At 69.1% G+C, this 42,177-nt stretch carries 38 protein-coding genes and 9 pseudogenes; 29 read left to right on the forward strand and 18 right to left on the reverse strand.

What is annotated here, in order from left to right; genetic code table 11:
* The 3 genes and pseudogenes from AB0D27_RS33575 to AB0D27_RS33585 form a co-directional block, all read right to left on the reverse strand.
* Nucleotides 1–380: pseudogene (locus tag AB0D27_RS33575) on the reverse strand (hypothetical protein); the annotation flags it as partial.
* Nucleotides 377–1,177 carry a sugar phosphate isomerase/epimerase family protein gene (locus AB0D27_RS33580; protein ID WP_362516214.1) on the reverse strand — a complete coding sequence of 267 codons (801 nt, stop codon included), beginning with the start codon at nucleotides 1,175–1,177 and terminating at the stop codon, nucleotides 377–379. The pseudogene AB0D27_RS33575 and the gene AB0D27_RS33580, both read right to left, overlap by 4 nt.
* Before the next feature lie 11 nt (nucleotides 1,178–1,188).
* Complete coding sequence (locus AB0D27_RS33585; protein ID WP_362516216.1) at nucleotides 1,189–2,235, reverse strand: zinc-binding alcohol dehydrogenase; 1,047 nt, start codon at nucleotides 2,233–2,235, stop codon at nucleotides 1,189–1,191.
* A gap of 126 nt (nucleotides 2,236–2,361) precedes the next feature.
* On the opposite strand from AB0D27_RS33585, the gene AB0D27_RS33590 reads away from it, so the two are divergent.
* From AB0D27_RS33590 to AB0D27_RS33610, 5 genes are read left to right on the forward strand one after another with little or no spacing between them, the layout of a single operon-like run.
* Nucleotides 2,362–3,765, forward strand: a complete 1,404-nt coding sequence (locus AB0D27_RS33590; protein ID WP_362516218.1) for an extracellular solute-binding protein — start codon at nucleotides 2,362–2,364, stop codon at nucleotides 3,763–3,765.
* A gap of 31 nt (nucleotides 3,766–3,796) precedes the next feature.
* Entirely contained in the window at nucleotides 3,797–4,816 is a 1,020-nt protein-coding gene (locus tag AB0D27_RS33595) for a sugar ABC transporter permease (RefSeq protein WP_362516219.1), read from the forward strand.
* Nucleotides 4,813–5,697 (forward strand): carbohydrate ABC transporter permease, encoded by an 885-nt coding sequence (locus AB0D27_RS33600; protein WP_362516221.1) that lies wholly within the window; start codon nucleotides 4,813–4,815, stop codon nucleotides 5,695–5,697. The genes AB0D27_RS33595 and AB0D27_RS33600 overlap by 4 nt, the downstream gene beginning before the upstream one ends.
* An 8-nt stretch (nucleotides 5,698–5,705) precedes the next feature.
* Nucleotides 5,706–6,920, forward strand: coding sequence for an ROK family protein (locus tag AB0D27_RS33605; protein WP_362516223.1), 1,215 nt, complete (start codon nucleotides 5,706–5,708; stop codon nucleotides 6,918–6,920).
* Between the two features lie 31 nt (nucleotides 6,921–6,951).
* The gene (locus tag AB0D27_RS33610; RefSeq protein WP_362516224.1) at nucleotides 6,952–7,845 is read left to right on the forward strand and encodes a Gfo/Idh/MocA family oxidoreductase; all 894 of its coding nucleotides are present in this window, start codon (nucleotides 6,952–6,954) and stop codon (nucleotides 7,843–7,845) included.
* Here AB0D27_RS33610 and AB0D27_RS33615 read toward each other — a convergent pair.
* On the reverse strand, nucleotides 7,794–8,186 hold the full coding sequence (locus AB0D27_RS33615) for a DUF721 domain-containing protein (RefSeq protein WP_362516226.1): 393 nt from the start codon (nucleotides 8,184–8,186) through the stop codon (nucleotides 7,794–7,796). The two genes, AB0D27_RS33610 and AB0D27_RS33615, sit on opposite strands and share 52 nt — an antisense overlap.
* A gap of 1,294 nt (nucleotides 8,187–9,480) precedes the next feature.
* Here AB0D27_RS33615 and AB0D27_RS33620 point away from each other — a divergent pair.
* The 6 genes from AB0D27_RS33620 (at nucleotide 9,481) to AB0D27_RS33645 (ending at nucleotide 14,895) form a co-directional block, all read left to right on the forward strand.
* Entirely contained in the window at nucleotides 9,481–10,299 is an 819-nt protein-coding gene (locus AB0D27_RS33620; RefSeq protein WP_362516228.1) for an SAM-dependent methyltransferase, read from the forward strand.
* A 71-nt stretch (nucleotides 10,300–10,370) separates the two neighbouring features.
* A complete protein-coding gene (locus AB0D27_RS33625) occupies nucleotides 10,371–10,646 on the forward strand; it encodes a DUF4277 domain-containing protein (RefSeq protein WP_362516229.1) in 276 nt (91 codons plus the stop codon).
* 181 nt (nucleotides 10,647–10,827) lie between these two features.
* A complete protein-coding gene (locus AB0D27_RS33630) occupies nucleotides 10,828–11,892 on the forward strand; it encodes an IS110 family transposase (RefSeq protein ID WP_362516231.1) in 1,065 nt (354 codons plus the stop codon).
* 39 nt (nucleotides 11,893–11,931) lie between these two features.
* Nucleotides 11,932–13,353, forward strand: coding sequence for an IS1634 family transposase (locus tag AB0D27_RS33635; protein ID WP_362516233.1), 1,422 nt, complete (start codon nucleotides 11,932–11,934; stop codon nucleotides 13,351–13,353).
* A gap of 456 nt (nucleotides 13,354–13,809) precedes the next feature.
* The gene (locus AB0D27_RS33640) at nucleotides 13,810–14,145 is read left to right on the forward strand and encodes a hypothetical protein (RefSeq protein ID WP_362516234.1); all 336 of its coding nucleotides are present in this window, start codon (nucleotides 13,810–13,812) and stop codon (nucleotides 14,143–14,145) included.
* 345 nt (nucleotides 14,146–14,490) lie between these two features.
* Nucleotides 14,491–14,895, forward strand: coding sequence for a hypothetical protein (locus AB0D27_RS33645; protein WP_362516236.1), 405 nt, complete (start codon nucleotides 14,491–14,493; stop codon nucleotides 14,893–14,895).
* Between the two features lie 162 nt (nucleotides 14,896–15,057).
* Here the strand turns inward: AB0D27_RS33645 and AB0D27_RS33650 are convergent, their stop codons facing one another.
* On the reverse strand, nucleotides 15,058–15,633 hold the full coding sequence (locus tag AB0D27_RS33650) for a hypothetical protein (protein WP_362516238.1): 576 nt from the start codon (nucleotides 15,631–15,633) through the stop codon (nucleotides 15,058–15,060).
* Nucleotides 15,634–15,695: 62 nt separating this feature from the next.
* Here AB0D27_RS33650 and AB0D27_RS33655 point away from each other — a divergent pair, with 62 nt between their 5' ends.
* Together AB0D27_RS33655 and AB0D27_RS33660 are read left to right on the forward strand one after the other, a co-directional pair.
* Complete coding sequence (locus AB0D27_RS33655) at nucleotides 15,696–15,836, forward strand: hypothetical protein (protein WP_362516240.1); 141 nt, start codon at nucleotides 15,696–15,698, stop codon at nucleotides 15,834–15,836.
* A 634-nt stretch (nucleotides 15,837–16,470) separates the two neighbouring features.
* Nucleotides 16,471–17,529 (forward strand): Tn3 family transposase, encoded by a 1,059-nt coding sequence (locus AB0D27_RS33660; protein ID WP_362516242.1) that lies wholly within the window; start codon nucleotides 16,471–16,473, stop codon nucleotides 17,527–17,529.
* An 11-nt stretch (nucleotides 17,530–17,540) separates the two neighbouring features.
* On the opposite strand, the gene AB0D27_RS33665 is transcribed toward AB0D27_RS33660, so the two are convergent.
* Nucleotides 17,541–18,443, reverse strand: a complete 903-nt coding sequence (locus tag AB0D27_RS33665) for a LysR family transcriptional regulator (protein WP_362516244.1) — start codon at nucleotides 18,441–18,443, stop codon at nucleotides 17,541–17,543.
* Between the two features lie 206 nt (nucleotides 18,444–18,649).
* Here AB0D27_RS33665 and AB0D27_RS33670 point away from each other — a divergent pair, with 206 nt between their 5' ends.
* The 3 genes and pseudogenes from AB0D27_RS33670 to AB0D27_RS33680 form a co-directional block, all read left to right on the forward strand.
* On the forward strand, nucleotides 18,650–18,796 hold the full coding sequence (locus AB0D27_RS33670) for a hypothetical protein (protein WP_362516246.1): 147 nt from the start codon (nucleotides 18,650–18,652) through the stop codon (nucleotides 18,794–18,796).
* Between the two features lie 78 nt (nucleotides 18,797–18,874).
* Nucleotides 18,875–19,186, forward strand: a complete 312-nt coding sequence (locus tag AB0D27_RS33675) for an EthD family reductase (RefSeq protein ID WP_060905596.1) — start codon at nucleotides 18,875–18,877, stop codon at nucleotides 19,184–19,186.
* A 56-nt stretch (nucleotides 19,187–19,242) separates the two neighbouring features.
* Nucleotides 19,243–19,437: pseudogene (locus tag AB0D27_RS33680) on the forward strand (IS481 family transposase); the annotation flags it as partial.
* A gap of 302 nt (nucleotides 19,438–19,739) precedes the next feature.
* Here the strand turns inward: AB0D27_RS33680 and AB0D27_RS33685 are convergent.
* Complete coding sequence (locus AB0D27_RS33685; RefSeq protein WP_362516248.1) at nucleotides 19,740–20,117, reverse strand: fic family toxin-antitoxin system, toxin component; 378 nt, start codon at nucleotides 20,115–20,117, stop codon at nucleotides 19,740–19,742.
* Nucleotides 20,114–20,362, reverse strand: coding sequence for a hypothetical protein (locus AB0D27_RS33690; protein WP_362516250.1), 249 nt, complete (start codon nucleotides 20,360–20,362; stop codon nucleotides 20,114–20,116). Before AB0D27_RS33690 ends, AB0D27_RS33685 begins: the two co-directional genes overlap by 4 nt.
* A gap of 194 nt (nucleotides 20,363–20,556) precedes the next feature.
* Here AB0D27_RS33690 and AB0D27_RS33695 point away from each other — a divergent pair, with 194 nt between their 5' ends.
* Together AB0D27_RS33695 and AB0D27_RS33700 are read left to right on the forward strand one after the other, a co-directional pair.
* Complete coding sequence (locus tag AB0D27_RS33695) at nucleotides 20,557–21,654, forward strand: hypothetical protein (protein ID WP_362516252.1); 1,098 nt, start codon at nucleotides 20,557–20,559, stop codon at nucleotides 21,652–21,654.
* Nucleotides 21,655–22,260: 606 nt separating this feature from the next.
* Nucleotides 22,261–22,860, forward strand: coding sequence for a TetR/AcrR family transcriptional regulator (locus AB0D27_RS33700; protein ID WP_362516254.1), 600 nt, complete (start codon nucleotides 22,261–22,263; stop codon nucleotides 22,858–22,860).
* On the opposite strand, the pseudogene AB0D27_RS33705 reads toward AB0D27_RS33700, so the two are convergent.
* A pseudogene (locus AB0D27_RS33705) lies at nucleotides 22,861–24,081 on the reverse strand (YbfB/YjiJ family MFS transporter). It lies immediately after the preceding gene.
* On the reverse strand, nucleotides 24,078–24,380 hold the full coding sequence (locus AB0D27_RS33710; RefSeq protein ID WP_362516275.1) for a muconolactone Delta-isomerase family protein: 303 nt from the start codon (nucleotides 24,378–24,380) through the stop codon (nucleotides 24,078–24,080). Before AB0D27_RS33710 ends, AB0D27_RS33705 begins: the two are co-directional and overlap by 4 nt.
* A gap of 138 nt (nucleotides 24,381–24,518) precedes the next feature.
* Between AB0D27_RS33710 and AB0D27_RS33715 the strand changes: the two genes are divergently transcribed.
* The 4 genes from AB0D27_RS33715 to fabV all read left to right on the forward strand — a co-directional run bounded on the left by AB0D27_RS33715 (nucleotide 24,519) and on the right by fabV (nucleotide 28,697).
* Nucleotides 24,519–25,439: a LysR family transcriptional regulator gene (locus AB0D27_RS33715; RefSeq protein WP_362516256.1), complete on the forward strand. Its 921-nt coding sequence runs from the start codon at nucleotides 24,519–24,521 to the stop codon at nucleotides 25,437–25,439.
* Nucleotides 25,440–25,603: 164 nt separating this feature from the next.
* On the forward strand, nucleotides 25,604–26,317 hold the full coding sequence (locus AB0D27_RS33720) for an SDR family oxidoreductase (RefSeq protein ID WP_362516258.1): 714 nt from the start codon (nucleotides 25,604–25,606) through the stop codon (nucleotides 26,315–26,317).
* 54 nt (nucleotides 26,318–26,371) lie between these two features.
* On the forward strand, nucleotides 26,372–26,752 hold the full coding sequence (locus tag AB0D27_RS33725) for an SgcJ/EcaC family oxidoreductase (protein WP_362516259.1): 381 nt from the start codon (nucleotides 26,372–26,374) through the stop codon (nucleotides 26,750–26,752).
* 730 nt (nucleotides 26,753–27,482) lie between these two features.
* Nucleotides 27,483–28,697 (forward strand): enoyl-[acyl-carrier-protein] reductase FabV, encoded by a 1,215-nt coding sequence (gene fabV / locus AB0D27_RS33730; RefSeq protein WP_362516260.1) that lies wholly within the window; start codon nucleotides 27,483–27,485, stop codon nucleotides 28,695–28,697.
* A gap of 775 nt (nucleotides 28,698–29,472) precedes the next feature.
* On the opposite strand, the pseudogene AB0D27_RS33735 reads toward fabV, so the two are convergent.
* The 4 genes and pseudogenes from AB0D27_RS33735 to AB0D27_RS33750 form a co-directional block, all read right to left on the reverse strand.
* A pseudogene (locus tag AB0D27_RS33735) lies at nucleotides 29,473–29,827 on the reverse strand (transposase); the annotation flags it as partial.
* Nucleotides 29,828–29,845: 18 nt separating this feature from the next.
* Nucleotides 29,846–30,460, reverse strand: coding sequence for a dihydrofolate reductase family protein (locus AB0D27_RS33740; RefSeq protein WP_362516261.1), 615 nt, complete (start codon nucleotides 30,458–30,460; stop codon nucleotides 29,846–29,848).
* Nucleotides 30,461–30,887: 427 nt separating this feature from the next.
* Nucleotides 30,888–31,367 (reverse strand): hypothetical protein, encoded by a 480-nt coding sequence (locus tag AB0D27_RS33745; protein WP_362516262.1) that lies wholly within the window; start codon nucleotides 31,365–31,367, stop codon nucleotides 30,888–30,890.
* A gap of 159 nt (nucleotides 31,368–31,526) precedes the next feature.
* Entirely contained in the window at nucleotides 31,527–32,048 is a 522-nt protein-coding gene (locus tag AB0D27_RS33750; RefSeq protein ID WP_362516264.1) for a class I SAM-dependent methyltransferase, read from the reverse strand.
* Nucleotides 32,049–32,707: 659 nt separating this feature from the next.
* On the opposite strand from AB0D27_RS33750, the gene AB0D27_RS33755 reads away from it, so the two are divergent.
* Nucleotides 32,708–32,881, forward strand: a complete 174-nt coding sequence (locus AB0D27_RS33755; RefSeq protein WP_362516265.1) for a hypothetical protein — start codon at nucleotides 32,708–32,710, stop codon at nucleotides 32,879–32,881.
* A 218-nt stretch (nucleotides 32,882–33,099) separates the two neighbouring features.
* On the opposite strand, the pseudogene AB0D27_RS33760 reads toward AB0D27_RS33755, so the two are convergent.
* Nucleotides 33,100–33,183 (reverse strand): annotated as a pseudogene (locus AB0D27_RS33760) (IS5/IS1182 family transposase); the annotation flags it as partial.
* 196 nt (nucleotides 33,184–33,379) lie between these two features.
* Between AB0D27_RS33760 and AB0D27_RS33765 the strand changes: the two are divergent.
* From AB0D27_RS33765 to AB0D27_RS33775, 3 genes and pseudogenes are all read left to right on the forward strand, one after another.
* On the forward strand, nucleotides 33,380–33,760 hold the full coding sequence (locus AB0D27_RS33765; protein ID WP_071967176.1) for a VOC family protein: 381 nt from the start codon (nucleotides 33,380–33,382) through the stop codon (nucleotides 33,758–33,760).
* A gap of 137 nt (nucleotides 33,761–33,897) precedes the next feature.
* Nucleotides 33,898–34,170: pseudogene (locus AB0D27_RS33770) on the forward strand (leucine zipper domain-containing protein); the annotation flags it as partial.
* A 108-nt stretch (nucleotides 34,171–34,278) separates the two neighbouring features.
* Nucleotides 34,279–34,947: pseudogene (locus AB0D27_RS33775) on the forward strand (hypothetical protein); the annotation flags it as partial.
* 479 nt (nucleotides 34,948–35,426) lie between these two features.
* Here AB0D27_RS33775 and AB0D27_RS33780 read toward each other — a convergent pair.
* The 3 genes and pseudogenes from AB0D27_RS33780 to AB0D27_RS33790 form a co-directional block, all read right to left on the reverse strand.
* On the reverse strand, nucleotides 35,427–38,927 hold the full coding sequence (locus tag AB0D27_RS33780; RefSeq protein ID WP_362516267.1) for a choice-of-anchor D domain-containing protein: 3,501 nt from the start codon (nucleotides 38,925–38,927) through the stop codon (nucleotides 35,427–35,429).
* Nucleotides 38,928–39,482: 555 nt separating this feature from the next.
* Nucleotides 39,483–40,062, reverse strand: a pseudogene (locus AB0D27_RS33785) (ATP-binding protein); the annotation flags it as partial.
* Between the two features lie 76 nt (nucleotides 40,063–40,138).
* Nucleotides 40,139–40,306, reverse strand: a complete 168-nt coding sequence (locus tag AB0D27_RS33790) for a hypothetical protein (RefSeq protein ID WP_362516269.1) — start codon at nucleotides 40,304–40,306, stop codon at nucleotides 40,139–40,141.
* 420 nt (nucleotides 40,307–40,726) lie between these two features.
* On the opposite strand from AB0D27_RS33790, the gene AB0D27_RS33795 reads away from it, so the two are divergent.
* From AB0D27_RS33795 to AB0D27_RS33805, 3 genes and pseudogenes are all read left to right on the forward strand, one after another.
* Nucleotides 40,727–41,011 carry a hypothetical protein gene (locus AB0D27_RS33795; protein WP_362516271.1) on the forward strand — a complete coding sequence of 95 codons (285 nt, stop codon included), beginning with the start codon at nucleotides 40,727–40,729 and terminating at the stop codon, nucleotides 41,009–41,011.
* A gap of 123 nt (nucleotides 41,012–41,134) precedes the next feature.
* On the forward strand, nucleotides 41,135–41,440 hold the full coding sequence (locus AB0D27_RS33800) for a hypothetical protein (RefSeq protein WP_362516273.1): 306 nt from the start codon (nucleotides 41,135–41,137) through the stop codon (nucleotides 41,438–41,440).
* Nucleotides 41,433–41,977 (forward strand): annotated as a pseudogene (locus AB0D27_RS33805) (ATP-binding protein); the annotation flags it as partial. The gene AB0D27_RS33800 and the pseudogene AB0D27_RS33805, both read left to right, overlap by 8 nt.
* Between the last annotated feature and the right edge of the window lie 200 nt (nucleotides 41,978–42,177).

Genomic DNA, 42,177 nt, shown 5'->3' on the forward strand with positions numbered 1-42,177 from the left:
ACCACGGACACGGCCTCGGCGCCGGGGGGGGGGGGGGGCGCGCCGGCGGCCCGGCCGGGGCGGGAGGACTGCCAGAAGTCGGGGCTGGGGAAGTAGGCGTCGTGCGGGAGGGCGGGGTTGAAGACGATGTGCGGTATGCGTCCGTCGGCCCACTGCCCGCCCAGCAGGGACTCGAGTTCCTGCTGGGCACGGCGCACCGAGAGATGGCGCAGCCCGATGGCGATGAAGGCTGAGTCCCAGCTCCATTGATGGGGGTAGAGGGTGCGGGAGGGAACGGTGGAGGTGCCGGTCCAGTTGTCGATGAGGACCCGCGCCGCACCGCGCCGCAGTGTCAGGGCTGCGGTCGCGGTGGACGCGGGCCGGTCCAGGAGGGAACTCACGCGCGGGACCTCTGAAGGAAGGCGGGGATGGAGCGGATGGCTTCGATGGGATCGCCGGTGAGACGGCATTCCACGGCGAGGTATCCGTCGTAGCCGATCGCGTGCAGGGCACCGAGCCAGGCGGGCCAGTCGAGGTGTCCGGCTCCGGGCTGGAAGCGGTTGGAGTCGGAGACCTGGGCGTGGCCGATGAGGTCGGCGTGGGCGAGTATCGCGGCGGCCGGGTCGCTCTCCTCGATGTTCATGTGGTAGCTGTCGATGCCGATCCTGATCGAGTCGAGTCCGATCTGGTGGATCAGCTCGGCAGCCTGCTCGAGCCGGTTGACCATGTGGTCCTCGTACCGGTTGAGCGGCTCCAGGAAGAGCGTGACGCCCTCCGTGCGTGCGTGCTCGCCCAGTTCGGACAGCCCGGCAAGCAGGACTTCGCGGTCCTCCTCCTCGGTTCGCGGCGGCTCGAAGGGCGGAAGACGGCGCGAGAACATCCCGTAGGAGGCCGGGGTCTGGGCGCCCAGGCCGCCGATCTCGGCGATGACGGTGAGTTGTGACTTCATCTGCGCGATGGCGTCGCGGCGCAGGTCGGCGTCGAAGGCGCCCAGGAAGTGCAGCATGTCGACGCAGACCGTGGGCATGACCACACCGTCCTTGCGGGCCTGCTTCAACTCCTCGAGGCGCGAGGCGAAGTGCAAGTCGCCCTTGCCGCGCAGCTCGATGGCGTCGTAGCCGGCCTGCTGGGCGAAGTCCCACTTGGCCTGCAGGGTGTTTCCGGGCAGGAGTTGCTCCTGAACGGCGGTGTTGAGCATGAGGGGGCCTTTCAGAATTCCAGGACGACCTGCAGCGCCTCGGCGGGGCGCTCGTCGAGCAGCACGTAGGCGTCGGCCGCGTCGGCGGCCGGGATGACATGGCTGACCAGGGCGGTGACGTCTACCTGCTCTTCGGCGACCAGCCGCAGGAACGTCTGCTGGAGGCGTTCGACGCTCCAGCGGCCCGACAGTTGCGGGGGAACGCCGCCGATCTGGGAGCAGATGAGCTGCACGCGGTTGTGGTGGAACTCGTCCCCCAGGCGCAAGCCGATGCCGTCGCCCTGGTAGAAGCCGGAGGCCACCACGCGGCCGGCGACGGCGACCGAGCGCAGGGCCTCATGGAGAGCTGGGTAGGCACCGCTGATCTCGATGGCGAGGTCGGCGCCGCGTCCGGCGGTGGCCTCGCGGATGCGTTCGGCCACCGCGTCCGTGCGGGCGTTGAGCGTGTGATGTGCGCCATACTGCTTGGCGGTCTCCAGGCGGCCGTCCAGCGCGTCGACGGCGGTGACGCGGGCGCCGTTGAGCTGCGCGAGCCGTGTGGTGAGCAGGCCGATGACACCCTGGCCGAACACGGCGACGTCCTCGCCGAGATGGATGTCGCCGGCCAGCACGGCGTTGTAGGCGATGGCGCCCACCCGGGCGAAGGCGCCGGCCAGGGGCTCGAGCCCGGTCGGCAGGGTGTGGCCGATCATGCGCTCGGCCGGAACGATGCCCTCGCTGCGGTGTCCCCAGATGCCCCACACCAGGTCGCCGGGGAGCGGCAGCCCCGGGGCGTCGGCCAGGTCCGGCGAGACCTCCACGACTTCGCCGACCTCGGAGTAGCCCCAGCCGGCCACGGGATACTGGATGCCGGCGGCACCCTCCCTGAAGAGCCGGGCGTCGGAATCCCAGGTGCGCGTCAGGTAGGGGTTGGTGCCGCGGTAGGCGGTGAGCTCGGTGCCCGCCGAGATGCCCGAGTAGCGGGTGCGGACTCGCAAGTGACCTGGGGGCAGTTCGGCTCGGACGTGCTCGGCGACCTCCACCTGGCGAGGGCCGGTGAATTGAACGACGCGTTCCACGGATGGCTCCGGAAGGGGTGCGGTGGTGAGTTGCGTCGACAATAACCCGAACTTATGTCTTGTCAACAAGCAAAACTAATGCTGAGATGCGTGCTCAGTAGTCGTAAGTCGGAGCAAGGACACGCAATGCGCACTATGACCCTACGGTCGAGGATGACCGTGGTCGGCGTCACAGCAGCCCTGGGAGTAGGGCTGCTCACGGGCTGTTCCAGCAGCACCGGACCCGGCAAACCGGACCGCGAGATAACGGTCTGGTCACAGGAGAACCTCCCTGATCGCGTCGCGGCGACGCAGAAGGCGATCGACGGGTTCGAGAAGAAGACCGGGATCAAGGTCCATCTCGTCGGAGTCGACGAGGGCCAGATGCCCCAACTGATCATGTCGGCCGCGGCGGCCGGCAAGCTCCCCGATGTCATCGGCGCGGCCCCGATGGGTCAGGTCTGGCAGATGTACACCAACGGCCTGCTCAACACGGACATCCCGAAGAAGATCATCGGCGAGCTGGGGCGCGGCACCTTCAACCCCAACGCGCTCGACCTGACCTCCGACGGGAAGACCAGTCTCGGTGTCCCTTCCGACGCCTGGCTCCAGCTGTTGGTCTACCGCAAGGACCAGTTCGACCAGAAGCACCTGGCGGCCCCTGACACCTACGAGCGGGCCGTGACCGCCGCCAAGGCGCTCACCGCCAAGGGCCACGACGGCATCTCGGCGGCCACCGACCCGGGCGACGCCTTCACCTCGCAGAGCTTCGAGAGCCTCGCCCTGGCCAACAACTGCCAGCTCGTCGACGACCACCACGACGTCGCCCTCAAATCCCCCCAGTGCCAGACGGCCTTCCGCACCTACGACCAGCTCGCCCGCGCCTACGGCGCCCCGGGCACCCAGACCGTGGACTCCACCCGCGCGAACTACTTCGCCGGCCAGTCCTCCATGATCATCTGGTCGTCGTTCCTGCTGGACGAACTCGCCGGCCTGCGCAAGGACGCCCTGCCCAGCTGCCCCGAGTGCAAGAAGGATCCGCAGTACCTGTCCCGCAACAGCGGCATCGTCACCGCGCTGCAGGGCCCGGACAGCACCCAGGCCGCCCAGTTCGGCGAGATCACCTCATGGGTGACCACCAAGACGGCCGAGACGGCTGCCTCCCGCAAGTTCATCGAGTACATGATGGGCCCCGGCTACGAGCCCTGGTTCGGCATGGCACCCGAAGGCAAGATCCCCGTGCGCCACGGCACGGCCGCCCAGCCCGACCTCTACCTCGACGCCTGGCGCCACAGCGACATCGGCGTCGACACCAAGAAGCCCTTCGACCAGGTGTATCCCGCGAGTCTGCTCAACCAACTCGCCAACGGCGTCAGCAACATGCGTCGCTGGGGCATCACGCAGGGCGAAGGAGCCCTCGTCGGCGCCACCAACGGTGAACTTCCTGTGCCGAAGGCCATTGGCGCCATGACGAGCGGACAGATCTCCCCCTCCGAGGCCGCACACGAAGCCGATGACGACGTCGCCGCCCTGAAGAAGTCCCTGCAGTAGCCGCCCGCATGCACGTCACAAAGGTCTCTCCATGACAACAGCCCCCGTCGGCGCACCGCAGCGCCGGGACACCAGCCCCCGGTCGACAGACCGGCCCGCCACACGCCGGCGCCGCCCGCTGACCGCCAGCCGCCGCGCCAACCGCGCCGGCCTCGCCTTCGTCACCCCCACCTTCATCGTGGTCCTCGTGGTGGTGATCCTGCCCATCCTGTGGACCGTGCTCCTGGCGTTCCAGCACGCCAAGCTGGTCGACATCCAGGGCATGGGCATCTTCGGGAACTGGTCGCTGGACAACTTCACCCAGGTCTTCGACTCCGCCGGATTCTGGTCGAGCCTGGCCACCACCCTGCTGTACACCGCGGGCGCCACCCTGGGCTCCGTCGTCCTCGGCCTCATCGCCGCGCTCGCTCTGCGCAAGCCCTTCCGCGGACGCGGACTGCTGCGCGCGGCGATGCTGCTGCCCTACGTCGCCCCCGTCGTCGCCGTGGCCTTCGTCTGGCAAGTCGCCCTGAGCCCGCAGTACGGCGTGGTCAACAACTGGGGCCACCGCCTGTTCGGATGGGACAACCCCATCGCCTTCCTCTCCACCCGCGAATACGAAGTCCACCTGCTCGGCCTGCACTTCGACATACCGCTGGCCCTGCTGACCGTCATCGCCTTCGAGTGCTGGCGCTACTTCCCCTTCGCGTTCCTGTTCATCCTCGCCCGTCTGCAGGCAGTCCCGCACAACCTGGAGGAGGCCGCCATGGTGGACGGCGCCACCCTCACCCAGCGCTTCCGCCACATCCTGCTGCCCCAGCTGATGCCCGTCATCGCTCTGCTGTGCGTCCTGCGGTTCATCATGACCTTCAACAAGTTCGATGACGTCTACCTCCTGACCGGGGGCGGCGCGGGAACGAACGTCGCCGCCGTCCGGGTCTACGACTTCCTCACCGCCCGCTACGACGTGGGAGCCGCTGCGGCCCAGGCCCTCGTCCTGGCCGCCTCCCTGATGATCCTGCTGGGCTTCTACTTCAAGTTCTTCGGCAACAAGGTCCAGGAGGAATCGTGACCCGCAAGGCCACCCTGACCAGGGCCCAGTTCGAGGACAGACTCTTCGGCGTCCTGCGCTGGTTCGTCATCGCCTTCCTCGCAGTGATCACCGTGCTGCCCTTCTACTACATGCTGCTGCTGTCGGTGAAACCCATCGATGCGCTCCTGCTCGACCCGGGATCTCTGTGGGTCCCGGCCAAGGACTTCACGCTGTCCACCTACCGCGACGTGCTCAAGTCCACCGACGACGGCGGCCAGGGCTTCCTGAAGTTCCTCCTCAACTCCGCGCTGGTGTCGCTCGGCACGGTCGTCCTCACCCTGCTGGCCGCCGTGCCCGGCGCCTACGCCGTCAGCCGCCTGAAGTTCTTCGGCCACCGCCAGGTCAGCGCGCTCTTCCTGGCCGTCTACCTGTTCCCGGCGACCCTGCTGGCCGTTCCGCTGTTCGTCATCTTCGCCAAGTTGGGCCTGTCCTCCAGCCTGGTCGGCCTCGCCATCGTCTACGTCGCCCAGACCGTGCCGGTGTCGATCTACATGCTGAAGAACTACCTCGTCACCATCCCCCAGTCCATCGAGGAAGCGGCGGCGATCGACGGAGCCAGCCGGCTGCAGACCGTCCGCAAGGTGATCCTGCCCCTCGCCCTGCCCTCCCTCATGGCGACCGGCCTCTACGTCTTCATGATCGCCTGGAACGAGTTCCTCTTCGCTCTGCTCTTCCTGGCCGCCGACCCCGGAAAGTGGACCGTCTCCCTGGGCCTGGCACAGCTTTCCAACGGCGTCGAAGTGCCCAAGACCATCCTCATGGCGGGTTCAGTGGTATTGACGATTCCCGTGGTACTTCTGTTCTTCGCCGCCGAGCGCATGCTCACCGAGGGCCTGACCAGCGGCGCCGACAAGAGCTGAGCTGAACCATGGGGGATGTCATGACGACGCCGAGTCAGGTCAGTGCGGGCGAAGTGCTGCAGCTGATCCGCAGCGGCCGCGCCAACACCCGCGCCGACCTGCAACGTGCCACCGGTCTGTCCCGCTCCACCATCGGACAGCGACTGGACCTCCTCAACCGCGCCGGCTGGCTTCGGCACACCACCGGCACCTCCACCGGCGGCCGTCCGTCCCACAGGATCGTCTTCGAACCGAAGCACGCCTCGGTGATCGCCGTCGACCTCGAGACCAGGCACGCCCGTGCCGCCGTACTGGATCTGGCGGGCACCATCCTCACCGAGCACACCGGCCCCCTGCACATCAGCGACGGCCCAGACGAGGTGCTGGACCAACTGGCCGGCTGGTTCCCCGATTTGATCGGAGCCGCCGGTGTGGACCCCACGCAAGTCTGCGGCATCGGGTTGTCGGTGCCCGGCCCCGTCGACTGGGAGACGGGACGGGTCATCGAGCCGCCCATCATGCCCGGCTGGGACCGCTACCCCGTCCGGGAACGCCTGCAGAAGGCCTACGCCGATCACGTGGGCACCAGCATGGAGCAGGGCCCGGTCCCCGTCTTCGTCGACAACGACGCCAACCTCATGGCACTGGCCGAGCACCAGGCCAACCACCGCGACTGCTCGGCCTTCGTCCTCGTCAAGGTCTCCACCGGCATCGGGGCCGGCGTCGTGGTCGGCGGCAACGTCTACCGCGGCGTCGACGGCGGCGCCGGCGACATCGGCCACATCCGCCTGCACGACCGGCCCGACGCCCTGTGCATGTGCGGCTCCCACGGCTGCCTGGCCGCCGTCGCCAGCGGCCGGGCCCTCGCACGGGAGCTGTCCGCTCTCGGTTTCGACACCACCTCCGGTTCCGACGTCAAACGCCTGCTTGCCGAAGGCCACCCCGACGCCGTCCGCCTCGCCCGGGAAGCCGGGCGCCGCGCAGGCGAAGTCCTGGTGACCGCCGTCACGCTGCTCAACCCGGGCGTCCTGATGCTGGCCGGAGACCTCTCCGGGGTGCCGTTCATGACCGGAGTGCGCGAACTGCTCTACCAGCGCGCCATTCCCCGTACGACCGCGAACCTCCAGGTCGTCACCTCCCGGCTCGGCGACCATGCCGGTGTCATCGGAGCCGCTTCCATGGTCGTGGCGTTCCTCTACTCCCCCGACCGCGCCGACGCCCGTCTCAACCGCCTCGCACTGTGACGCCGAGACGCCGCACACCCACAGGAATATCGTGACCACAGAACCTGCCCCCTGGACACACCGACCGGTCGAGGTCGGCCTCGTCGGCGCCGGCCCCTGGGCCCGTGCCATGCACGCCCGCATACTCGCTGCGGGACCCGAAACACGGCTCGCCGCAGTCTGGGCCCGCCGTCCTGAAGCGGCCCAGCAGGCCGCCGCCCCCTACGCGGCCCATGTCGCCGCCGACTTCGACGAACTCCTCGACCACTGCGAAGCCGTGGCTTTCGCCGTCCCGCCCGCCGTCCAGGGCGAGCTGGCACCCCTGGCGGCCAAGAGAGGAAAAGCACTGCTGCTGGAGAAGCCTCTGGGCCCCGACCTGCCCACGGCCCAGCGCGTGGCGGACACCATCGCCGAAACTGGCGTGATCTCTCAGCTCGTCCTCACCAAGCGCTACCATCCGGCCACCCGCGCCTTCCTCGACGCCGCCCGCACCCTCAACATCTCCGGTGCACATTCCTGCTATCTCCACGGCGCCTTCCTCGGCGGCGACTTCGCCACCGGCTGGCGTCTTGAGCACGGCGCGCTGCTCGACCTTGGCCCCCACCTCCTCGACCTCCTGGATGCCGCGATCGGCCCCATCACCGCCATTCGCAGCACGGGGGACCCCCGGCGCTGGATCGAGCTCACCTGCGAACACGCCAACGGTGCCGTGAGCCAGGCTTCCCTGTCCGGTTCCGTCAACCTGCCGCGCCCCATCACCCGCGTCGAACTCTTCGGCCCGGCCCCCTCATTGGCCTACGACACCGCCGCAATCGACCACGAGGAGGGCTGGCCCATCCTGCGCCGCGACTTCGCCACCGCCGTGCGCACCCACACGCCGACCGAACTCGACGCTCAGCGCGGCCTGTATCTGCAATCACTCCTCGAACAGGCCACGCAGCAGTGAACTGACCTGAGGACCCGGCATGTTCCGGGGGCCGGAGGGATGTCGTCCGGCTCGGGCACGGAAGTGGGCGCGAAGATCCGTAGGGCGCGCACGACCGTCCGGCCCCGCGTGTTCGCGGCCTTGATGAGGCGAACCTGCTCCAGGCGAAGCTTTGTCGCCCAGGACGTCGACTCCGGGTACACGGTGAGCCGGCCGGACTCGGGGTCGTAGCCGACGGCGGCGACGTGCCCGGCGAGGTCGGGAGCAATGGCCGCCCACCGATCCAGTGGGGAAGCGCCGGCGGCCGGGAGCTCCCAGGCCCGCTCAGTGACCAGCGCGCCGATCGCCACACCGAGGCCCACCGGCTTGCGCCCGTCCTGCCGCGGTCGGCATGGCCGTGCGCGAAGAGGTGCAGCCTGGCTTCTTTACCCCTTCAGCAGGCGCTGGCGAATCGCCTCCTGCTCGGCACTCCTTGTGGGAATTGGCGCTGGTGTCTGGGCGTGTTGGGTGCGTGAGCGAGGTCGCGCTCGATGCGTTGGCTGGTGTGCAGGACTGCTGGGGCAGCCGACGGCGAGGGCCAGGTCATGAGGAGGTAGACCTCTACTGGTTCGAGGCTCACTGCGTCCGGGAGGGTGCTGCGACCTTGTGCGTGCACGCGGAGCCGGTACCAGCCAGGGCCCGCTGGGCTGAGGGACGCGAGTCCGCCGACAGGGCCCCGCTCTAGTGACTCGACCTGGAGTCGGCCCGTGGGGGCGTGCACACTGACTTCCACGATCTCTTCCCAGGTCTCATCCACTGGTGCGGCCGGTGGGCCGGCCAAAGTGGTTGCGGTTACTCGGATCTCTCCTGTGTGGATGCCCGTGACAATGAGGGCTCCGTGTGACATAGGGGCCGCAAGTCCGTTGGCCCAGTCCGCCGTCTGGACGGGGATCTCTCCGGCGTCGAGCACACCGAACGTGCCTTCAGGGACGTACACGTTGCGTGTGGTGGTCATGGGATTCTCCCGGCTCGTACATCGTCGCTCTAGGGGAAAGCGTGTCACGGTCCCGCAGGCGCGGTGGGCGGTATGCGGACCGCTCCCGGTGTGATGCCGGCTCGTACCAGGTGCGGGTGCCGCCGGGCCTCCGGCGGCACCCGCAAAGATGGTCAGGAGACAGGAGGAGCTGCGGGAGCTGCTCGGCGACGTCAGCATCCTCCGTGACCGCCGCGGCGGCGACAGCCGGCCCCTCCCGCCGAGCCGGCTGCGCGAAAGGTAGGCAGTGCGGACGCCCCCGACGATCGCCTGGGGCGTCCGGCCGTTCAGTGCCCGTTTCTGCAGCTCTGGAGGCCGGGCCGAGCTGAACCCCAGGCCGGACGCGCAGGACGGTGTCTCTCGGGGCGGATGCGGGACGGTGGCAGTGCGTGGACGTCTCACGGTTCCGGGCGGTCCCGGGTCACTGCCCACGACGTGGCCACTCGCCGTGATTGTCTTCCCGCGGGGCTCGGTGCCCGTGCGTCCGCAGCTAAGGATGGGGGAACCAGGCGTTACGGGAGTTCTGATGCGGACGGGTAGTCCTGCATCCTTCGATCGGGGACTGGCATCGCCAAATGCCGTTTCCCCAGAATGGGTTGACTGTCGGGCCAATCCGGTTGGCGCGGCTTGGAGCTGGGGGAACGATGCAGCCTGGAGAACAGCTGTCCACGTCGATCGATGCCACGGTGCCGACCGCCGCGCGCATGTACGACCACTACCTGGGCGGCAAGGACAACTACGCGGCCGACCGGGCGGCCTGCGAGGAGCTGGACAAGGTCGTGCCCAGCACCCGCGCGCTGGCCGTGAACAACCGGCGCTTTTTGCAGCGGGTGGTCAGGACGCTGGCGGCCGAACACGGCATCCGGCAGTTCCTCGACCACGGATCCGGGCTGCCCACCCAGGACAACGTGCACCAGGTGGCGGAGCGGGTCGACCCGTCCTCCCGGGTGGTATACGTCGACAACGACCCGATGGTGCTGGTGCACGGCCGCGCCCTGCTGGAGCAGAACGAGCGCACCGCGGTCATCCACGCCGACCTGCGGCACACCGACGCGATCTTCTCCCACCCCGACACGCAGCGCCTGATCGACTTCTCGCAGCCAGTGGCCGTGCTGTTCAACTCGGTCTTCCACTGCATCCCGGACAGCGACACCGATGGGCCGCTCGCCGTGGCCCGCCGCGTGGCCCAACCGCTGGCCCCCGGCAGCTTCATGGCGATGTGCCAACTAGTCAGCGAGGACGCCGAGGTGCGGGACTTCGTCACCGACTTCATGGATCAGGCGACGCAGGGGCACTGGGGCCGCGTGCGCCAGGAGAAGGACGTCGCGTCGTGGTTCGAGGGCATGGACGTCCTCGAGCCGGGGCTGGTGGAGGTGTCCACCTGGCGACCGGACTCCGAAGTGGCGCCCCGTCAGCTCACCCAGGAGTGGATCGAGTTCGGCGGCGTGGGCCGCCTCCGCTAGACCTGGATTTCGCAGGTGACGTTTTGCTCGAAGTCGCGTAATGGCTGGGGGTTCTCGCCCTCTCTGCTGGTATGAGCAACTCATCGGGTGTGCCTCGTCGTTCGGCTCTGCGTCCGCGGGCCGAGGTGGCGGTGGCGGGTGTGGTGGAGAAGCGTCTGGGGGCGCTTCCGGTGGTCGCGGGTTTCCTGCGACGGTTGGATGTGTCGGGCATTGTCGACCGGGCCTGTCCGGTGGGGCAGGCGGCCCTGGCCACTCATGGCCAGGTCATCGAGACATTGGTCGCCAACCGTCTGACAGTGAGGATTGGTGATGGCGCCGCCCGAGGGTCTGACTCTTCGTCTGACTGACGCTCAGGTTGTCTTTGGCTGGAATCGTCGGCCTGTCGGGCGGTGCCGCTCGGCGCGTGGCCGGTCGGGCTTCTGTGACTTCATAGGAGCCTGGCCAGAGGTCCCATCACTGTCTTGTCCGTCTGCCCGACCGGCTCGTGCCCTCCCGTACGAGGCAGTCGGAAAGGCAGCACGAAACAGCATGACAGACGAGATAGCGGTAATCGGCGGGGTCGACACCCACACCGATCTCCACCAGGTGGCGGTCATCGACGGCATCGGCCGGCACCTCGCGACCGAAGCGTTCGAGACCACCCCGGACGGGTACCAGCGGCTGCTGGACTGGCTGCGCTCGCACGGCGAGATCCTGGCGGTGGGCATGGAGGGCACCGGTGCCTATGGCGCCGAGCTCGCACGCTTCCTGACCACGCACGGCATCACCGTGGTGGAGGTGGACCGGCCCGACCGCAAGGCCAGGCGGGACAACGGCAAGTCCGACCCCGTCGACGCCTACGCCGCCGCGACCGCGGTCCTCTCCGGCCGCGCTACGGGAACCCCGAAGTCCAGGGACGGCGTGGTGGAGGCGATCCGCGTCCTGCGCGTGGTCCGCAAGAGCGCGGTCAAAGCCCGCACCCAGACCATCAACCAGATCCGCACCCTCATCGTCACCGCACCCTCCGAAGTACGTGACAAGCTGCGCGACCTGTCCACCCGTGAGCTGATCGACACCCTCGCGCGCTCCCGGCCCACCGGCGAACTCGCAGGCCCGGTCTGTGCGGCCAGGACGGCACTACGGCGGCTCGCGCGGCGCTACCAAATCCTCAACGAGGAGATCAAGGACGCGGACCGGGAGATCGGGCCGCTCGTCACCAACGCCGCCCCGAAGCTCGTCGCGCTGCCTGGTGTCGGCCCCGAGACCACCGGCCAGCTGCTGACGAGCGCGGGCGACAACCCCAACCGACTCCGATCCGAAGCATCCTTCGCCCACCTCTGCGGAGCCGCCCCAGTCCCCGCCAGTTCCGGCCGCACCAACCGCCACCGACTCAACCGAGGCGGCGACCGCGCGGCCAACAACGCCCTGCACACCATCGTGCTGGTCCGCATGCGGCACGACGAGCGCACCCAGGAATACGTCGCCCGACGCACCGCCGAAGGCATGGCCAAAAAGGACATCGTCCGATGCCTGAAACGCATCGTCGCCCGACAGATCTACCGCCACCTACCCCACGTGACCCACACCACCAAACCGCTCCCACAGACCGCTTGACGATCTATAGGAGCTTCCAGCCCTCTTCCGCTGCAGCACGTGGCCCACTGGGCGCGGGACTGGGCGGTTGAGGAGGTGTTCGGGCTGTCGGCGGGCCTCCTCAACGACGACCGGCTCGCCCGCGCGCTGGACGCGATCGCCCCGGAACTGGAGGGGATCGTGGGCTCGGTCGGGGCCCGGCCCATCGACGTGTTCGGCCTCGATGTCGCCCGCTTGCACTGGGACATGACGTCAATGTCCCTGCACGGCGCCTACGAGGAGACCGAGGAGGGCTTCCCCGCCCCGGCCTACGGCCATCCCAAGGACCGGCGCACGGATCTGAAGCAGATCCAGGCCGGGCTGGCTGTCACCTCCGACGGCGGTGTGCCCGTCTTCCACCGCGCCTACGACGGCGGGGCGGCCGAGGTCTCCCAGGTCACCGCCGCGATGACGAGCCTGTCCGCGATGGCAGGTGAGCGGGACTTCCTGCTGGTCGGGGAGTCCAAGCTGATCTCCTTCAACAACGTCGGCGCGATGACCGACGCGGGGGTGGGCTTCGTCGCACCGCTGGCCGCGGCCCGTGTCCCACAGGGTCTGTTCGCCTCCCTCGACCCCAACGCGGCCCGCCCGGTGGAGTACGCCGCCCAGCGCGATGCCGACAAACCCGCAGACCAGCGATGTTCCTACCGGGTACTGGAGGACACCATGGAGCTGGCCGGGCCCCGCCAGCGCGACCGGGTCCACCACCTGCGCCGGATCCTGGTGCACTCCAGCGCCAACGCGACGGCCGCCGCGAACGCCCGCGCCCTGAAACTGAAGCGCACCGCCGAGGAACTGGACAAGCTGACCCGGACCGCCGGCACCCGCTACTACCCCGACGCCGACGCGGTCACCCGAAAGATCGCCCAGATCACCAGGAAGCGGAAGGTCACCGCCTACCTCCGCACCGAGGTCACCACCGATGCCGATACCCGCAAACCCTCCCTGGCCTGGCACTTCGACCAGCAGGCCATCGACGCGGAAGCAGCCACCGACGGCTGGTACGCACTGCTGAGCAACCTCGGCCCCGACGAGGCCGACGCGGCCGGGATCCTCATCCGCTACAAAGGCCAGCCCACCGTCGAGCGCCGCTACGGCGAGTTCAAGGGCCCCCTCGCCGTGACCCCGATGTTCCTGCACCACAACCGGCGCATCGCCACGCTGATCACCGTGATCTGCCTGGCCCTGCTGATCTTCTGCCTGATCGAACGGGAAGTACGCCGGGCCCTGCTCCCCGCCACCGGACTCGTCGGCTTCTACGCCTTCGACAACCGGACCGTCCGGCCCACCGGACGCCTGATCCTCCACGCGCTCAGCCGCATCCGCTACCTGCCCGCCCACAACGGCGCACCACCCAGAATCCTCATCCCCGACCAGATCCAGGTCCGCCTGCTCGAACTCCTCAAGATCGATCCAGCCCAACCCCGCTGGACGACGGAGTGATTCCCCACCTGCGAAATCCAGGGCTAGGCCGACGAGGACACCCCGGACGACCCGGACGCCGTGAGCGCCGAGGACGCGTCCTGACCTGCTGCCCGGGCCGGACCTGACCGGTCCGGCCCGGGCCCCCTCCCCCTTCCCTCTCTGCGCGCCGCCCGCCCGGAAGGCCTCGCCATGCTCCGCTCCGAACTCCGCCTCAGCGCCTCTTTGTTCGTCGCCCAGGCCGCCGTCAGCACCACACCGGCCTGATCGCCCGGGCGGGTCTCGCCATGCCGGCCGCGCCCTTCGGCTCCCCCGCCTGGCAGCTGCCCGCCCTGGTCTCCTGCCTTCGCCGCCTCCACCAGGACAAGGAGGACCCCTCCCCCGGGTTGTGGCGCGCGCACACCGAGCGCCAGACCGGCCCAGTGCCCCGGCCGCACATCCGCTACCAGGCTGACGGCCTGCACGATGCGATGCGGTGTGCGTGCTCGACATCCAGCTCGGCCCACGCGCCGAGGACACCGGCTGGCCTCCGCCGACCTCGCAGTCATCGAGCAGGAGGAAGGCGCCTGCCCCTTCGGACGCGTCACCCGCCGCCACGGCGTGGAAGCGATCGCCGCGTACACCGCCGAGGAGCTGACCGCCGAGCACGCCCGGCTCATGGACCGCGCCCGCCAGCACCAGGACACCTCCTTCGTGCGACTCGCCGAACTGGCCCAGCGCGCCGCCGACTTGGCCGACAAGGTCCGCGCCGCCGCGCACACCGATGCCGTCCACGTCCAGGCCGACCGCGCCCGGGCCCGCATCACCCGCTGACCGCCCCGCTCACCCCCGCGCCGACTGCCGCCGTTGGAGGCCTGCGCCATGTACGAGTTCGAGCCCGCCTCTCCGACCTACGCCATCTCTGACCGTCGTCGATCACCACTTGCGCGGCCGTGACCAGACCCGCGTCGACCTGCCCGGCGGCTACCGGCTGACCCTGCGAACCCGCGAGCTGCACGGCACGCTTGAGGCCGCCCTGGCCGCGCCGTCGCCCACCGGCCCCGCCCGGATCTGCACCGCCCGCGTCAGCGTGCACACCCCGACGCCCGTCACATCGCGCATTCTCGACATGGTCACCCGCTACGCTCCGGCCCTGCCCGACGCCCGTGACGCCCGCCCATGGAGGCCGTTTCCCGCCTGCTCACCACCGGTGCCCCCTTCCAACCGCCCGGCGAGCCGGGGCTGTTCGTCAGGTTCGGGCATGCGGAAGCCTGGCTGGAGGGCAGGCGGCTCAGCGTCACCCTGGGCAGCCCCGGCGGCGGACTCAGCCTGGTCCTGGGTGGCCCGTGGGACGCGCCGTCCACCGCCCGCCTCACCGCCGCCGTCCTGCGCGAGCTGACCGAGGCCGAACAGCTCGCAGGCAAGGTCGCCTCGCTGCTGCAGCCCGGACCGTGGCAGGTCCTGTCCGACCAGTGGCATCCGGACGCCGCCCTCATCCTGCCCGCCACTCGCCCTCCCGACCCGGAAGACCCGCTCGGCCGCCGTATCTCCCGGGCGCTGCGCGAGGTCCAACAAGGCGGGTGATGCTTCCCGCCCAGATCCCCGCGGCCCTGCGTCACCAAGCAGAGGTCAAGGGCCGGCGGATCCTCGATCTGCTGCTGGCCGCGCGCCGCGAACGCCGCCAGGGAACAGCTGAGCCGCGTGCCGTCCTCGGTCCCTGGGACCGCGGAGACCCAGACAGCGCGGCTACCTGACGCCGTCGCCGACCGCACGAGTCACACAGCTCGCTGCGCGCTTCACCCACCGCCGGTCCCTGGGCCGCAGCCCCGGACCGGCCCCCACGAACCCCACATGAGCGCAGTCCCAAGGAGGCTCCTCGTGAACGCCACCGATCCGACCACGCATCCGTCCACCTCCTACGACCACAGCGCCGGTCCGCCTGAACTCAAGGTCTCCGGCGAGATCGGCGGCCGGACCGCTGTCTTCACGCTCCGTCCCAAGTACGCAGACTCCGTCGACCCCGGTCCGCAGCTGGGAGTCGCCGTGCGCGTCGCCACGCACTTCCGTATCCCGCTGACGTTCACCGCCACCTTCAAGCAGGTCGCCGACGAGCGATGGGAGCTGGTCCGCGTCCTTGGCGACCAGGACGACTACCTCGCGTCGGTTTGGGCGGTGCGCCCGCAGGTCGCGGCGGCCGCCGCCACCGTGCTGGAGGAGCAGCGCGCACAGATGAAGCCGCTCCTTGCCGTAGCCCGTGAGCGTCAGGCTGCGTACGCCCTGGCCGAGGTGTACCGGGCGCGAAGCGCAGCTGCCGAGGCTCACCGCCGCAGGACACGGCCGAGGACGAGTTCAGCTTGTTCGCGGTCTGTGAGGAGCGGGCCGCCGTGGTGCTTGGCGAGCTCTCCGGGCGCCCCGGGCCCCTGCCGCACTCCGGTCCCCCGATCGTACGCAGCACCTCGTACGGCCGGGTGCTGCTCCTGTGCCCCGTCGGGCACCTGGTGCAGTCCGTCAAGGCCGAGGACTGAAGCGGCTCGCAGCTCAAGGTTCGGTGCGCCGATCCCGCCTTCACCGTGACGTGCCACGGCCAGACCGGCGAGCCCCTCCCCCACTGAACCGTCTGCCGGTCTCGGGGCGGCAATCCCGGGACCGGCCCGCTCACCAACTCGAAGGACCCCCACGTGAACGCCGAACTCACCGCCCCAGCCCGCCCGATGCCGACTCCGCCGTGGACGCCGAGACCTGCACCTGCACGCCCGCCGTCCGCTACGCCTGTGGCCACTGCTACCACGACCAGTGCCTGGACTGCGGGTTCTGCACCATGGGCAGCTGCGTCTGTCACTGCGACTACGGTCTCGGCGTCCACCCCAGCGACTCGCCGGCCGAGGTGGAAGGTCCGGGGCAAGGAGGGGATCCTCTTCAAGCTGGCGGAGGCCGCGGTCGGAAAGCCGGACGAGGTCGTACGGCGAGCGCTGTATCCGGTGGTCGGGGAGAAGACGCTCAAGGACCTGGTAGCCGAGGCGAAGGCGAACGAGAAGGTCTTCAAGGCGAAGGTCCGCACCACGCTGAGCTCCTCCTACAGCTCGTACTACCGGCAGATGTTGCCGGCCGCTGCTGAACACGCTGGGCTTCAAGTGCAACAACACCGCCTACCAGCCGGTGATGGACGCCATGAAGCTGCTGAAGAAGTACGCCGACGTCGACGGCAGGACCCGCTTCTACGACACCGCCGAGGACGAGCCGCCGATGGACGGCGTGGTGCGCAAGGACTGGCGTGAGGCGGTCGTCGACGACAAGGGCAGGGTCGAGCGCATCCCGTACGAGCTGTGTGTGCTGGTCGCGCTGCGGGATGCGGTGCGCCGCCGGCAGATCTACGTCGAGGGCGCGGCTCGTTGGCGGAATCCGGAGGACGACCTGCCCGGTGATTTTGACGCCACCCGCTCCGTGCACTACGCGGCGATCCGCCAGCCGCTGAACCCGCGCGCGTTCATCGCCGATCTGAAGAAGCGGATGACGGCGGGCCTGGACGGGCTCACTGCCGCGCTGGAGAACTGGAACAGCGCGAACACGGTGCTCCACTACGGCAAGGTCGGCGCCCTGACCGGCCCGGACAAGGAGCACGCCGAGACGTCGATGCTCGCCCTGCACCTGCTCCAGTCCGCGCTCGTGCACGTCAACACCCTGCTGGTGCAGCAGGTCCTGGCCGAGCCAGCGTGGGCGAAGAAGCTCACCGGCGAGGACCGGCGCGGCCTGACCGCCCTGTTCTGGTCCAACGTCAACCCGTACGGAACGTTCCGCCTCGACATGGACAAGCGCCTCGACTGCCGTGCCCCACCCCCGCACTACCCCCTCCGCTCGATCGACCACGGAGCCACGATGAAGGACTTCGCCGACCGCACCGACCCCCGGATGAACGAGGCCGCGTGGCGCGCCCTCGACCTGACGCGCGCCTACGTCGCACGCGACCGCACCGCGATCGTCGAGCACCTCGCGGACCTGGAGGAGGACCAGCTGACGTTCGCCGGAGGCGTGCTCATCACGATGTACAACGACACCCGCGAGGTCCTGCGGAACACCGGGCGCCCGCACAATCCGGCGACCGTGGTGCGCGAGGTCGACGCGGTGGCCCGATTCGCGCCGACCGAACACGAGTTCGCCGTCACCACGGCCGCCCGGCGCAAGGTCTTCGGCCTCGCCACCGCAGACGTCCGTCTCGCTTGACCTCTTGCGCGTCAGTCCGGCAGCCAGTGCAGCTCGTGCGCCAGGGTTTTGGCGACGGCACGGATGCGGCGGTGTAGTGGCGACTGCTCGCGTGGGAGGACCAGGTGGATCGTCAGGCTGGGCGCGCCCCGCAGCGGTCGCCAGGTGAGACCGGCCGGTGCTGCCGTGACCGCGGCTTCTCCGGCCGGGGCGAGGGTGACCCCGTCGCGCAGGTCGCGCTGAGACATGTCGAAAGAGACTGCGGGCGTGTGGAATCGGGGGTGTGGTCGGGTGTCTCGGAACAGTGCGGACAGCTGATCGTGGATCACGGGGTTGGCCGCACGGTCCGGGAGCCGCAGCGGATACGCGGCCGCGTCGGCGATCTCGATCTCCGGGTGTTCGGCCAGCGGATGGTGCTGCGCCAGCTGGACCCCGATGCGCTCACGCCGCAGCAGGAACCGGCGCACGCCACGGCCCGGCTGTTCACCGCGGGTGATCCCGGCATCGATGCGGCCGTCGGCGACCGCGGGGGAGATCTCCGGTGTCGCCATCGGGACCGCGCCGACCTCAAGTCCGCTGTTGCCGCGAATCAGCCTGTCCACCAGGGCCGGTGCCGTCTCGGCCCCGGCGCTGAGGCTGTATCCGATGCGCAGCGTGCCCAGTTCACCGGCCGCCGCGCTCCGGGCGGTGTCCCATGCCCGGTCCAGCGCCGCCAGCGCGGGCGGCGCGGACTCCGCCAAAGCCGCACCGGCCGTGGTCAATACGACGCTACGCGTGTTGCGGACCAGCAGGGCCGTACCGAGTTCCGCCTCCAATCGGCGCATCCGGGCGCTGAGTGCGGGCTGTGCGATACCGATCCGTGCGGCCGCGCGGGTGAAGTTCAACTCCTGCGCCAGCACCAGGAAGTACCGCAGGCTCACCGTATCCGGCGCCACGTGCCCTCCCTGCCGATTGATAACGATCCGTTCTGAGCCTATCCCGTACCGGTCTTTCCCTCGACCGCACATCAAGCCCTAACCTGCGCATATGACGATTCAACTGATCGCAGTACTGGACATCGCACTCACGCACACCGCCGATTTCGAGTCCGCCCTCACGGCTCTCGCGAAGGCCGCGGCCACCGAGCCCGGTGCGCTCGACTATGGATTCTGGCGCGACACGACCCACCCGGGCCCTCCCCGATGTCGTAGCCTTCGTCGGCGACCTCCCGCTGTGGCTGGCCACCGACTCCCACGCGCTCCTCGAAACCACCCCCGTCCTCACCCAGATCCCGATGCTCCGCACCTAGCGAGGTCGGCGGCAGTTCTTAGCAGGAGCTCCCAGGTCACCCGGAGTGTTACGGTCTCGTCTCTGGACGGAGGTCGTCATGCATAAGTTGGTGGTCCTGTATTCCAAGCCCGCCGACCCTGACCACTTCCGCGACTACTACGTGACCAACCACCTTCCACTGGTAATGAATTGGCCCGGCCTGCTTGCGTGGCGCTACAGCTTCGACGTGGCGGCGACCAAGGGAGAAGCGCCGTATTTCGCGGTCTTCGAAGGCGACTTCGCTGACGCCGCCGCCATGGCCGCGGCGCGGGCGTCGCCGCAAGGCCAGCGGGTGGCCGCCGATGTCGCCAACTACGCCACCGGCGGTGCGGTCATCATCCACTATCCGGTGCAGGACGGCACCGGCTGAGGCAGGTCGGGCAGTCTCGGAGCCGGTCCCGGCCAAGGACGTCAGCGTCAAGGCTCCACGGCATCACCGTGGCGCCGGCGACCGTGCACCGCATCCTCATCCGGTGCGGCCTGAACCGGCTGCGAGACATCGACCCGCCCCCCGGCGAGCAGCTGCGCAATGTCGTCCGCTACGAGGACGAGCGCCCAGGCGACCTGGTCCAGGTCGACGTCAAGAAGCTCGAACGCATCCCCGCAGGCGGCGGCTGGCGCATGCACGGCGTCGGCACCGACGAAGCCCGCGCCTCCAAAACGCCTTGGCTTAGCCTGGCGCTATGTAGTGGTCCTCGACCATCTTCCTGAGCACGGGGCACTGCCTGAACCGGGCGGCCTGCGAAGCCCGTACCCGAAGGCCGTCAGTGTGCGCCACCGCCGCGGGGCTGGCCGCCAGGCTGGCAGGTCCGCTGTCGCTGATCTCGTCGAGATGGTCAAGGTCCGCAGCGATACGCAGCATGGTCGCGACGATCTTGATCTCAACCGGAGAGGCGCGCGCTACCTCAGTGGGCTGTGCCCGCTCATGAGCGGGCAGTCCAGCCCTTGATCTCCTCGGCGAGCAGCCGCACGTCCAGCCCGTCACGGGCGATCCGCTCGGCAAGGTCCGCGGCCTCCTTGTGGTTCACCGTCACCACGGCCCCGGACACCGTCAGGTACGAGGCGGCCACGACCGCCCCGAACAGCTCGTTGCCGAACTCCAGCGCCGGGCAGCGGATGAGCTGGTGCATGAGCGCGGCCGCCCGGTGGTGCACTTCGGTGTAGATGGGGGTGTCCATCACCTTGTCGGCGTGCCTGGCCACGGCGGCCTGAAGCGTGCCGAAGTCGGTGACGTCCGGATCGCCGGGAAGGCTGCGGTGCGCGAGGTCGAGCAGCCATGCACGGTCGATGTGCAGGATCACGCGGCCTTCCCGCGCGTCTCGTCCTTGGCGGCCGTGGGGTGGCCGAACCTCTCGGCGAAGTGGTCGCCCCACTCCCCCGCGAAGTGCGCGCCGGCGCTGAGAAACCGGTGCCGCAAGTCGTTGCCCTCGTCGGCAAGCACCGTACGCGCGTAGTCGGGCACGTCCATGCCGGCTGCCGCCGCGCGCCGCTCGATGGTGGCGTACACGTCTTCTTCCACCCGTACATTGATCTGCTTCTTCGCCATGCCTCCAGCGTAGCGGCTCGTACGCGCCGCTACAGCAGAACAGGCATGCGGATCGTGAAGCCTGCCGCCGTCGACTCGGACATGTGACGAGCCCGTGTACCGCATGGCGCGTGAGCGGGTGCGGTGGCCGGTCGTATTGGACCGGGCAAGAGAGATCGTAGTGGGGTACGCCGTTGAAGGTCACGTTTCGGCAGGTGATGTATCGGCTGGTCTCCGAGGGCGTCTTGCCGAGAGCAGACCCTCTGTATACGGCAGCGGCCCGGACCGGAGAGTGCAATGACCAAGCCCCTGAACCCGCAGCGTCGCGTCGTCGGCGACCGTGCCGTGGTCAACCGCGACTGGATCCGCGAGTTCACCGGCGCCGGCGTCGGCACCGCGGCCCGCTGGTACAAGGTGCGCCTCAATCAGCCAAGGAGCACCGCCACCCGGAGAAGGAGCGCATCGAGGGGACCGACTTCTACGACGGGGAGCAGTTCCGCGCCTTCTATACCTGGTTCCAGCAGGACAAGGCCAGTAAGGTCCTCAAGGCCGACCCCGAGCTGTACAAGCTCAACCCCGCGGACATCGTCTCCATCGACAAGGCCGCCGCGCTGCTGAACTTCAGCGGGCCCTCGGTGATCCGCAAGTACCGGCGGGACAACCCCGACTACTTCCCGGACTCCGTCGGCGAGGTCGAGGGGCCCACCGGCCGGATGATCCCCGGCTTCCGTGTCGGCGACCTGCAGGACTTCGACCGGAAGCGCACCGGAGACAAGCTCGGCAAGGCCTGCCGCCGTCCCGGGCCGCAGGACGAGGCGCCCGTCGGCCGGCCCTCGGTCCTCGAGGAGGTTCTCGCGGCGGAGCTGAGCGCCCGTGCCGGCGGTGAGCCGCTCACCGCCACGCAGCTCGCCGAGAAGTACGCCGCCGAGGCGATCGCGCGCGACGGCTACCACCCGGGGCTGGCCGCGGAGCTCAGCGTGCAGTACGGCGGTCCGCAGAGGTCCTGGGAGTACTTCGTCCGCAACCCACTCGAGCACCGCCCCGCGGCCGCGCCGGCCCGCTCGGAGGCCAACCGGCGGGCGGTCATCGCCCTGGCCGACTACGCCGCGGCCGAGGCCGCCCTGGACCGCCTCGACGACGAGCTGGAACACGAACTCGCGGCCAACAGCGAAGGCGCCGGACGCATCCGGCTGCGCCTCGACGTCGGAAGGTCACCGACGGCCCCGCGCAGGCCGTCGGACACCACGTCCTCCTCCTTGGCGTCGACGACTACACCGACCCGCTGCCCGCGCCGTAGCCGACGAAGCCCATGACCCGCGATACACCGCCCGGAAAGCCGGTGCCTCGCTCCCACCCGCTGCGCCGCGCCGCCGCACGGCTCAGACGGGTTCTCCGCCCGTCGCCAGGACGATCGCCGCGCCCCGCGGACCGCCGGATCTGCCGTGGAAGAACTCCTGGGCCGGTACCACGCGCGACCTTTGTCTCGTACGCACAGATGTGCCGAAGGCCGGTCAGAGGCTGGAGAGTCGGTCGGCCAGACTCACCAACTCCCGTACCCGCCCATCCGGTTCACTTACGGGACCACAACCGGCCGGAGGCCCTGAGCCCCTGCCGGGCCATGACTACCGAGGACCCCCGGCTGTGCGGTCCCAGCCGACAGGCTCACGTACCGGTCCGACGCCGACGTACGGACCGGCACCACTGACACATGTTCGCAGGGCACGCGCCCGACGGCGGCCGGTGGCGCCGGCGCTCAAGGCCGCCCAAAGAACCCCGTGCCCCGTCTGGGTCACACGGCTGGGTCAAAACGACGGCAGTCACCGGAACGAGGTAAGAGGATCAAGTCGACGGCGGCGGAGCTGGTGGCCCGGCGGCAGCTGTTCGGCGGCCCTATAGCCGACCGGTCGTATAGTTGCCGTATGGGTAGGACCAGTGACGCCGGAGAGAAGATCCTCGCGGCCGGGCGGTCGCTCTTCGAGGCGCGCGGCTACTCGGCGCTGGGGGTGGCTGAGATCTGCAAGGCGGCCGGAGTGCCGAAGGGAAGCTTCTACTACTTCTTCGAGTCGAAGGAGGCGCTCGCGCTGGCCGTCGTCGACGAGCACTGGGCGGAGCAGCGGCGGGACTGGACGCGCATCCTGAGCGGCGACGCCGAACCGCTGGAGCGGCTGCGGCAGTTGTTCGGGGAGACGGAGGCTGGGCAGCGCGCCGCACAGCAGGGCTGTGGCACCGTCGTCGGCTGTCTGTTCGGCAACCTCAGTTTGGAGATGAGCAACCAGACCGAGGCCGTCCGCACGCGACTGCAGCAGATCTTCGACGCCCAGGTCGAGATGGTCGACGCGGTCGTCACCGAGGCCCTCGGACGCGGGGACGTCACCGTGACGGACACCCGGGAGGCGGCACGGTCCGTCGTCGCCCAGCTGGAGGGCCAGGTGATGTTCGCGAAGCTCTACAACAACACCGGGCGGCTGAACCCTCTTTGGAGGAACTGTCTGGCCCTGCTCGGAGCCCGCGCCGCCTGATCAGCGACCGGCGTCCGTCGGCACGGTCCGCCGCTCCCGGGCCGGCACGGAGCGTCGTACCGCCACCACGTGCTGCGGAAAGCCGATCCGCGTGACGGCGGCGGCCGCGGCGAGGACCACCACGGCGGCCAGGAGCAGGGCCTGGCGGTAGCCGTGGTGCGGCAGCGGGGCGACGGCCAGGGGGCCGAGGATCTGGCCGACGGAGTATCCCGCGGTCAGCAGAGCCACCGAGCGGGGGAAGGCAGATGGGCTCCGGCGGCCGGGACGAGGGTGCTGACGCCGATGAACGTGACGCCGAACAACACCGCAGAGACCAGCACGGCCGCGACTGCGCCGATCAGGGCGGGCAGCGCGATGCCGACCGCCTGGATGAACCAGCGCCGTGAGCGGCAGACCGGGACGCGACAAGCGCTGCCCGAGTCGCTCCCAGAGCGCCGAGGACGGTACGGCGGCCAGCCCGGCCAGCCCCCACGCCCCACTGCCGATCCAGCCCGGGGAACCCTGTCCGATCGCGGCGACCAGGAAGGTTCCGGCGACGATGTAGCCGATGCCCTCCAGGGTGTAGCTGACGAACAGGGCGCCGAACCAGCGATGGGTGCGCGGCCCGTCGGCCGTCGCCGCAGCGGCGTCCGCTGTGGCCGCGACCGGCACCTCGGGCCGTAGATTCCACGAGGCGGCGGCCAGGACCGCGGCGAGTGCCGCCGACGCCCACCAGGAGGCCTGTCAGTCCGCGACGGACCGGAGGGCGAGAACCAGCAGCCCGGACAGCGCTATACCGGCGCCCCAGCCGCCGAAGGCCAGCCGGGCAGGTGCGCGGGGTGCTCCCGCCGATGGCTGAGGAGTGAGCTGACCGCCACCACTAAGATCATGGCGCGCGCCGCGCCGGCCAGCAGCCGCAGCGCGATCCACCCGCTGGTGCTGTGGGTGGCGGGCATCCCAGCGAGCGTGCCGATCAGCACGATCAGCACGATCAGCGAGCCGCGCAGGACGGCGCGTGAGCGGACCAGCGCGGGGACCAGGATGCCCGCGAGCGCGCCGACGAGGTAGCCGACGTGGTTGGCGGTCGCCAGGAGGGCACCGGCGCTGTCGGACAGCCCCGCCCGGGCGTGCATCAGGGGGAAGGATCGAGGGGTGGACGAAACAGCCGATGCCCACACCCGCCGCAAGGGCTGCGGCGGCCCCGGCGACATGGGCCCAGGGCGAGACACCGGGTGCGCTCATGCCGTACGGCCGGACCGGCCGGGGTCGTTCGGGTGGGACTCCAGCGGGGTCACGGTAAGGGTCATCCATGGGCGCAGAGGCAGCGTGCCGAGCACCTTCTCGTGGAGTTCCTCCTCGTCGGCGGCGCACCAGACGCCGATGCTGCGCAGCTCGCCCACCGGGCGCCACAGCCTCGCCAGGTGGCCGGTGGCGGCCAGTTCCCGGGCGCGGACGGCCTCGGCGGTGCGCCGCCGGTCGACCTCGTCCTGGCCGGTGCCTTCCGGGACGGTGGTGGTGATCTCGACCAGGAACTCTCGCATGATCTCGCTCCGTTCGGGCTTGCCCGGTTGGACGACGGGGCGCCGGGCTTCCATGCCCTCATCGTGGTCCGCGACCGGCAGGGACGCCATGACGGGCTTCCTCCCTGCTGAGAGGTACAGCCTCCCAGCCCGCGTAGCATGACGGTCATGGAGCTGCGCCAGTTGAGGTACTTCGTCGCGGTCGCCGAGGAACTGAACTTCGGCCGCGCCGCCGAGCGGCTCCTCATCGCAGGCCCCTCCCTCTCCCAGCAGATCAAGGCCCTCGAACGCGACTTGGGCGTGCGGCTGTTCGACCGCGACCGCCGCTCGGTGTCGCTCACCCCGGCCGGAGCCGCGCTGCTCCCGCACACCCGCGCACTGCTGGAGCGGGCCGACGACCTCCAGCGCAGGGCCGGCCGGCTGGCGGGCTCGGAAGCGGTCCGGCTCGGCTACGTCAACTGGCTCCCCGCGGATCTGACCGCGCGCACCGCCGGGGTCGCCCAGCTGCACGTCGACGCCTGGATCGCGCCCTCCCACACTCAGGCCGCCCGGGTCGCCGACGGCAGCCTGGACCTCGCCGTGTGCTGGGCGCGGGACGAGGACCTGAAACGGCACGGCCTGCGGGCCCGCTGCCTCGGCGCCGACCGGCTCTACGCCGTGGCCGCGGGCACCGACACCGGTGACGTACGCGCCCAGGACACCGCCGTCCTGCTAGACGACGACATCACCTCCTGGTCGTCCTGGAACGTCTACGCCGAACGGCTGTGCAACGACACCGGGGCCCACGCGGTGCGCATCTCCGACGGCGGCATCACCGGCCCTGCCTTCTTCGACCACGTCCGCCGCAGCCGCCGCCCGGTCGTCAACTCGCCCAAGGGGCAGACCACTTCGCTGCCGCCCGACCTGGTGCGGCGCGAGGTCGTCGCGCCGACGGTGCACTGGACCTGGTCGCTGGTGTGGCGCGAGGGCGAGACACGCACCGCGGTGCTCGCCGCCGTCGACGCGCTCTGCGCCGGCGTCGGCGACCTCGGACTCCGCCCTCCGGACGCCTGGCTGCCCGACGGGTACCCGCCCCGCTGACGTGCGCTGGGAGGCCAGGACTCTCAACAATGAGGAATCCGGTCCTGGGAAAAGGCCCTCTGACCTTTGACTTCGTCTCGCCCAGACGCCTACTTTCCGAATAGGCGACCGGTCGGCTAGCAGCCGGGCGGGAGCACCTCAACCACTACTCGGAGAAGGTCGTCATGAGCTCACAGAACCTGAAGGTCGCGATTGTCACCGGAGCCTCGCAGGGCATCGGAGCCGGCCTCGTCGACGCCTACCGCAAGCTCGGCTACGCCGTCGTTGCCACCTCACGCACCATCGCTCCCGCCGACGACGCGGACACCCTGACCGTGCAGGGCGACATCGCCGAACCCTCCACCGCCGAGCGGGTCGTCGCCGCAGCAGTCGAGCGGTTCGGCCGCATCGACACGCTGGTCAACAACGCGGGCGTCTTCGTCGCCAAGCCCTTCCCCGACTACACCGCTGACGACTACGCGGCCATGACCGGCATCAACCTGGCCGGGTTCTTCCAGATCACCCAACTGGCCATCCCGCACATGCTCGCCCAGGGCGGTGGCCACATCGTCAACGTCACCACCAGCCTGGTCGACAACGCGGACTCCCGCGTCCCCTCCGTCCTGGCCTCGCTGACCAAGGGCGGACTGCAGTCCGCCACCAAGTCCCTCGCCATCGAGTACGCCACCCGCGGCATCCGTGCCAACGCCGTGTCGCCGGGCACCATCCGAACCCCGATGCACCCGGAAGAGACCCACCAGGGCCTCGCCGCCCTGCACCCGGTCGGCCGGATGGGCGAGGTGAGCGACATCGTCGACGCCGTGATCTTCCTCGAGACGGCTCCCTTCGTCACCGGCGAGATCCTGCACGTCGACGGCGGTATGAGCGCCGGCCACTGAACTGCGGCTCGCATTGACGAATCGACGAATTGACGAATCGACGGGAGAAACCCGATGAGCACCACGACAGACAGCACGGCGATCCTGCGCCGCGTCCTCGACTCCTGGAAGGCGGCCGTCGATGCGCACGACCCGCAGCGGGTCGCCTCCCTCTACACCGAGGACGCGATCTTCCAGGGCCTGCACCCCTACACCGTCGGACGGCAGGGCATCGCCGAGTACTACGACTCCCAACCCCTGGGCATGACTGCCGAGTACCGGATTCTCGAAACCCGACGGCTCGCCGACGACCTCGTGCTCGGTTACCTGGACACCGAGTTCTCGTTCACCGACCGGCCCCCACTGGGCGTCAAGCTCGCCGTCCTGGTGCGGCGAGTGGCGGAGGGCTGGTCCATCGTCCACTACCAGGTGTCCCGCCTGGACGAGACCGCTTAGGCGTCCGGGGCCCAGGTCCAGGCACTCTCAGTCGTACCAGGGAGCTGCGGACGAACGCGGAACTCGGAGACTGTTGCTCACCCCGGTCCGACCAGTTGCAGACGCCCCCCGCCTGCTGCCGCGGCTGCTGAAGGCCGCACACGCGGCCCGGTATTCGTGACCCACCGCCGCCCCCGGCCCGGCAAGGTTGTGAGCCCGAGAGACGTCTGCCCTGACACCGGCCTGCCCCGGCCGTCGTACGGACAGGCCCGCGCGCTGCTGGACGAGTACACCGCAGTGCGTGGGCCAGGGGCGGGCTGGGACCTGCGCGGGTACCGCCACTCCCCCTGACCCACCTCGGCGAGAAGGGCGCTCGCTGCTGATGCTGATGGCGAAGTCGAGACATAAGAAGCCGGAGAACGTCCGCCGTTGCTTCAAGCCGTCCCCGGAGGCCATCGCCGAGCTCACCAGCCTGCTCGCCCCGCGCGACAGCCGACGCTCAGGGCGGCCAGGGCGGTTCGCGCGGCCCGGCGGCGGATCAGGGGTATAGGTGAAGTACTGAACGGTGATGTCGAGCCTGGTCGCAGCTACTTCTCGCTCTGCTGGAAGTGGTGGAAATACTCCAAGACCGGCTCTTGATCGTTGTCCTTGGCGGGGCCACTTTCCGGGTCCGTACTGTCGCAGACTTGCAGGACGTGGTAGCCCGGATGGTCGCCGCGTCCATGTCCCAGTCGACCCAAGGACTGCAATCGTGAGCGAGCGCGTTCTCATCCCCCGCAACCGGGGCTTCCTCTTCCTCGACTCCCACCCGGCGGGCTGCGAGCAGATGGTGGCTGACATGTGGCGGGCATGCCCCGCCCCTGCCACTGTGCCGGAGGGTGCCGGGCCGGTGGCTCTGATCATCGGCTCCTCGGCCGGATACGGCCTGGCGGCCACTCTCGCCGGACTCAAGCGTGCCGGCATCCGCGGCATCATGGTCTCCTTCGAGAAGGCCCCCACCGAACGGCGTACCGCTACGGCCGGCTGGTACCGCACCGCCGCCACCGCCGACATTGCCCGCACCGTCGGCCGGGATCTGGTCTTCCTCAACGGCGACGCGTTCTCCGAGACGATGAAGAACCAGGTCGCCGATCTCATCGAGCGGCGTTTCGGCGGCAGGCTGGACTACCTGATCTACTCGGTGGCGGCGCCCCGGCGTACCGACCCCGACACCGGCACCACGTACGCCTCCGTCCTCAAGCCGATCGGCCAGGCGAACCGCACCAAGACCCTCCTTTTCGACGACCAGGGCGTTCCCGAGGTCCGCGAGGTCGAGACCGGGCCGGCCGAGGGCGATGATGTCGAGCAGACTGTGGCCGTGATGGGCGGCGCGGACTGGGAACGCTGGATCGACCACCTCGCCGGTCGGGGCCTGCTCGGCGACGGCTTCGCTACCGCCGCGCTGTCGTACATCGGCTCGCCGCTGACAGCGGCGATCTACCGGCAGGGCACCATCGGCGCGGCCAAGGCCCACTTGGAGGCCACCGCCCGCGCCCTGAACGAGCGGCTCGACAAAACGGTGGGCGGGCGGGCCGTGACCTCCGTCAATGGCGCCGCCGTCACTCAGTCCTCCACCGCCATCCCCGGCATCGCCCTGTACACCGGCCTGCTGCGCGGCGTCCTCGGAGAGCATCTGGTCTCGCCGGTACATCAGCTCGCCAACCTGTGGGACCAGCTCACCGGCGCGGCCCCGCTCGCTCTGGACGACGAAGACCGGATCCGCCTGGACAGCTGGGAACTCACCGACGACGTCCAGGCGGCCGTCGCCGAACGCTGGGAGGCCGCCACCACCGACACCATCGCGGACCTCGCCGACCTCGCCTGGTTCCGCGCCGAAGTCCAGCGCCTGTACGGATTCTCCGTGCCGGGCATCGACTACACCGCCGCGGTTGCCACTGACATCCCCTGGCCCGGTCACACACCCTGACCCCGGCACGGAGAACCGCCATGGGTCCACGGACGCCGATCCGCCGCAGCCAAGGGGAAGGATGTGGGCGTACCAGCATCGCGCCGAAGGCCACACCGGTCACCACGTAGCGCGAAGATGCGACGGACCGGGCGCCGACGTCATTGTTACGGTCGCTGGATGGAGAGCTGGCACGAGGGCGGCGTACGCGCTCGGATACGGGAGATGGCGGCACGGGACCCAGAGCGGTCCCGATTCGGGGCGGACACACACCGGTACGAGCTGGCGCCGGCGCTGCCGGAGGCGGAGATCAGAGCGTTCGAGGAAGCCCACGGCATCGATCTGCCGGCGGAGTACCGGTCCTTCGTCGCAGAGGTAGGCAACGGACCCGCCGGTCCCGGGTTGATGCCGTTGACCGTCCCTCGCCCGGAGGTCGGCGAGGAGTGGGCCGTGGACGACGAGTGGGAAGAAGACCGGCTGCCGGGCCGACTCGCCAAGCCGTTTCCCCTCACTGAACCCCGGCCCGGCCGGATCGGCGCATCGGCCGGTGAGCTGACCCGGGGCACGCTGATGCTGGCCGACGAGGGCTGCGGCATCTACGTGAGGCTGATCCTGACCGGCCTGCGAGGGGGCGAGGTCTGGAAAATTGACCCGGACTGGGGCCGGCTTCGTACCGGTGAGCCTCGGTTTTCGCACCTGGTACACCGAGTGGCTACAGCGCCCGTGAACGCGCCTCACGCCGTCCGGATCAAACCCTCGACCTTCGATGAAGCCACATCACGAGTAAGAAGTCACGTCATTTGGCGAGTCTGCGGGAGCAGATCAGCGTGCAGGCGATGCTGGTGAAGGCGAGGAAGTGCTCGGCCTTGCGCTCGTAGCGTCGGTGAAGGCGGCGGCAGCCGGCGAGCCAGGTCATGGTGCGTTCGATGGTCCCAGCGGTGGCGGCCCAGCCGCTGGGAAGTCTCGATTCCCTTGCGGGCGATGCGGTGGGTGATGCCGCGCTGGAGTAACCATCGGCGCAGGTGGGAGTAGTTGTAGCCCTTGTCGGCGTGGAGCTTGTCCGGCCTGCGTCGCCGATGTCCTCGGCGGGGGCGGATCGGCGGTATGTCTTTCACCAGAGGAATCAGGGCCTGGCTATCGTGCAGGTTCGCCGTTCCGCAACGACGTTGTCAGAGGACGTCGTAGGTCAGGTGCGTCGCGGTCGATGTCGAGGTCACGCTCCGCTGCACCAACGTGCGCGGCGCTCCGCCGGTGAACAGGGGCGTCCCGGCACCCAGCACGACGGGCGCGAGGTGCAGCGACAGCACATCGACCAGCCCGGCGTCGAGCGCCGAGCCGACCATGGCGCCGCCGCCCATGAGGACGACGTCGAGGTCCTTGCCGCTGTCCGACGACGCCGCCTCGGCGCGCACGCGCGCGACGGTGACGGCGTCGGGCAGACCGGTGGTGATGAACGTCCAGTCGAGGTCGGTGAGCCGCACCGACTCCGGCGGCGAGCTCGTCACGACGACGAACGCGGGCTTGCCGACCTCGCCGGCGCCGTAGCCGGACTTGTCGTCCCAGCCGTTCGGCCCGTCGACCACGTCGAAGAGTCGGCGGCCGAGGACCACGGCGCCCGAGCGGGCGGTCCCCTCGCGCAGGACCCGGCGGTCGTCCGGGTCGTCGGAAAACGCCCAGGTGTGCAGGGCCTCGCCGCCGGTGCCCAGACCGTTGTCCGGGCCGGGGTCGGGCCCGGTGACGAAGCCGTCGAGGGAGACCGAGATGTCAGCGATGATCCGAGTCATACCAGGGCAGACCCGATCCGCCGCGCAAACTCATCGCTCACGCATGAAGCATGTGCCGGATACGAACCCGATAGCCCCGGAGTAGACGATGCCTGCCGACAGTCTGGGCAGCTCAGGCGGCCTGCGCGGCAGGCAAGCGGGCCAGGCTCCTTTTGCCCCGGGTCAGCCGACGGGTCATCAGCGTGATCCCCGCCCAGGTGATCAGACTCTCCGAGCGCTGGACGAGCCGTTCGTATTCTCCCTGCGCCGGGCAGGATCCTGAATCCGCCCGTGAGTCGTCCCCGCCCGCGCGGGAGTTGTCCGTTCGACGACGCGGTCAAGATGCAGCGCAAGACGTCGTCCCCGCCTGCGCGGGGGTTGTCCGCTGGTGTCGGAAGGCAACGCCATCGTGCGGTTCTGGCGAGCACTTGAGGAGCCAGGGCCGCAGTCAGCGTCTCAGTGGCCGCCATACTTCTCGCCGCTCATGCCTGCCCCAGATGGTGTGACCGAGCACCAGGTGGCTCGTGCCCATCAGCCGCAGGACCTGGTCGAGGAACCGGCTCGTGCAGAGACGGCGAGCGAACACCTCGCCGTACTCCTCGACATGCTCGACGACCAACTGGTGGTCCTTCTGCGCGCGGGCACGCCAGTCAATGACCTGCTCGCGGGTCAGCTCCTCCAGGAGGATCGGCGCCTGGCCGTCGTCCTCGAACGCCTCGGGCTGCACGAGCGCGGGCATCGGACAGGGCGCGGCCAGCGCGACCGGTGCGGTCAGCTCCCCGACGCCGACATCGGCACGGGCCTGCTCCGCAGGGGCGCGGCGCTCCGCCCGCCCGGCCTTGATCCGCTCGCGAGCCAGCTGCATCGCCCAGCCCTCCGAGGTAACGGCCTGGTGCATCCGCCGCTCGGCCTCTGAGGTATCGGGCAACTACATCCCCGGGTGCGCGATGCAGGTCTTCTGCCAGTGTTCCCGCTGGGCTTCGGCGAGATCCCCGTCGTGGTGCTGCATGCCGTGTCCCGCTGCTCGTGTCCGCCCCGCCGTGCGGTGGGCTTCTGCGGCCGATCCTTGCACGGCCTGGGGCGCTGTTCAGCTGCCGAGGGCAGGGGTCTTGACGGCGGCGAGGCGTTCGATCATGCCGAGGCTGTAGCGGTCGCGGGCGGTCACGGTGAATCCGGCTTCGCGTACGAGGTGCAGCGGGCGCCGCAGCTGGTGATCGCCAGCGAACTTGACCATGGCCGGGTCGAGGAGGCGCTGGCCCATCCGGATGGCGAAGTTGTTGCTGATGATGTGGTCCAAGAGCAGCAGGGAGCCGGCGAGCTTGAGGACCCGGTGCATCTCGGCGACGGCACGGCGGTCGTCGGGGATGCAGCAGAGAGCCAGGGAGCAGACCACGGTGTCGAAGGAGGCGGCGGGGAAAGGCAGTTCGGTGGCGGAGGCTTCAGTGAGGGCGACCTCGACTCCCGTCTCGGCGGCCCGCTCGCGGGCGCGTTCCAGCATCGCCGGAGAGAGGTCCACTCCGGTCAGATGGGTGTCCTTGGGGTAAGCGGGGAGGTTCAGACCAGTGCCGACGGCGACTTCCAGGACGCGTCCCTGGGCTTGGGAGCACACTCAGCGGCGCCCGTCACGGATCATGAAGCGGTCGTAGTAGCGCATACAGCCGTCGTAGTGCGGCGCATCGCGTTCCCAGATCCGGCGGGTGCGCTCGTCCTGCTCGCCGCTGTGTCGCATGGCGTCCCCCTGGTCTTGTGGTGTCGGCGATCTCAGCATTGCTTCCCCGGAAATCAAAGGCGACCGGTGCGCCTGGAAACGGGCAGTCCATCGGTTCAGCAGCGGCCGCAGCCGGGTCGGCGGCCGCAGGCATCGGCGGGGGGCGGCCGAATTTTGCGGCGTGCGCTGGACCCGCCAAGCACGGCAGCGACAGCGGGCGGGAACTGGTCTGCGGCCAGACGGCTGGCGTGGCGAGCGTGCTCGCCTGTCGGGACGGGGCACGGTCGGCTCCTGCAGGCTTACCGGATCAGCATGCGGCTGGGCGTTCGTGATCGGCATCGCCAGCCAGTGTTGATCCAATTCGGAAAGCTTGAGTCCTGGGAACCTTTGAGCGTGGTCGGCTGCGGAGGTGTCGGCGCGTTCAGCACCACCGGGGATCGGCTGGCCCGCGCATCCGGCAGCTTCAGTGGCGTGGGACGCGAGGTTCAGCGCTGGCTACCCTCGCCCTCCTGAGGCCGAGGGAGGAGCATGGGAGAGGAGCGACCAAAGGGAGGCCCGCCATGACATCCGAAGCCTCGGACTACGACACCTGGCTGTACTCTCACACACCCTCCCAGGCCGAGGGCGAGCGCGACGAACCGGCTGAGCGTGCAGCCATGGTGCACCCGGACGTCCCCAGGACCGAGCCGTCCCAGGCGGAGGGCGAGCGGGTGGACGACGTCAAGACCACATGACCGCAGCGAGCCGGACTGGACGTTAAGGGGTCCGGCTCACTGCCGCTCGGCCCCGGACGGCCGTCTGGAAGGCGTCGCCTGTCGCGGCGATTCGGCGGCAGTGCTGGTCCTCCTGCCGTTCCCCGGACTTCGGTACCTGGTTTCGGGGGTAATGCGACTGGCAGGCTGGTCGTCTCCGCGGCGGGCGTGTGGTCGACGCATCGGCCCTAACATGGCCCTCCGTCCACGATGAGCACGGTGTCCTTTGCGAAGCGTCGCCGGGGCCGCGGCGCAAGGAGCGGGCCGAGCTGGTCGATGATCCTGGGTCGTGTCTCAAAGTCAGGTTCCTACTGCATGGCCAACGGCCTTGCCCGGCTGCCCGGACGGGGTCGGCCCTGAAATCATTTCGCCCGTGCTCGCCTCGTCCGGTACGGTCGCGGGATTGTTTTCACTGCCGGGAGCCCATGAGGTTCGCGTGTGGCCTCCCCGGCAGTTCCCAGGCTGAGAGCAGGTTTCGTTATGGCATGTCGTATCAGTGAGCTCGTGCTCGGTTGCCGCGACCCTGAGGTGCTGGCGCGGTTCTGGTGCGAGGTCCTGGACTTCGTCGTGCTCGATCGCGAGGACGACGGCACGCTGGAGATCGGGCCGCGCGAAGGGTTCGGCGGTCCGCAGCCGACGATCATCCTCAGTCGCAGGGATGAGCCGGAGAAGGGGAAATCCCGGCTGCACATCGACGTCAACGCCACCGACCGCGATCAGGACGCCGAGCTCGAACGCCTTCTGAAGCTTGGTGCGCGCCCGGCCGACATCGGCCAGACAGGGCAGGAGCAGTGGCATGTCCTGACCGACCCCGAAGGCAATGAGTTCTGCCTGCTCAAGGCCCGCCTCAACCCACTCTGATGCTCATCGGTCACGCCTCGGCACCAGGTACCTAGGTGTACTCGGCCAAGAGGTTGGTAACTCGCGTCGGTAGTTGATCAAGGGAAGACCTCCGGGCGTAGTGGAGATGCCTGTCTTCATCACAACCGGAGGTCTTGGTGACCCACGCTCATGCCCGGCTGACCTTTCACGGCAGATGTCTTCTGGTGCGCCGTGTCGTGCACGACCTGGGTCCGGTGGCGCACGTGGCCAAGGAGCTGGGAGTGTCGCGCCAGTGCGCGCACCGATGGGTGGCCCGTTTCCGGGCCGAGCGATGGGACGGCGGCCTGCACGACTGCTCCAGCCGCACCCGCACCCGCACCCGCACCCGCACCCGCACCCGCCCGAGGCATACTCCCGCATACGTCGAGGCCGCAGTGCTCAGTGCACGGCGCGCTCGATCAACCTGCACCCACCACATACACGCAGGTCAGAAAGCCACTGCCCCGCTCAGCCCCACACTCCGAGCACTCCGAGCCACCAAGCGGCTTCAGCAACGTCAGCACCGCAGAGTCGGGGCAGCGATCCGCGCGGCTGACCAGTGGCCGGCCCACTACGTCGCCTTCGATCTGCTCCGCGTCGGCACCGACCTGACCACGCAGCCGTACCGGGGCCGCCGGGCGGCACTGGAAACGCTCTTTAGCGACCACCAGCTCCAGGCGCCCTGGCCCCTGTGTCCCTCCACCATCGATTCGCAGCAGGCCACCGTGTGGCTGGCGTGGTCCTCGGTCGGCCTGGAAGGGCTCGTCTTCAAGCGCCTCGATCAGGCCTACCTACCTCTGGCTGGAGAGCGTGGCGCAGGTACCGGACCCGTCACACCACTGAGGCCGTGGTCGGCGCGGTCACCGGGACCGCAGCCGCCACCACGACCGCGCTGCTCGGCCGCCTCGACGACAGCGGCCACCTCCAGTACGCCGGCCGCAGTACAACCGGTCGTCGTCGCCGAAGTCGGGGTCGACGTTGCCTTGGACATGGCCGGACGCTGGAGGCACCCGGTCCGCCCCGTGCGCGTGCGCCCCGACTTGACGCCGAACGACGTCCCGCTGTTCGGTCGACTGCGGCACAGGCATGGCGGTCGGCGGTCTGCCGGGCTTCGGCGAGAGCCCCTGAGCGTAGGAGCAGGCAGCTCAACTGTTGCTGGTCGCCCGGCGCATGGGTGTCTGTGGTGAGCAGTTGCCGGAGGGCATGCTGGTCGGGTTCGTCGGCGAGGTCCAGGGCGAGCAGGACGGGCAGGGTGGGGCGGCGGTTGCGCAGGTCGCTGTCGCCGGGTTTTCCGCTGCGGCCAAGTGCGGCGTCAACGCGGCCGCGCCGCCCACGGCCAGCACCGCACCACCGGCGTCAAGTGCTGCTCCCGCGAAAGCGCCCGGGCCCGCGTCCAAGCCCAACGCGAATTCCGCCGACGTTGTAAGACGCAAACAGGCCCCGCACACGGCTGACCAACCAGCCGGAACCGAACACCCACGGACCAACGGGAGCACACAGCAACGACAGGAGATCGCATCTGGCTGGACAGCGACGCCTGGTAACTCGCCTTGCGGGTGAGAGCCCGAGTCCCGACTGCGCCGCGAGGGCCGTGCCAGGGACGGAGAACGGTGCCGCCGAGCGCGTACGCACGGCGGCACCGTCAGTCAGGCCGACTCAGGCTCGATCAGGTGTTCCAGACCTGAAACTCGGAGACCTGTCCGGCAGGCCAGCCGGTGTTCGCGGTGATGTTCACTCGGAAGTAACGCCGGGTGGTCGCCGGGAACGTGAGGGTGACCGTGTTGTTGGTGGTCGGGTCGAAGGTGTAGGTAGCCGACGACTTGACGGTGGTGAACGAACTCCCGTCCGTGCTGCCCGACAGCGACAGCGTCTGGTCCCGGGCGCCCCAGCCGGCGGGCAGTTGGAGGACGACACGGCCGGCGCTCTGCGCGGACCCGAGGTCCACCTGCACCCATTGGGGAAGGGCGTTGTTGGCGCTCTCCCAGTAGGTGCCCTGGTTGCCGTCCGTCACGTTCGCCGACGCGTACACGTCGGCGTGGCTGGACTCGGTGGTAGGCGTGCCGGCCGCCAGGTTCTTGTTCACCGCACCGGCGCCGGTGCCGGTCAGCGCGACCGTGGACGTACCGTTCGACGCGTTGCCGGCGACAGTGAGGTCGCCAGTGCGGGTTCCGGACGCGGTGGGTTTGAAGGTGACGCTCACCGTGCAGGATGTGCCCGCCGCGATCGACGTCCCGCAGGTGTTGGTCTGGGAGAAGTCGCCCGTGATGGTGATGCCGGAGAGTGTCGCGGTCGCGTTACCGGTGTTGGTCACCGTGACGGTCTGCGCATTGCTGGCGGTGTTGAGCGCCTGACTGGGATACGTCAACGACGTCGGGCTCGTCGACAAGGTCGCCGTCGATGCGCCGCCGCCGCCGCTGGGGAACACCTGGAAGTCCGACAGCTGGGCGCCGTTCCACCCCGAGTTGGCGGTGATGTTCACCCGCACGTATCTCGCCGTGGCGGCGTTGAACGTGATGGTCGCCGTGTTGCTATTGGTGTTCGGGTCGAAGGTGTACCCGGCGGAACCCACGATCGTCGAGAAGTTCGAGCCGTCCGTGGATCCCTGCACCGAGAGAGTCTCCGTGCGGGCCGACCAGGCAGTCGCCGGCGGGAGCTTGAGCACGACCTTGCCCAGGCTGTAGTTCTGGCCGAGGTCGACCTGGGCCCACTGCGGGAACGAGCCGTTCGCACCCTCCCAGTACGTCGACGCGTCCGGGTCGGTCAGGTTCGAGGCGACGTACGGGCTGTTGCTGGAACTGGCCGATGCCGGCCGCCCGGCCGCGACGTTGGTGGTGCTGTCGATTCCGGTGCCGGTCAGGGAGACGGTGGTCGGGCTGTTGTTGGCGTTGCTGGTGACGGTCAGGTTGCCGGTGCGTGATCCGCCCGCGGTGGGCTTGAATCCGACGTTCACCGAGCAGGACGCGCCGACCGCGAGGGTGGAGCAGTTGTTGGTCTGGGTGAAGTCGCCGGTCACCGCGACCCCCGAGACGGTCGCCGAGGCGGTGCCCGAGTTCGTCACCGTCACCTTCTGAGCGGTGGCCGACGAGCCGACCACCGTACCGTCGAAGGACAGGCTCGCCGGGTCGGTGTTCAGGACCGGGCCCGGCGCCGTGCCGGTACCGGAGAGGCTGACCGTGTTGGTGGTGCCGCCCGCGTCGACGGTCAGGGTTCCGGTACGGCTACCGGTGGCCGTCGGCGCGAACTTCACGCTGACGGTGCAGGATCCGTTCGCCGCGATCGACGAGCCGCACGTGTTGCTCTGGGCGTAGTCGCCGCTGGTAGAGATCGACGACACGGACGCGCTGGAGTTGGTCGGGTTGGAGACCGTCACGGTCTGCGGCGCGCTCGTCGAACCGGTCGCGACCGAACCGAAGTTCAGTGCGCTCGGGGTGGCGGTCACCCCTTCGCTCGGGTAGGGCGGGTAGACCGGGGCCGGCCACGGGCCGCAGTACGGCGTACCGCTGATGCCGGAGTTTCCGCCGCCGTCGGTCACCACGAAGTTCCCGCCCGAGCAGCTGTACACCGGGGACGAGTAGCCGACGCCGGTCGCCGTGACGTTGGTGAACTTGGCCGCGCCGCCGGTCTGTTCCTGCAGCGCGAATGTTCCGGTGCCGGCGATGGTCACGTTGTTGAGGTTGACTCCGCTGATGGTGCCCTCGACCCACTGGACCGCCTCGTACGGACTCTGCTGGATCAGGGCGTTGGTCACGTTGATCGGGCCGGTGATCGCGCCCTGGCTGCCGTCGAACCACAGCGCGCCCACGCCGAACTGCCAGTTCGGGTCGAGACTGCCGTCCCGGATCATGGTGTTGCCGGAGATCGTGGTGGTGCCGACCGGTGTCGACGAGAAGCGCTGCCCCACGTGGATGCCGCCGCCCTGGGCGAGACCGGTGTCCACCACCCGGTTGCCGCTGACGGTGTTGTCGTGGCCGCCGTAGATCGCGATGCCGTTGGCGAGGATCTGCAGCGACACCGTGTTGTTGGAGATCGTGTCGAAGGCGTCGGCTCCGATGCCGGAGTCCGCCCACGTCGCGATGCCGTCGTCACCGGTGTTGCGGATATCGCTGTTGGTGACCTTGGAGTTGGTGACCCCTCCGTGGAAGTTGATGCCGTCCGCGGTGGCGTCGCGGATGCGCAGGCCGCTGAGGGTCAGGCCGTCCATCGGCCCGTCCATCCAGGCGCCGACCTTCATGTGGTCGATCCACAGGCTCGACACCGTCGAGTTGCTCATCGCGCCGCCGATGCCGTTCACCTGGGCGCTGTCGTTGCGCTCCTGGACGTCGCCGAAGATCGCGAAGTTCTGCAGGTGCACGCCGGTGCTCGCCAACGGCGCGGAGTTGCCGTAGAAGCCGGGCGCCGTACCGGTGACGGTCGAATACCACATCCCCGCACCGGCGATCGTCACGTTGTTGACGCTGATGTGGCCCGGGATGTTGTAGGTGCCCGGCGGTATCCACACCGTGCCGCCGGCGCCGGCCGCGCTGATCGCGGCGTTGAACGCGCCGGTCGAGTCGCTCACGCCGTTCGCGTCGGCACCCTTGCTGGTCACCGACACCGACCCGGAGGGCGCGGTCAGCGCCGCGCCCACCTGCTCGAAGTCGGCGAAGTCGATCGTGTACGAGGATGCGGTGTCCTCCGCGTCGACCTGCAGCTTGAACGTCGTGCCGGCCGGATAGGTGGTCGAGAAGAGGCGGTGCGCCTCGTCGAAGAAGTGGTGCGGGTTGCTGCCCGGTGTGTTGGTGAACGGGTAGCTGCCGTAGTACCAGCTGTAGGCGTTGGTCAGGGTGAAGTTGGGCTGCTTGGTTCCGTTGATGTACAGCGACAGCGGGGCGGTGTAGACCGAGCCACCCGAGGTGTCCGGGATGCTGTACCGGAAGTCGATCGAGTTGGTCGCCACCGGCGTGGTGAACGTGACGTACTTGCCCGTGCCCTGCAGGGTCACGGCTTTGCGGTACGACGCCTCGTCCGCCAGCTGGCCCTGGGTGTAACTCGGGCCGATCGCGCTGCCGTTGGTGGTGGAGTTCTCCGCCTGCACTTCGACGTACGGCAGGTTTGCGCCGCTGCCGCCAGTGGCGGTCGCGGCCCACGCGGGCTGGGCAGCCAGAGTGACGACGCCGACGGCAGCCAACAACGCGGTTATGACTCCTAAGACGAGGGACCGTCTCAAATCTCCGATGCACTGGAACACTTATTGCTCCTTTCGGCACAGAATGCCGGATCTGCGCCGTGGACACCGCCGGGGTGAGGGGACGGGGAGGAGCGAGGGAACTCCAGGAGATTGCGGCAGTACTTGGCACAGCGAGACACCGCGCCGACTACGGGGCGGCGGTGGGCGAGATGGCTCGCGGCTTGCGTGTCGTGGCTCGTGGCTCGTGTGGGGCAGTAACGGCGCAACGAGGACCGTAATCCCCTCGACATTCAAGCGCAAGAACCTGACAGGACTTTGAAATATTTGGATCCTGAGGCCCAGCCTGTGTGAGGATCCAGTGCGAACCTGCGCCCCCGCGTCAAACACCGGGCCTTCCTGGGTGGTTGGGAACACCACTTGCCGCTGCCGTTCAGCTCCGTGAGCTGTGTGAGCTCCGTACACCCGGACAGGGGGGTGTCTCGTTCTCCCTGGTGTCAGTGCGCAGGCCTGCACTTGCGGTAGCGCGCGCAAGCTCTCGCGCCTCTGGCACCCAGGCGTAAGCCGGTCCGCGATCTCCGCGCACAGTCGCGGGTCAGTGAAGGTCTCGTCCACCCTCCGAACGATTCGTTCGAAGCGATCGCCACACTGTTCTTTTCCTTACGCTCCGTCAAAACCTGGAACGGCAGCTTCGCTCCACGACGATCAAGCTCCATATGTCCCAGCTCAGCGATACAAAGAAGATCGACGCGGCCGTAGCGGGCGATGGTCTTGGCCAGCATCTTCACGTCCGCCGCCTCCACCAGCTCGTTGACGAGCTTGGTCGCCGGCACGCACTTGACCCGGTACTCGTGCACGCAGCCTCGGTGCCCAGCGCGATGAGCAAGTGTGACTTGCCGCTCCCGCTGTCGCCAATCAAGCACAGCGGCAGGCCCTTCTTCACCCACTCGCACTTCGCAAGTGTGTTGATCGTGGCCGGATGGATGGCAGGGTTGACCTCGTAATCGAACTGCCGCAAGGACTTGTCGCGCGGAAAGCCCGCCGCCTTGATCCGACGCTCGGAACGTCGCCGTGCCCGGACGTCGCACTCCGACAGCATCAACTCGGCCAGGAACCCGCGATACGTCATCTGGTCGCGCACCAAGAAACAGCAGGTCGAACGGCTACGAGAGCAAAGTGACCAGGGGGAAGCTGGAGAGAATGCGCTCGGGTGATTACGCGTCCCGGCGCCTCTCGCCAGCCCTTTGCAGCCATTGCTTGGCTGCGACGCTGTTCTGCTGGGCGACCCAGCAGTCGAAGTCCTCCAGCAGGTATGCCGACTCGATCGGCTTGAGCCGAATCTGTGGGCGCTCGTCCATCCACCAGATCTCGAAGTTCGTCACGGTCCCCTCGGCCGGCCATCGGGCTGGGTCACGCGGGAGGAGGAGTACATCGACGAAGCCGCCTACAGAGAGCCTCAGATCAATGAAAATGCCGATGGCACCGGGCCTGGGAACGCGTACGACGGTCCCGGTCAAGCATTCGCCGATCCGCAGTCGAGATCGCAGTTGCTCCCATGGTTCATCAACAGGCATCCCGCCATCCTGCCCGATCGGATCTATGGCTGGAGATCCTCGTGGAGTCCTTCGATCCTGCGACTTGGTCCAGCGTGGGCTCCCCCTACCTCCACCAGGCTCCAGCCCGCTTACCGAGCTCAACACCCAGGTCGAACGCTGAGACCTGGAGGACGACGACCGCCGGATCGGCTCCCGGCCCCACACCGTCGGCGAGCACTTCGCAGTTGAGCAGCCTCTGCTGCCGCGTTGCCGGAAGAACACTTCGAGACCGCCCGCCCGTTCAGCCCACGCGTGGACCGCTACGGCCAGATCACCATCCGCAGGAACCGCTACTCGGTGCCGGTGCGACTCATCGGCCGGCAGGTGCGGGTCCTGCTGCATGCCTCCGAGCTGGTGATTTACGAGGGCCGCACCGAAGTCGCCCGCCATGAACGACTCGCCACCCGCGGTGGGATCCGTCTGGAACTGGATCACTACCTCGAGGCCCTGTTGCGCAAGCCCGGTGCTCTGCCCGGCGCGACCGCACTCTAACAATCCCGCACGGCAGAAAAGCTCACTCCGGTTCACGGCGCCTGGTGGGCGGCGGTCCGCAAGATTCACGGAGACGCGGCTGGCACCCGGGCGCTGGTCGAAGTGCTTCTGCTGCACCGCGCCATGACGCATGAGCACATCGTCGCCGGCATCGCCGCGGCACTGCAGGCTGGCGCGATGACCCCTGACGTGGTCGCCGTCGAGGCCCGCAGGGCCGCCCAGGTTGACACGGCCAGCGCCGTCGATCTCGGACCGAAGCGGAGCTACCCGCAGGTCACCTCGCTCACCGAGCGGCGGCTGGCCGCGCTGCCCCCAGACACCCGGCCGTTGCCGTCGGTCGCCGCATACGACCAGTTGCTCAGGCGGCAGCGGCCGCCACCCGATGAACCCCCAGAGGACTTGCCAGGAGGGAAGAATTGCCGTGAGTGAACAACGCCATCGCGGCCTGACCGAGCAGGCCGCCGACGCGGCTGTCGACACCGCTTGCCGGGTGCTGCGGCTGCCCACCATCCGGGGCCAGTACAGCCGACGGCCGACGCCGCCGAGCGCGAGCAGATGACCTACCGCGGCTTCCTGGCCGAGCTCTTGATGGCCGAGTGCGAAGACCGGGATCGGCGCCGATCAGAGCGGCGCATCAAGTCCGCCGGATTCCCCCGCCAGAAGTTCCTGCGGGATTTCGACTTCGACGCCAACCCCAATGTCACACCGGCTGCCGTCCATACCCTCGCCACCTGCGAGTGGGTCCGCAAAGGCCAGCCACTGTGCTTGATCGGCGACTCAGGCACGGGAAAGTCTCACCTGCTCATCGCGCTGGGCACCGAGGCTGCGATGGCCGGCTTCCGGGTCCGCTACGTCCTCGCCGCGAAACTCGTCAACGAGCTGGTCGAGGCAGCCGACGAGAAGCAGCTGACCAAGACCATCGCCCGCTACGGACGCGTCGACCTGCTCTGCATCGATGAACTCGGCTGTGCGCCACGAGGCGCTGATGGATCTCGCGGGATGAGAGGCCCGCCGCCGGTCCTCGCAGGGACCGGTTGAAGCTGGAGGCAGGCTGATCCCCGGGTTGGGGGCGAGGCCGGAAGCAGCCTCGACAACGTAGGGACGGACCGGCACCACCAGACGGTTCGTGCCCGCAAGCGAAGACGGAATGGGTGCAAGGAAACTGA

Source organism: Streptomyces sp. NPDC048415 (assembly GCF_040651675.1).
Lineage (GTDB): Bacteria > Actinomycetota > Actinomycetes > Streptomycetales > Streptomycetaceae > Streptomyces.

Excerpts from the sequence above, each read along its gene's own strand:
- AB0D27_RS33605 (WP_362516223.1), top strand. The coding sequence starts at position 5,706 with ATGGGGGATGTCATGACGACGCCGAGTCAGGTCAGTGCGGGCGAAGTG.
- AB0D27_RS33625 (WP_362516229.1), top strand. The coding sequence starts at position 10,371 with ATGAGCAACTCATCGGGTGTGCCTCGTCGTTCGGCTCTGCGTCCGCGG.
- AB0D27_RS33645 (WP_362516236.1), top strand. The coding sequence starts at position 14,491 with ATGGAGGCCGTTTCCCGCCTGCTCACCACCGGTGCCCCCTTCCAACCG.
- AB0D27_RS33755 (WP_362516265.1), top strand. The coding sequence starts at position 32,708 with ATGACATCCGAAGCCTCGGACTACGACACCTGGCTGTACTCTCACACA.
- AB0D27_RS33740 (WP_362516261.1), bottom strand. The coding sequence starts at position 30,460 with ATGACTCGGATCATCGCTGACATCTCGGTCTCCCTCGACGGCTTCGTC.
- AB0D27_RS33620 (WP_362516228.1), top strand. The coding sequence starts at position 9,481 with ATGCAGCCTGGAGAACAGCTGTCCACGTCGATCGATGCCACGGTGCCG.
- AB0D27_RS33720 (WP_362516258.1), top strand. The coding sequence starts at position 25,604 with ATGAGCTCACAGAACCTGAAGGTCGCGATTGTCACCGGAGCCTCGCAG.
- AB0D27_RS33700 (WP_362516254.1), top strand. The coding sequence starts at position 22,261 with ATGGGTAGGACCAGTGACGCCGGAGAGAAGATCCTCGCGGCCGGGCGG.
- AB0D27_RS33670 (WP_362516246.1), top strand. The coding sequence starts at position 18,650 with ATGGATTCTGGCGCGACACGACCCACCCGGGCCCTCCCCGATGTCGTA.
- AB0D27_RS33630 (WP_362516231.1), top strand. The coding sequence starts at position 10,828 with ATGACAGACGAGATAGCGGTAATCGGCGGGGTCGACACCCACACCGAT.
- AB0D27_RS33595 (WP_362516219.1), top strand. The coding sequence starts at position 3,797 with ATGACAACAGCCCCCGTCGGCGCACCGCAGCGCCGGGACACCAGCCCC.
- AB0D27_RS33765 (WP_071967176.1), top strand. The coding sequence starts at position 33,380 with ATGGCATGTCGTATCAGTGAGCTCGTGCTCGGTTGCCGCGACCCTGAG.
- AB0D27_RS33800 (WP_362516273.1), top strand. The coding sequence starts at position 41,135 with ATGACGCATGAGCACATCGTCGCCGGCATCGCCGCGGCACTGCAGGCT.
- AB0D27_RS33715 (WP_362516256.1), top strand. The coding sequence starts at position 24,519 with ATGACGGTCATGGAGCTGCGCCAGTTGAGGTACTTCGTCGCGGTCGCC.
- AB0D27_RS33590 (WP_362516218.1), top strand. The coding sequence starts at position 2,362 with ATGCGCACTATGACCCTACGGTCGAGGATGACCGTGGTCGGCGTCACA.
- AB0D27_RS33710 (WP_362516275.1), bottom strand. The coding sequence starts at position 24,380 with ATGCGAGAGTTCCTGGTCGAGATCACCACCACCGTCCCGGAAGGCACC.
- AB0D27_RS33725 (WP_362516259.1), top strand. The coding sequence starts at position 26,372 with ATGAGCACCACGACAGACAGCACGGCGATCCTGCGCCGCGTCCTCGAC.
- AB0D27_RS33580 (WP_362516214.1), bottom strand. The coding sequence starts at position 1,177 with ATGCTCAACACCGCCGTTCAGGAGCAACTCCTGCCCGGAAACACCCTG.
- AB0D27_RS33675 (WP_060905596.1), top strand. The coding sequence starts at position 18,875 with ATGCATAAGTTGGTGGTCCTGTATTCCAAGCCCGCCGACCCTGACCAC.
- AB0D27_RS33690 (WP_362516250.1), bottom strand. The coding sequence starts at position 20,362 with ATGGCGAAGAAGCAGATCAATGTACGGGTGGAAGAAGACGTGTACGCC.
- AB0D27_RS33660 (WP_362516242.1), top strand. The coding sequence starts at position 16,471 with ATGGACGCCATGAAGCTGCTGAAGAAGTACGCCGACGTCGACGGCAGG.